The 57,243-nt window shown below is 60.6% G+C and carries 50 protein-coding genes and 7 pseudogenes (2 of these 57 running past the window's edge); 35 read left to right on the forward strand and 22 right to left on the reverse strand.

Annotated features, from left to right (window positions below):
• Both B0G77_RS02695 and B0G77_RS02700 read left to right on the forward strand, forming a co-directional pair.
• A protein-coding gene (locus B0G77_RS02695) for an SMP-30/gluconolactonase/LRE family protein (RefSeq protein WP_133660732.1) crosses the window boundary here: on the forward strand, positions 1–725 show its 3' portion. The gene continues 358 nt to the left of window position 1, outside the view; 725 of the gene's 1,083 nt are visible here — the last part of the coding sequence; its start codon lies off the left edge, out of view; it ends in the stop codon at positions 723–725.
• Between the two features lie 136 nt (positions 726–861).
• Positions 862–990 (forward strand): annotated as a pseudogene (locus B0G77_RS02700) (porin); the annotation flags it as partial.
• A gap of 65 nt (positions 991–1,055) precedes the next feature.
• On the opposite strand, the gene B0G77_RS02705 reads toward B0G77_RS02700, so the two are convergent.
• A protein-coding gene (locus B0G77_RS02705) for an IS3 family transposase (protein WP_133660734.1) occupies positions 1,056–2,191 on the reverse strand; the annotation gives its coding sequence in 2 pieces (ribosomal slippage) (positions 1,056–1,936 and positions 1,936–2,191; 1,137 coding nt in all).
• 93 nt (positions 2,192–2,284) lie between these two features.
• Between B0G77_RS02705 and B0G77_RS44055 the strand changes: the two are divergent.
• From B0G77_RS44055 to B0G77_RS44070, 5 genes and pseudogenes are all read left to right on the forward strand, one after another.
• Positions 2,285–2,509, forward strand: a pseudogene (locus tag B0G77_RS44055) (hypothetical protein); the annotation flags it as partial.
• 601 nt (positions 2,510–3,110) lie between these two features.
• Positions 3,111–3,365 (forward strand): DUF2513 domain-containing protein, encoded by a 255-nt coding sequence (locus B0G77_RS02715; protein WP_243750908.1) that lies wholly within the window; start codon positions 3,111–3,113, stop codon positions 3,363–3,365.
• 204 nt (positions 3,366–3,569) lie between these two features.
• The gene (locus B0G77_RS44060) at positions 3,570–3,722 is read left to right on the forward strand and encodes a hypothetical protein (RefSeq protein ID WP_243750909.1); all 153 of its coding nucleotides are present in this window, start codon (positions 3,570–3,572) and stop codon (positions 3,720–3,722) included.
• Between the two features lie 89 nt (positions 3,723–3,811).
• Complete coding sequence (locus B0G77_RS44065; protein ID WP_243750910.1) at positions 3,812–4,141, forward strand: hypothetical protein; 330 nt, start codon at positions 3,812–3,814, stop codon at positions 4,139–4,141.
• Between the two features lie 109 nt (positions 4,142–4,250).
• Positions 4,251–4,463 carry a hypothetical protein gene (locus B0G77_RS44070; RefSeq protein WP_243750911.1) on the forward strand — a complete coding sequence of 71 codons (213 nt, stop codon included), beginning with the start codon at positions 4,251–4,253 and terminating at the stop codon, positions 4,461–4,463.
• Here B0G77_RS44070 and B0G77_RS02725 read toward each other — a convergent pair.
• Positions 4,456–4,739, reverse strand: a pseudogene (locus tag B0G77_RS02725) (CopG family transcriptional regulator); the annotation flags it as partial. The gene B0G77_RS44070 and the pseudogene B0G77_RS02725 overlap by 8 nt on opposite strands.
• 332 nt (positions 4,740–5,071) lie before the next feature.
• Here B0G77_RS02725 and B0G77_RS02730 point away from each other — a divergent pair.
• On the forward strand, positions 5,072–5,944 hold the full coding sequence (locus tag B0G77_RS02730) for a transglutaminase family protein (protein ID WP_133660735.1): 873 nt from the start codon (positions 5,072–5,074) through the stop codon (positions 5,942–5,944).
• Between the two features lie 28 nt (positions 5,945–5,972).
• A complete protein-coding gene (locus B0G77_RS02735; protein WP_133660736.1) occupies positions 5,973–6,776 on the forward strand; it encodes a transglutaminase family protein in 804 nt (267 codons plus the stop codon).
• A gap of 213 nt (positions 6,777–6,989) precedes the next feature.
• Here the strand turns inward: B0G77_RS02735 and B0G77_RS02740 are convergent, their stop codons facing one another.
• The gene (locus tag B0G77_RS02740) at positions 6,990–7,307 is read right to left on the reverse strand and encodes a DUF6788 family protein (protein ID WP_133660737.1); all 318 of its coding nucleotides are present in this window, start codon (positions 7,305–7,307) and stop codon (positions 6,990–6,992) included.
• A 55-nt stretch (positions 7,308–7,362) separates the two neighbouring features.
• Between B0G77_RS02740 and B0G77_RS02745 the strand changes: the two are divergent.
• From B0G77_RS02745 to B0G77_RS02755, 3 genes and pseudogenes are all read left to right on the forward strand, one after another.
• Positions 7,363–8,755: pseudogene (locus B0G77_RS02745) on the forward strand (transposase).
• A gap of 166 nt (positions 8,756–8,921) precedes the next feature.
• Entirely contained in the window at positions 8,922–9,932 is a 1,011-nt protein-coding gene (locus tag B0G77_RS02750; RefSeq protein WP_133660738.1) for a beta-propeller fold lactonase family protein, read from the forward strand.
• Positions 9,933–9,984: 52 nt separating this feature from the next.
• Positions 9,985–10,992: a sterol desaturase family protein gene (locus tag B0G77_RS02755; RefSeq protein ID WP_133660739.1), complete on the forward strand. Its 1,008-nt coding sequence runs from the start codon at positions 9,985–9,987 to the stop codon at positions 10,990–10,992.
• On the opposite strand, the gene B0G77_RS45495 is transcribed toward B0G77_RS02755, so the two are convergent.
• From B0G77_RS45495 to B0G77_RS02785, 6 genes are read right to left on the reverse strand one after another with little or no spacing between them, the layout of a single operon-like run.
• Positions 10,891–11,208, reverse strand: a complete 318-nt coding sequence (locus tag B0G77_RS45495; RefSeq protein ID WP_347814150.1) for a type II 3-dehydroquinate dehydratase — start codon at positions 11,206–11,208, stop codon at positions 10,891–10,893. The two genes, B0G77_RS02755 and B0G77_RS45495, sit on opposite strands and share 102 nt — an antisense overlap.
• 19 nt (positions 11,209–11,227) lie before the next feature.
• Positions 11,228–12,061 carry a shikimate dehydrogenase gene (gene aroE, locus B0G77_RS02765; RefSeq protein ID WP_133660740.1) on the reverse strand — a complete coding sequence of 278 codons (834 nt, stop codon included), beginning with the start codon at positions 12,059–12,061 and terminating at the stop codon, positions 11,228–11,230.
• Positions 12,061–13,281 (reverse strand): CoA transferase, encoded by a 1,221-nt coding sequence (locus B0G77_RS02770; RefSeq protein ID WP_133660741.1) that lies wholly within the window; start codon positions 13,279–13,281, stop codon positions 12,061–12,063. The genes aroE and B0G77_RS02770 overlap by 1 nt, the downstream gene beginning before the upstream one ends.
• Positions 13,281–13,739 (reverse strand): MaoC family dehydratase, encoded by a 459-nt coding sequence (locus tag B0G77_RS02775; protein ID WP_133660742.1) that lies wholly within the window; start codon positions 13,737–13,739, stop codon positions 13,281–13,283. The genes B0G77_RS02770 and B0G77_RS02775 overlap by 1 nt, the downstream gene beginning before the upstream one ends.
• 1 nt (position 13,740) lies before the next feature.
• Complete coding sequence (locus tag B0G77_RS02780) at positions 13,741–14,133, reverse strand: VOC family protein (protein WP_133660743.1); 393 nt, start codon at positions 14,131–14,133, stop codon at positions 13,741–13,743.
• Positions 14,130–15,080: a 2-dehydropantoate 2-reductase gene (locus B0G77_RS02785; RefSeq protein ID WP_133660744.1), complete on the reverse strand. Its 951-nt coding sequence runs from the start codon at positions 15,078–15,080 to the stop codon at positions 14,130–14,132. The genes B0G77_RS02780 and B0G77_RS02785 overlap by 4 nt, the downstream gene beginning before the upstream one ends.
• Positions 15,081–15,175: 95 nt before the next feature.
• On the opposite strand from B0G77_RS02785, the gene B0G77_RS02790 reads away from it, so the two are divergent.
• Positions 15,176–16,081 carry a LysR family transcriptional regulator gene (locus B0G77_RS02790; protein ID WP_133660745.1) on the forward strand — a complete coding sequence of 302 codons (906 nt, stop codon included), beginning with the start codon at positions 15,176–15,178 and terminating at the stop codon, positions 16,079–16,081.
• Between the two features lie 903 nt (positions 16,082–16,984).
• Here B0G77_RS02790 and B0G77_RS02795 read toward each other — a convergent pair.
• Genes B0G77_RS02795 through B0G77_RS02810 form a run of 4 tightly spaced genes read right to left on the reverse strand, consistent with a single transcriptional unit; the run spans position 16,985 to position 22,188 of the window.
• Positions 16,985–18,739: an Hsp70 family protein gene (locus B0G77_RS02795; protein WP_133660746.1), complete on the reverse strand. Its 1,755-nt coding sequence runs from the start codon at positions 18,737–18,739 to the stop codon at positions 16,985–16,987.
• Positions 18,736–19,410 (reverse strand): nucleotide exchange factor GrpE, encoded by a 675-nt coding sequence (grpE, locus tag B0G77_RS02800; RefSeq protein WP_133660747.1) that lies wholly within the window; start codon positions 19,408–19,410, stop codon positions 18,736–18,738. The genes B0G77_RS02795 and grpE overlap by 4 nt, the downstream gene beginning before the upstream one ends.
• Positions 19,407–19,697: a J domain-containing protein gene (locus tag B0G77_RS02805; RefSeq protein ID WP_133660748.1), complete on the reverse strand. Its 291-nt coding sequence runs from the start codon at positions 19,695–19,697 to the stop codon at positions 19,407–19,409. The genes grpE and B0G77_RS02805 overlap by 4 nt, the downstream gene beginning before the upstream one ends.
• Positions 19,690–22,188, reverse strand: coding sequence for a tetratricopeptide repeat protein (locus B0G77_RS02810; protein ID WP_133660749.1), 2,499 nt, complete (start codon positions 22,186–22,188; stop codon positions 19,690–19,692). Before B0G77_RS02810 ends, B0G77_RS02805 begins: the two co-directional genes overlap by 8 nt.
• Positions 22,189–22,569: 381 nt before the next feature.
• On the opposite strand from B0G77_RS02810, the gene B0G77_RS02815 reads away from it, so the two are divergent.
• From B0G77_RS02815 to B0G77_RS45500, 4 genes are all read left to right on the forward strand, one after another.
• Positions 22,570–22,875, forward strand: coding sequence for a hypothetical protein (locus tag B0G77_RS02815; RefSeq protein WP_133660750.1), 306 nt, complete (start codon positions 22,570–22,572; stop codon positions 22,873–22,875).
• Positions 22,876–23,146: 271 nt separating this feature from the next.
• On the forward strand, positions 23,147–23,416 hold the full coding sequence (locus B0G77_RS02820) for a type II toxin-antitoxin system prevent-host-death family antitoxin (protein WP_007742261.1): 270 nt from the start codon (positions 23,147–23,149) through the stop codon (positions 23,414–23,416).
• Entirely contained in the window at positions 23,413–23,802 is a 390-nt protein-coding gene (locus B0G77_RS02825; protein ID WP_133660751.1) for a type II toxin-antitoxin system VapC family toxin, read from the forward strand. Before B0G77_RS02820 ends, B0G77_RS02825 begins: the two co-directional genes overlap by 4 nt.
• Positions 23,803–23,942: 140 nt before the next feature.
• The gene (locus B0G77_RS45500; RefSeq protein WP_347814174.1) at positions 23,943–24,347 is read left to right on the forward strand and encodes a type II toxin-antitoxin system HigB family toxin; all 405 of its coding nucleotides are present in this window, start codon (positions 23,943–23,945) and stop codon (positions 24,345–24,347) included.
• Positions 24,348–24,629: 282 nt separating this feature from the next.
• Here B0G77_RS45500 and B0G77_RS02835 read toward each other — a convergent pair whose 3' ends face one another.
• Positions 24,630–26,021 carry an FAD-binding oxidoreductase gene (locus B0G77_RS02835; protein ID WP_133660752.1) on the reverse strand — a complete coding sequence of 464 codons (1,392 nt, stop codon included), beginning with the start codon at positions 26,019–26,021 and terminating at the stop codon, positions 24,630–24,632.
• Between the two features lie 314 nt (positions 26,022–26,335).
• Between B0G77_RS02835 and B0G77_RS02840 the strand changes: the two genes are divergently transcribed.
• The 3 genes from B0G77_RS02840 to B0G77_RS02850 all read left to right on the forward strand — a co-directional run bounded on the left by B0G77_RS02840 (position 26,336) and on the right by B0G77_RS02850 (position 33,616).
• The gene (locus tag B0G77_RS02840; protein WP_133660753.1) at positions 26,336–29,959 is read left to right on the forward strand and encodes an adenylate/guanylate cyclase domain-containing protein; all 3,624 of its coding nucleotides are present in this window, start codon (positions 26,336–26,338) and stop codon (positions 29,957–29,959) included.
• A 32-nt stretch (positions 29,960–29,991) separates the two neighbouring features.
• Entirely contained in the window at positions 29,992–30,276 is a 285-nt protein-coding gene (locus B0G77_RS02845; protein ID WP_243750912.1) for a DUF4242 domain-containing protein, read from the forward strand.
• A gap of 1,042 nt (positions 30,277–31,318) precedes the next feature.
• Positions 31,319–33,616, forward strand: coding sequence for a tetratricopeptide repeat protein (locus B0G77_RS02850; protein ID WP_133660754.1), 2,298 nt, complete (start codon positions 31,319–31,321; stop codon positions 33,614–33,616).
• A gap of 495 nt (positions 33,617–34,111) precedes the next feature.
• Here the strand turns inward: B0G77_RS02850 and B0G77_RS02855 are convergent, their stop codons facing one another.
• Together B0G77_RS02855 and B0G77_RS02860 are read right to left on the reverse strand one after the other, a co-directional pair.
• Complete coding sequence (locus tag B0G77_RS02855) at positions 34,112–34,561, reverse strand: hypothetical protein (RefSeq protein WP_243750913.1); 450 nt, start codon at positions 34,559–34,561, stop codon at positions 34,112–34,114.
• Between the two features lie 147 nt (positions 34,562–34,708).
• A complete protein-coding gene (locus B0G77_RS02860; protein WP_133660755.1) occupies positions 34,709–35,962 on the reverse strand; it encodes a site-specific integrase in 1,254 nt (417 codons plus the stop codon).
• A gap of 458 nt (positions 35,963–36,420) precedes the next feature.
• On the opposite strand from B0G77_RS02860, the gene B0G77_RS44075 reads away from it, so the two are divergent.
• On the forward strand, positions 36,421–36,777 hold the full coding sequence (locus tag B0G77_RS44075; RefSeq protein WP_243750914.1) for a hypothetical protein: 357 nt from the start codon (positions 36,421–36,423) through the stop codon (positions 36,775–36,777).
• 9 nt (positions 36,778–36,786) lie between these two features.
• Positions 36,787–37,512, forward strand: coding sequence for a hypothetical protein (locus B0G77_RS44080; RefSeq protein WP_279571342.1), 726 nt, complete (start codon positions 36,787–36,789; stop codon positions 37,510–37,512).
• Between the two features lie 340 nt (positions 37,513–37,852).
• Here B0G77_RS44080 and B0G77_RS02870 read toward each other — a convergent pair whose 3' ends face one another.
• Positions 37,853–38,419, reverse strand: coding sequence for a periplasmic heavy metal sensor (locus tag B0G77_RS02870; RefSeq protein WP_133660756.1), 567 nt, complete (start codon positions 38,417–38,419; stop codon positions 37,853–37,855).
• Positions 38,420–38,964: 545 nt separating this feature from the next.
• Here B0G77_RS02870 and B0G77_RS02875 point away from each other — a divergent pair.
• From B0G77_RS02875 to B0G77_RS02885, 5 genes are all read left to right on the forward strand, one after another.
• The gene (locus B0G77_RS02875) at positions 38,965–39,210 is read left to right on the forward strand and encodes a type II toxin-antitoxin system prevent-host-death family antitoxin (RefSeq protein WP_133660757.1); all 246 of its coding nucleotides are present in this window, start codon (positions 38,965–38,967) and stop codon (positions 39,208–39,210) included.
• The gene (locus tag B0G77_RS02880; RefSeq protein ID WP_133660758.1) at positions 39,200–39,484 is read left to right on the forward strand and encodes a type II toxin-antitoxin system RelE/ParE family toxin; all 285 of its coding nucleotides are present in this window, start codon (positions 39,200–39,202) and stop codon (positions 39,482–39,484) included. The genes B0G77_RS02875 and B0G77_RS02880 overlap by 11 nt, the downstream gene beginning before the upstream one ends.
• Complete coding sequence (locus B0G77_RS45215) at positions 39,481–39,606, forward strand: hypothetical protein (RefSeq protein ID WP_279571266.1); 126 nt, start codon at positions 39,481–39,483, stop codon at positions 39,604–39,606. The genes B0G77_RS02880 and B0G77_RS45215 overlap by 4 nt, the downstream gene beginning before the upstream one ends.
• A 9-nt stretch (positions 39,607–39,615) precedes the next feature.
• Complete coding sequence (locus tag B0G77_RS43050; protein ID WP_166656109.1) at positions 39,616–39,780, forward strand: hypothetical protein; 165 nt, start codon at positions 39,616–39,618, stop codon at positions 39,778–39,780.
• 457 nt (positions 39,781–40,237) lie between these two features.
• Positions 40,238–41,137 (forward strand): hypothetical protein, encoded by a 900-nt coding sequence (locus B0G77_RS02885; RefSeq protein WP_133660759.1) that lies wholly within the window; start codon positions 40,238–40,240, stop codon positions 41,135–41,137.
• Between the two features lie 309 nt (positions 41,138–41,446).
• Here the strand turns inward: B0G77_RS02885 and B0G77_RS02890 are convergent.
• Positions 41,447–42,323 (reverse strand): annotated as a pseudogene (locus B0G77_RS02890) (lipid A biosynthesis lauroyl acyltransferase).
• A 517-nt stretch (positions 42,324–42,840) separates the two neighbouring features.
• Positions 42,841–43,719, reverse strand: a complete 879-nt coding sequence (locus B0G77_RS02895; RefSeq protein WP_133660760.1) for a dienelactone hydrolase family protein — start codon at positions 43,717–43,719, stop codon at positions 42,841–42,843.
• A gap of 460 nt (positions 43,720–44,179) precedes the next feature.
• Between B0G77_RS02895 and B0G77_RS45505 the strand changes: the two are divergent.
• The 3 genes and pseudogenes from B0G77_RS45505 to B0G77_RS02910 all read left to right on the forward strand — a co-directional run.
• Positions 44,180–44,278 (forward strand): annotated as a pseudogene (locus B0G77_RS45505) (integrase); the annotation flags it as partial.
• A gap of 264 nt (positions 44,279–44,542) precedes the next feature.
• A pseudogene (locus B0G77_RS02905) lies at positions 44,543–44,921 on the forward strand (type II toxin-antitoxin system RelE/ParE family toxin).
• The gene (locus B0G77_RS02910; protein ID WP_133660761.1) at positions 44,911–45,231 is read left to right on the forward strand and encodes a DNA-binding transcriptional regulator; all 321 of its coding nucleotides are present in this window, start codon (positions 44,911–44,913) and stop codon (positions 45,229–45,231) included. Before B0G77_RS02905 ends, B0G77_RS02910 begins: the two are co-directional and overlap by 11 nt.
• Before the next feature lie 956 nt (positions 45,232–46,187).
• Here B0G77_RS02910 and B0G77_RS02915 read toward each other — a convergent pair.
• Entirely contained in the window at positions 46,188–46,871 is a 684-nt protein-coding gene (locus B0G77_RS02915) for a phosphatase PAP2 family protein (protein WP_133660762.1), read from the reverse strand.
• 342 nt (positions 46,872–47,213) lie between these two features.
• Between B0G77_RS02915 and B0G77_RS02925 the strand changes: the two genes are divergently transcribed.
• Positions 47,214–48,011, forward strand: coding sequence for a substrate-binding domain-containing protein (locus B0G77_RS02925; protein WP_243750916.1), 798 nt, complete (start codon positions 47,214–47,216; stop codon positions 48,009–48,011).
• Between the two features lie 278 nt (positions 48,012–48,289).
• On the opposite strand, the gene B0G77_RS43055 is transcribed toward B0G77_RS02925, so the two are convergent.
• Positions 48,290–48,466, reverse strand: coding sequence for a hypothetical protein (locus tag B0G77_RS43055; protein WP_166656110.1), 177 nt, complete (start codon positions 48,464–48,466; stop codon positions 48,290–48,292).
• A gap of 328 nt (positions 48,467–48,794) precedes the next feature.
• Here B0G77_RS43055 and B0G77_RS02930 point away from each other — a divergent pair, with 328 nt between their 5' ends.
• The 4 genes from B0G77_RS02930 to B0G77_RS02945 all read left to right on the forward strand — a co-directional run bounded on the left by B0G77_RS02930 (position 48,795) and on the right by B0G77_RS02945 (position 56,484).
• Entirely contained in the window at positions 48,795–50,177 is a 1,383-nt protein-coding gene (locus B0G77_RS02930) for an IS4 family transposase (RefSeq protein ID WP_133660765.1), read from the forward strand.
• 1,151 nt (positions 50,178–51,328) lie between these two features.
• Positions 51,329–54,133 (forward strand): cyanophycin synthetase, encoded by a 2,805-nt coding sequence (cphA, locus tag B0G77_RS02935; RefSeq protein WP_133660766.1) that lies wholly within the window; start codon positions 51,329–51,331, stop codon positions 54,131–54,133.
• A gap of 119 nt (positions 54,134–54,252) precedes the next feature.
• Positions 54,253–54,609, forward strand: coding sequence for a hypothetical protein (locus B0G77_RS02940; protein WP_133660767.1), 357 nt, complete (start codon positions 54,253–54,255; stop codon positions 54,607–54,609).
• Positions 54,610–54,759: 150 nt separating this feature from the next.
• Positions 54,760–56,484 carry a transglutaminase family protein gene (locus tag B0G77_RS02945; RefSeq protein WP_166656111.1) on the forward strand — a complete coding sequence of 575 codons (1,725 nt, stop codon included), beginning with the start codon at positions 54,760–54,762 and terminating at the stop codon, positions 56,482–56,484.
• On the opposite strand, the gene B0G77_RS02950 is transcribed toward B0G77_RS02945, so the two are convergent.
• Positions 56,481–57,243, reverse strand: the 3' portion of a protein-coding gene (locus B0G77_RS02950; protein WP_133660769.1) for a cyanophycinase. Its footprint extends 62 nt past the window's final position; 763 of the gene's 825 nt are visible here — the last part of the coding sequence; its start codon lies off the right edge, out of view — the gene reads right to left on this strand; the stop codon is at positions 56,481–56,483. The two genes, B0G77_RS02945 and B0G77_RS02950, sit on opposite strands and share 4 nt — an antisense overlap.

Raw genomic sequence — 57,243 nt, forward strand, 5'->3', positions numbered from 1 at the left:
CCAACACTGGTGCCGCATCCGTGTTCATGACGGTCACGGGTAATCATCCCGCCCTCGACGGGATGACGTTCGACGCTGCCGGCAACGTGTACGTGACCGACCCCCACCAGGGCATCATCTGGAAAACTGGACCAGGCGGCGGCGAAGCATTGGCGTGGGTCAAAAGCCCATTGCTCAGTCCGGCCAGGCCAGCACCGCGCATCGGCGCGAATGGTCTGGCGTTCAACAAGGAGCGGACCGCGTTGTTCGTCGCCAACACAGCGAACGACACGATTGTCAAAATACCGGTGACTGGCTCGACGCCTGAACCTGGCACGCCGGAGGTCTTCGTCAATCGCGTTGGCGGCGGACCCGACGGCCTGATCATTGACGAGCACGACAACATCTGGACCGTGTGCAACCAGTCCAACGAGATTCTCGTGCTCGAGCCGACACAGGGGCGAGTGATTGCAAAGCTCGGCGATTTCGGCGGAATCGATCGCGAGGGGGCGCCCATAGGTTTTCTCTGGTCGAATAGCCTCGTATTCCGCGGTGACGAGGTTCTTGTCACCAACCTTTCGCTCGATTATGGCGCGGTCGTTTCGCAGGATGAACGGACAATCGATGGACCGTGGGCTCACCAGGTGAAAGTCCACACGATCTCGAAAATCAAGAAGCGGATACCGGAAAGTCCAGACCTCGAACTCGCCGCGCGCCAACAAGATCCTGCTGCTCCACTTCACTGATTTCGACCACTCGCGTGCGCACTTCTGGCGCGATCGAGAAGACGGGGCAAAAGACAAAGATTGCGAGGTTGCAATCTAGGCAAAGACAAAGCCGGCCGCGCTCCAAATGCGCGGCCAAATAACAAAGGAGACAGACATGCAGTTCTTTGCAAAGACGCTCTGCGGAGCTACGTTGCTGCTCGCGGCCGGAGGGGCGGCCGCGCAGTCGAACGTCACGCTGTACGGCATCGCGGATGCATTCGTGCAATACCTCAATAATGGCGGAAGAAAGAGGTGGCCTCGTTCGTTCAGACAGGATCTGCGAGTTTTTAAGTGGAATCGCTGAGGCAATCAAGCTGCCGATTTTATCGCTGGCAGCGTCGCGAAGTATGCTTCATCCGGTGTCTGGTCGGCGAGCTTCGAATGAGGCCGGTTCTGGTTATACCAGTTCAGGTAATTGCCGATTGAGCGGCGGGCGTGGCTGACCGAGTCATATGCTTTCAGATAAACCTCTTCATATTTGACGCTGCGCCACACCCGTTCGACGAACACATTGTCACGCCAGGCACCCTTTCCATCCATGGACAGAAGAACGTTCCGGCTGAGTACCGCGTCGGTGAATTCGGTTGCGGTGAACTGGCTGCCTTGATCCGTGTTGACGATCTCAGGCAGCCCGTATTTCGCAAACGCTTCCTCCAGCGCCTCGACAGCATGGCAACTCTCCAGTGTGATCGCCACCCGGTGTGCCAGCACCCGACGGCTCGCCCAGTCCACTACGGCTGTCAGATAAACGAAGCCGCGCGCCATCGGGATGTAGCTCGTATCGAGTGCCCAGACCTGATTGGCCCGATCGATCTTCCGGTTGCGCAGCAGATACGGCCAGATCCTGTGGGCTGCATGCTTGCGGCTTGTGTTGGGCTTGCGATACAACGCCTCGATGCCCATGCGCTTCATCAGGGTGCCGACGTGCCTGCGCCCGACCTTGATGCCTTCGCGACGCAGCAGCCGTGCCAGCATTCGCGCCCCTGCAAATGGATGCTCAAGGTGAAGCTCGTCAATCCGGCGCATCAATTTCAGATCCGCTTCGCTGACGCCACGCGATTGGTAATAGACGCTCGACCGGCTGATGCCTACCAGCCGGGCCTGCTGTGTCACCGGCAGGGCGTGATCACGATCGATCATCGCCTTACGCCCAGCAGTCCCGCCTTGCTGAGCGCGCTTTCTAAAAAATCGTTCTCCAGCGTCAACTGCCCAATCTTCGCGTGCAGCACCTTCACGTCAACTGGCGGTGCCGCCGACACCGCATTGCCCGCTTCGAACACATCGGCAACCCGCTCCTGCAGTTGCTTCTTCCAGTCCGTGATCTGGTTTGGATGGACATCAAACTGCTGGGCCAGCTCTGCCAGCGTCTTGTCGCCCTTAAGCGCCGCGAGTGCCACCTTTGCCTTGAACGCCGGTGAGTGTGTCCGTCGGTTTCGTTTCGTCATCTTCTGGTTCCTTGTCGCCGGCCATTATGACCGACTCACGCCCCAGCTTTTCCACTCAACGAACTGTCCGAATTCTCGGCGCCACCTCTAAAGCAACATGGCGCGCCGTGGGACACACCGGAGTTGGCGGCCATGCTTCGAGACATGCTGGAGCCCCCGGGCGACGACGACGGAGGACTCGGCGCCACTGTCGACGAAGCGAAGGCAGCCACAGAACGCGCGACAGCTTCCATCGATGAGACCATGGAACCCATTGAGGCCTGCGAAGAGCGGAATGCCGCGATGGAAACCGAGGGTATGAGGGGACCCAGGCGTTGAATCCCGGGCGGCGCCCGCGACCGGTGTGGAAAGTCACCCGGCGCACCCGGATCGTGGCATGAGCCTGTAGGGAAGCTGGAAGCACATCGATTGCGGCTCCGCCGGTCGGCTCTGCAATCAGCGCCCCCACCGGCGAGAAGACGGCGCCCGCCGTATGCCTTGATTTGATGCACGCTCGCCAGAGATGCCTTTCGGAAGACAACGGAAGACAACGGAAGACAGTCTATCGATGTACCCTTATCCGCGCCGGGCACAAAGGCGATTTCAAGGTCGAGGCACATGCTAGCCGGGGATCTGTCGCAGTCGCTGCGCGAAGCCACTCGCGACGAGCACGAAAATGCAATCAAACACACGATGGCGGACGACCCGCGCGGGGATTTTTCCTGGTCGGCTAAAACCCTCTGTCAGATGGAAAGCCAGGTGGCTTTCGTCCGGCGAACGTCGATCGTGGACCTGCACGGGTCGCGTTGTGCCGCGCCTTCCGCGGAACTGCGCGGAAGCACAAAAAGGTGTGCAGGACACCGCACCCTGGATGCTTGCGCGAGCGTCGTACCCCTGGCGCCATCTCGATGCGTGATCCTATCTACGACAGGAGGAGATCGTGAAACGCAATATGAGTCTGGCACTCGCAATATTGAAGACTCTCGAGGAAAACAAGTCCCCGCACCTCAGCGAATTTGACATTGAAGGCGCGGTCAAGGATACCTTCGATGTTTCAAACCGAGGCGTGTGGTATCAGTTGAACCTGCTGGCTGACGCAAATCTCGTGCGCTCGATGGGTAGCGACTGGCGGCTAACCTGGGATGGCCATGAGTTTTTGAAGTCGGCAGCCCCGAACGCCTTCGAAGACACTTAAAGTGCGGCTAGAGCACTGGAAAGGCCTCTCTGCTCTCGTGGAGACAACACGAGTGCTGGGCGGCACAGGAGGCGCCGAAGGCAATTGCCGTTGGCCGAAGCACGCCTGGTTCCACGACGTGATGACGATCGCACCGCCCCCCCCCCGGCGAGCCATCTGGTTTTGTACAGACGCACGTGCGGGTGTTCCTGGTCTGGGGGGAGCATGGACCGGCTAAAGCATGCGCTGCTTGAATATCACGAACGCAGCAAGCACCGCATCAACTACTACGCTCCTGGCCCCACGGGACTCGACTGGACAACCCAGCCGGATCCGTTCCGGGTGTTTCACGGCACACCGCGCGTTGGCTGCCGTTAGCCGCGGACACACTGGCTACGCCCTACAACGAACTGCGCTGCGGCGCTTTGTCGCCCGCTCACCGATTTGATCTTTCCAATCTGGCGATCATGTTCGAACTCTCACTCGGCCTGTCGGCGTGGAAATCCTATGGCGCCGAGCGATGGGCACTGCGCTGCAACCCTTCGAGCGGAAATCTGCATCCGACCGAGGGCTATCTTATGTGTGCGACGCTGCCCGGCTTGTCTGGTGGCGTCTACCATTACCTGAGCCGAGACCACGTGCTCGAACATCGCGCTGCAATCGATGATCCGCGATGGGACCGCGGCGGTGCCGGACAGTGGTATCCTGGTCGGCTTAAGTTCGATTCCCCTGGCGCGAGGCGTGAAAATACGGCATGCGCACCTGGCGCTACGGCCAGCACGATTGCGGCCATGTAATCGCCGCGGTGAGCGGCTGCGCTAGGCTGGCAGACGCGGCTGGTGGAGGCGGCTGCCGATGATGTCGTGGCGGACTTGCTTGGATTGAAGCGCAGCGAGGATTTCGTGGATGCCGAAAGAGGAGGTGCCGGATGTCTTGCTCTGGATCGGCAATCCCGCGTGGCGGCCTGATCCTGAGCGTATGCTTGTTTTGTTTCCTCTTTTCTGCTTCGAGCGGACCAGCGGTGCGCAACAAGCGGAGCGCTTCCTGCATCGACGACAGGAAATCTTTGTTCATCTTCGCCATTGGTGTCATGTTGAAGCAGCCGGCCAAGCTAGCTAAATCGTTTAGCTAACACCGCCTTGGCCGCAGGTGAAGCGTGGAATGCACCCAGTACGACGACCGACGCGATCGTGGCGAGCGCGAGCTCGGGAGTCACATCGGATGCAATGCTGGCGAGTCCAGCACCTGAATGTTCAGTTGCTGTTTACCGGCTCTCGCCGACTCCAGGTCCTGTCTGGAGAAGTGCTTCAGGCCAAGCACCAAGGCCCGGCCCGTAACCGTTTCACTGACGGTCTGGGCGTGGACCGCCAACTGGTTGCGGATCGCTGTGCGGATGGGGAATGGGTCACTGAACCTCCCGATATGGGGCCACGACAAGGCTGTGCCCCAACCGGGCCCTGTGCACCGCGTGCGCTGATCGACCGCGGTAGATCGAGCCTCGGCGCAACGTAGCGGACAAAAACGGAAAAAAGAGTGCTTTCAACCATTGTGACTTGTGTATGCTCGACGAAGGCAGGATTCTGGAAAATCCAGTCAAACAATCGGAAAGACCAGTGCGGCTCACGACATGCCGGCCAGGATAGTCTCTGCAGTTTTTCGTGATGTCGCGGCAGGTTTTCATTGGTGGCGGGATGGCTATCAGGTCGATTCGAGTTGGCGAAAGCAAGGTGACTGAGCCGCAGCGCCTGACCGTGCGACACCTCAGTGTCTACCGGTATTCGGAGCCGGTTCGCTTTGGCGAACACCGCATGATGTTCCGGCCTAGGTCCAGCCACGATCTGCGCCTCGTCACTACCCAGCTCCTGATCACACCGACACCGGCGCGGCTGTACTGGCTACACGATGTCTTCGACAATTCGGTGGCGGTTGCCACTTTCGCGGGCCGGGCGAAGGAACTGCGTTTCGAAAGTGTGCTGACGCTCGAGCATTTCGAGTCGCCGCTACCTGATTATTCGCTTGAGCCGTATGCCACAACCTGGCCCTTTGCGTACACGAACGAGGAAGCGTCTGATCTTGTGAATGCCCGCAACCGCCAATACCCGGACCGCGATGTCGACGTCTGGGCGCGGCATTTCCTTGCGGCCGACGGACCGACCGGCACCATGTCGCTGTTACGCGCGATGACGCTGGAAATCAAGGACAACTTCTCGTATGTGCGGCGTAACGAGAAAGGGGTCTATCGGCCCGCCGACACCTTGCGTCACCGAAGCGGCAGTTGCCGGGATTTCGCAGTTCTGATGATGGATGCGGTTCGCTCGCTCGGCCTTGCCGCGCGGTTTGTCAGCGGCTACATCTTCGTCCCCGACTGCGACACGACGCAGGGTGGCGGCGCCACCCATGCCTGGGTACAAATCTATCTTCCCGGTGCCGGTTGGGTCGATTTCGACCCAACCAACAGCATCATCGGCAATCGCCATCTCATCCGTGTCGCCGTTGCCTGGAATTACTATCAGGCCTTGCCTCTGTGGGGGACCTGGCACGGCGCCCCGCATTCATTCGGCGGCCTTGAAGTCCAGGTGAGTGTCACCGAAGATCGCTGATGGCTTCCGCTACAGAAAGGTCAGTCCCATGAAACTCCGCGTTGGCTATGAGCTGGTCTATGAGTGTCCGCAACCGACACCGATGATGTTGATGCTGAACACGCACTATTCCCGTGTGGAAGATGTTCTCGCTGCCGATCTTCTGGTGGTCGATCCGCCGGTTGCGATCACCCAGTATCGCGATGGTTTCGGCAATCTCTGCAGCCGGATCGTCGCGCCGCAAGGGCGTATTTCGCTATCGACGACGGCATTGTTCAACATCTCGGACGAACCCGAGACACCGGAGCCGTTTGGCCAACAGCATCCTGTCGAGGAGTTACCAGGCGAGTACCTGGTTTTCCTGCTCGGCAGCCGATATTGCGAGACCGATCTGCTTTCCGACACCGCTTGGCGATTGTTTGGGACGTCGCCGCCCGGCCGCGACCGGGTACAGGCGATCTGCGATTTCGTTCATCGGCATATCACCTTCGGCTACGACCATGCGCGACCAACCAAAACAGCCTGGCAGGCCTATCACGAGCGCCGGGGCGTCTGCCGGGACTTCGCGCATCTGGCGGTAACCTTGTGCCGCGCCATGAATATCCCGGCCAGGTACTGCACCGGCTACATCAGTGATGTCGGCTTGCCTCCGCCCTACAGCCCAATGGATTTCGCGGCCTGGTTCGAGGCCTATGTCGGCGGTTGCTGGCAAACCTTCGATGCGCGCAACAACGCGCCGCGGACCGGCCGGGTCTTGATGGCACGCGGGCGGGACGCCGTTGACGTTGCCATCAGTAACAGCTTCGGCCCGACCAAGCTCGTCAAGTTCGACGTTCGGTGCGCGCCGGAATGAATCGACGGCACATGCCCTGATGCCATCGGCGATGGTCTCGAGCCCGCGTGAGACAAGCAACGCACGACTGCAGGGTTTGCGCGCTGGCGACAGCGGTAGCGTAAATTACTAAAATGTGCATAACTCGAGAGTGCCGAGTTCTCGCGCCTTTCTCACGTCTCATCTTGGCTTCGTGAGCGCCGATCCAGTTCTCGGTAATCCGATCCGGCTCGCTTAGTTGCCTTCGCGCGCCAGTCTCATTTTCAGGCGACTGTGCTCAATGCTCAAGTCGACCCATTCGTCGGTCAATGCCTTGAAGCGCTTGTAGTTGTCGATCTGGCGGCGCACCTCGCTCAGCGCGTCGCGCGCAATGTACTCAGTTCGGCTCTTCCTGTCCCGCGTATAGCTCAGTTGATAGTACGCCCCACTCTGGTTGGCGGGGTTCTTGTATTGGCAGCTGAGTGAGCCTGGGCGCATTTCATCGATCTCGGCGAGCTTCGCCTTAATCGTCTCAATGCGTGTTTCGATTTGAAGGAGGCGTTTTTGTGTCATTTTTATAGCATACAAATGCTATACTTGACTGTCAACAACGACTCGAAGACAAACGATGTCGCTTTGGATGGCTTGGTGGGACGCGATCTGGTTGTTGCGTCCAGCGTTCTCGCGCCTGCGCAGCTTCATGTGGTTCGCAACTGTTGGCGGCGGTGCGCACCGAGTTGCTGGGCGTGACCAGCATCGTGCGCGCGCTCAAACTGCGACCGGTCCTGTACAACAAGCTTCGTGACAGCTTGCACAGCAACGCCGTGCAACTCGATCAGCTCTCGGCGCTGTGGACTCAAGCGGTGTTGCGCTTGTTCCCGGATCCGCTACGCGTCAATGGCCGGCGCGTCCTGGTCGGAGATGGCATCAAGGTGGCTAAGTCAGGCAAGAAGATGCCCGGCGTGAAGCTGCTGCATCAACAGTCCGACTCCAACACCAAGCCCGAGTACATCATGGGGCACTCCATGCAGGCAGTCAGCATACTCGTGCGGGCCGCCCAAAGCGTCTTCGCCGTACCGCTGGCTGTGCGCATTTACGAAGGTCTGGTGTGGTCCAACCGTGATCGCCGTACCTTGCTCGACAAGATGATCTCGCTGCTGGGCATCGTCGAGGTGAAGGAGCCGTTCTACTTCGTCGCAGATGCGTACTACGCCGCTCGCAAAATCGTCAAAGGTCTGCGCGATCAGGACAACCACCTGGTGACACGGCAGAAGTCCACTGCCGTCGCCTATGAGCAGTATGAGGAACAGGGGCCGCGCAAACGAGGCCGCCCCAAGCTCTATGGTGAGAAGATCAAACTCAAATCGCTGCTGGACGATCCGAGGGATGTCCAATGCGCTCCCAGCCCGGTCTATGGCGAGGAGAACGTCACCATCCAGTATCGCGTCATGAATCTGCTGTGGCGGCCGTGCGCACGGGTCGTTCGCTTCGTCGTCGTGATTCACCCTCGCAGGGGGACCTGCCTGTTGATGTGTACCGACGTGACCCTGGATCCGATCGAGATTATCCGACTGTATGGGTTGCGCTTCAAGATCGAGCTCAGCTTCAAACAGGCGGTACATCGGATCGGCGCATTCGCGTATCACTTCTGGATGCAGGACATGAAGCCGCTTACCCGCACAAGCGGCGATCAATACCTTCATCGCGAGTCGCTCGAGTACCGCAACGCGGTCAAGCGCAAGATCCACGCGTATCACGTCTTTATCCAGGCCGCCATCATCTGTCAGGGACTGCAAAACTATCTGGCAGTGGCGTTCCCTTCGCACGTCTGGAACTCCTTTGGATCGTGGCTGCGCACCGTCCACCCCGGGATCCCTCCATCGGAACTGGTCGTCGCTAATGCCCTACGGCAAAGCCTTCCCGAATTTCTCGTGAACAACACTGGAAGCCACATCTTCGCAAAATTCATCATGAAAAGGCAGGATACCGAAACCTTTGAAATGTTCTCAGCGGCCGCATAGTACAAAAACCAGGCCAAACGAGTGATGCTCACGGTGAGCGCTTACCCTGTAGGGCATAAGCTCTGACCCTGTTCATCCCTGAAAACTCGGCACTCGCGAGTGACTAATCGCCGACATCTTTATTGCATTTCGCCTCAATGTATCTTTCCATGTGACTACGATCCAAATGCCATCTTCTATCGTTTCCATTACGAGGATCGGAGCGCTCGCCGCCTCGCTGTGCGGCATCCTGGCCATAACGGACTACGCGAATGCCGCAGATAACGTGATCGTGCTCGATTCCGGCGAAGCGCAACTGACGCTGATCGACGAGACCACGCACAAGGTTATCGGCACAGAGCCGACCGGCAAGGAACCGCACCATCTGATGATCACGCCCGACGGCCGCTCCCTGATCGTTGCTAATTCGGTTTCGAACAATTTGATGTTTCTCGACCCGCACACCGGTAAGGTGCAGCGTACCGTGCAGGACATCGAAGACCCGTATCAACTGGGCTTCTCTCCGGATCACAAGTGGTTCGTCACGGCCGCGCTGCGCATGGACCGCGTCGACATCTACCGCTATGACGGCGCGAATATGGCGCTGGTCAAGCATATCGAACTGGCGAAGACTCCTAGCCACATGACGTTCGCCACGGACAACCGCACCGTGTTCGTCACGCTGCAGGATTCGGGCGAACTGGCTGCGATCGATCTGCCGACCCTGAAAGTGCTGTGGAAAATGCATGTGGGCAATGAACCCGCAGGTCTCTGGATGACCCCTGGCGACAAATATCTGCTGGTCGGCATGACGGGCGAAGACGATGTGACCGTGGTCGACTGGCACAAGCAACAGATCGTCAAGAAAATTCACACGGGACGCGGCGCGCATAACTTCCGCAACCTCGACGACGGCAAGCATGTGGTGGTTTCCAATCGCGTCGAAAGCACCATCAGCATCATCGATTACACGACACTCACCAACGTCGGCGATATCACCGGCCTGATGCCCGGGCCTGACGACATGGAACTAACCCCGGACAAGCGCTATCTATGGGTGGGATTTCGCTTCGCGAAGCATGTGGGCATCATCGACATGACGACCCACAAGCTGATCGAGACCATTGCGGTCGGCCGCTCGCCGCACGGCATCTATTTCGACAACCGCGCGCCCGTCGTGTCGCCTAACCCCGACTAAGCCTGGTTTTTCGACGCCACACTTGCATGACTGGCAGATCACGAGGATTCTGATGTTCCATGAAATCGTCGCGCAACTCGACAATATGGTGTCCGCGCTGCAAACGCTTCTGTATGTCGACGTCTTGCAGCCGTTCTTCTACCGCTTCGGCTTGATGGGTTACGACGAAGACACCTATGACGCGTTGTACTGGGTGATCATCGGCGTGCTGGAAATCGTTGTGACATATCTCGCGCTGCGGCCACTCGAAGCATTGCGTCCCATTGAGCAGTGGCAGCATCGCAAGGCGCTGCGCGCCGACGTGATCTACACGTGGATCGCCAAGCTGGGCATCATCAACATCGCGTTCTTTTTCATGCTCCAGCCGCTGTTCGACCACTGGCAGAGCCTGATCTCGATCTACGACATCCCGAACATCGACATCGACAGCCTGTGGCCAGGCGTCACCGATCAGCCGCTTGTCTCGTTCCTGATCTACCTGGTGGTGCTCGATTTCGCCGGCTACTGGTATCACCGATGGCAGCATCGTTTCGGCGTCTGGTGGGAACTGCATGCGGTGCATCATAGCCAGCAGCAGATGTCGTTGTGGAACGATGACCGCAATCATTTTCTCGACGACATCATTCAGGCAGCGTTCTTCGCGGCGATTTCGTTGTTTATCGGCGTGCAGCCGACGCAGTTCGTGGTGCTGGTCGCCGTCAGCAACTTCATGCAGAGCGTGCAGCACGTCAATGCGCGCTTGCCGTACGGCTGGCTGCTCGAACGCATCATCGTCAGTCCGATCTTTCACCGCCGCCACCACGCGGTGGGCTACGGCCATGAAGGCTCCGCTTACGGCTGCAATTTTGGCGTGCTGTTTCCTTGGTGGGACATGATGTTCCGCACCGTTTCATGGAACCCTGCCGTCGAGCCGACCGGCATCCGCGACCAGCAACGCGTGCCGCATGGCTCAGGGCGTTCATATGGCGACGGATTGATCGCACAGCAGTGGCTCGCGTTTGGCCGAATTGCGAAGCGTCTGCGCGGGCAAGGGAACTACGCCGGCGGTGCCGTGCAGTAAGTGCAACCGACGCCGTGCACCTTGTTGCTGCGGTCGCACAGCGCTGCGCAGCACGTTTGTGACCCGGTCTAAAGAAACCCGACAGCGCCGTTCGTCCGTGGTCGGCGCCTGCAACCGGGCATCGATTTCGGCCAGAGTGATCGTTCCGTACTGCACCGAGTCGCGCTTGCCAAACATATTGTGGTTGATACCGTGAAGCATCAGGATCTTTTTCATTCGTCACTCCGTTGCACCTTCAATCCAGCGGCACCGTGAGCCGGTCGATCACGGTACGGGTCTGGGGCCGCACGCCTCGCCACCAGTCGAATGCTTCCGCCGCCTGCTCCACCAGCATGCCGACACCGTCCGCGACACCCAGCACGCCCGCATTGCGAGCGAGTCTCAGGAAGGGCGTCAATCGTTTGCCATAGACGAGTTCGTAAGCCGCGCCTGCAGGACTGAAAGCGCTCGGTGGGACAGGCGGCAGGTTGCCGGTAAGGCTGGCCGACGTCGCGTTGACCACCAGGTCGAACTGTCCCATCGCCTCGAGGTCGCCGTACCCGCAGGCGGCAAGCGGACCGCTCGTAGCGACTTGTTCGACCAGCGCCCGAACCTTGACAATGTCCCGGTTAGCGACGACCAGTTCAGCAGGTCGCGCGGCAAGGAATGGCAGCAATGCACCACGCACCGCCCCACCGGCGCCGAGGATCAGCACTCGCCTGCCGGCCATCGGCAGGTTCAGGTTGACCTCGATGTCGCGCACCAGACCAACACCGTCAAAATTCTCAGCGACGATCCGGCCGTCGCTGAAGCTCAGCGCATTGGCGGCACCGGCCAGTGCCGCGCGTTCACTGCGTTCATCGGCCATCGCGAACGCCTTCAGCTTGAACGGCGCGGTCACGTTCATGCCTTTGCCGCCCGCTGCAATGAACGCGCGCACGGTCGCGGCAAACGCGTCCTGCGGCTCCAGCGGTCCTTCGATTGCCGTATAGGACATGTCCTGCTGCGTCTCCTGCGCGAAGAGACCGTGGATCAGCGGGGATTTCGTATGGCCGATCGGGTTGCCGATCACAGCGTACTGGTCAGTCATCATGGCCTCGCTTTTGAATACAGCACACCTTCAGTCTGCATCGCGTCGATCTCGGCAGCGCAGAAACCCAGCGATTGCGCCACTTCGGCGTTGTGCTGACCGAGATCGGGCGCGACCTCGCGGATTGTCGTGTCGCAGTCGGAGAAACGGAACGGCAGGTTCGGCAGACGCAACTTGCCGTAGCGCGGGTGCTCCTGCTCGACCACCATGCCGCGCGCCACGATCTGCGGATCGACAAGCACTTCGTCAATGCGCTGCACCTTCGCGCAAGGCACGTCGATGCCATCCAGCAGCTCAAGCACCTGCGCGACCGGTCGGCTTGTCACCCAGGGCTTCACGACGGACAGAATGTCCAACCGGTTCGCATTGCGTCCCGCGAGGGTGTGAAAGCGTGTATCGGCGCCAAAGCCGGCCGGTCCTCCATGCGCCTCGACGAGCGACGCGAAGCGCTTCCAAGCGTCGTCCACCTGGGCCGCGATTACAAGGTCGCCGTCGGCGGCACGAAACACGCCATAAAGCGTCGACGTGGGCATGTCGTGACCGGTCTGCTCCGGCAAGATGCCTTGCATCGTGTAGCACTGCACCGCGTATTCGTGCATCGACACCAGCGTGTCGTAGAGCGCCATGTCGATGTGCTGGCCGCGGCCGCTCTTCACGCGACCGAGCAGCGCGGCATTGATCGCCGCCACCGCGTGAATACCGGTGTACATGTCGCCGAGCGAAATGCGCATCAGCGGGGGCGGCTCGCCGGGAGTGCCGATCATCTGCATGATCCCGCTCTTCGCTTCGGCAATCAGACCGAAACCGGCGCGATGCGCGTCCGGTCCCGTATGGCCGTAGGCCGAGATTGAGCAGTAGACCAGTTTCAGATTTCGCGCGGACAGTTCGTCGTAACCGAGCCCGAGTTTGTTCAGCGCACCCGGCCGGTAGTTCTCGACGAACACGTCCGCCGAGTCGCACAGTCGCTGCATGAACTCCTTGCCGCGCGGGTCCCGCATGTCGACGCTGACGCCGCGCTTGCCCATGTTGAGTTGCAGGAAGTAGCCGCTCTGCTCGTCGTCGAGCACAGTGGCGTGCTGACGACCCGCATCGCCGCTGCCGGGCCGCTCGACCTTGATGACTTCGGCACCGAGCGCCGCAAGACAGCGCCCAACATACGGACCGGCCAGAAAATGGCTGTAATCGACGACGCGAATACCTTCGAGAGGACGTGCTTGCATCAGAATGCTCCCGGGCGGCGCGGCACCATCAGACGATGCTCGCCATGCTGGACGACATTTCCGTCCTGATTAATCAGTTCGGACGGCAGTACGACGATCCCCCAGCCGGGGCGGCTCTTGCTCGCGCGCATCGTGCCCACACTGAATTTCACGTACAGCACGTCATTGACCTTGATCGGCAGGTTGAAGTCCCACGTCCAGCCGAGCGACATACCCGGCAGGAAGCGGTAGTCGCTCTGTGTCTTGAGCCCATCGGCGATAGACAGGCCAAACAGACCGTGTGCAACGATCGAACCGAAGTGGCTCGCGTTTGCGTATTCCTCGTCCACATGAACCGGTGTGTGATCGCCTGTCAGGTCCGCATAGGCCAGAATGCGTTCCTTCGTTACCGTGTAGTTCGGGCTCACGCAGTCGTCGCCCTCGCGGGCATCGTCCCAATATTTATCGACGATCGTCATCTCAAACCTCCGAGCGTGGATTAATGTCCAGTGCCCGCACCACGCACGATGCGGGCTTGGCCTGGATCAGTTCGACGGCGAGGCCGTCCGGGAGGCGCAACCAGTTACGTCCCTGTGGCATTTCGCTGACGTCATACTTTTGCGCTGCAGCCAGCGCGGCCTCCATGTCTTCACACATCACTCCGAGGTGGCCGAGGCGACCTTCAGGCGCGTCATGCTGGGGGTTATGGATGAACTGCAAACCGCCGAGCGTCCAGTACTGTCGTGGGTCATCGACGGTGCCGTCGACCTCGCGCATCGTCATGCCGAGAACGTCTTCGAAAAAGCGGATGTGCCAGTGGATGTCCTTCACCCAGATGGCGACATGCTCCAGATAAGCCTTGCTGCCGTTCATGCGGTTGTCTCCCTGTGTTGTCGGTCGGTCATGGCTCGCTCGATGCCCTTGATGCACGCCACCAGCGTCGCGTTGACGGGCGTCGGCACGCCGTGCCGTTGTCCCCAGCGCACGACCGCGCCATTGATAAAGTCGATTTCGGTGATGGAGCCTTTTTCGAGGCTTTGCAGCATCGAAGTCTTGAAGGTGGGGGATAGCCCCGCGCCGGCGAGGGTCCACGGGCGTTCGGGATCGGTGGTGGAGAGCGTTATGCCTGCGGCCCGGGCGACCGCGATCGCTTCGGCGACTGCCGCGAGCGCCGCGGTCTTCAGAAGCGGTTCGTCGTAAAGCTGACCGTAGGTCAGGCCGGTGGTGGCCGTCAGCGCGCCGGTTGCGACATTGACCAGCAGCTTGTCCCACATCGTGTCGAGGATGTTGTCGCTGACCGTGGTGGCCAGTCCGGCGGCGTTGAAGGTTTCAGCGATCGCCGTCACGCGGGAAGTGATCCGGCGATCGAGTTCGCCGATGTAAGTCGCCTTGCCAGCGACGCCGGACTCGATGTGCCCAGGATTGCGCATCACGCCGCCGACGTATGTCTTGCCGGCCAGCACGCGCTCGCGCCCCACGATATCGGCGAGCACCTCTTCGTGCCCAAGGCCGTTCTGCAACGACAGGACCAGCGTGTCGGGTCCGATCAGCTCGTGGGCGCCGCGCATCGCCGCATCGGTATGAAATGACTTGACCAGCACGACGACCAGATCGACGGAGCCGGCCTCCGCAGCCCGCGTCGCCGCGCGGACTGTCACGCGACGTGAGCCGTTCGCATCGTCTACGCGGAGACCATCGCGTCGCATGGCCTCTATGTGTGCCGCCGAGCGGTTCAGCAGCCAGACTTCGTTGCCGCCTTCGGTCAGCGTCGCGCCAATGGCGCAGCCTAGAGCACCCGCACCAAGAATCGCAATCTTCACTGTCGTCTCCTTAATCTGGAGATCAAGATACGATTCGGTGCTCATATCCGCAATGCAATGGATACAATGACATCATTGCGCCAAACAATATCGCTATGGACCCGGCAGAACTCCCCGATCTGAAGCTGCTGCAGCTTTTCGATCTTCTCTACGATGTCCGCAGCGTCACGCGCGTCGCGGAGCAACTCGGACAGAGTCAGCCGACGATCAGCATCTGGCTCGGGCGTTTGAGGGAGCATCTGCAAGACCCGCTGTTCATACGTACGCCTGCCGGCATGGCGCCGACGCCGCAAGCCGATGCGCTGATCGGTCCGTGCCGGGAGATACTCGAATCACTGCGGCGCTTCGCTGCGTGGGAGATTGCATTCGACCCCACCACCGCAAAGCGGCGGTTCCGCATTTGCATGACCGACGCGAGCCACATCACGCTTCTTCCGCGCATGCTGGCGCACGTGCGCGCGCAGGCGCCGGGGATCCGTCTCGAAGCGGCCAGGATCGACGGCAATACCGAACGCGCGCTGGAATCAGGTGAGGCAGACCTTGCGATCGGTCACGTGCCCTGGCTCGGCGGCGGCATTTATCAGCAGCAGTTGTACACGCAGGACTGGGTGTGTCTGATGAATAAGCATCATCCGCGCGTGCGCGGAAAGCTCGGGCTTGAGCAGTACCGCGCGGAAGGCCATGTCGCCATCGCGGCGGGGACCGGGGCGCAACTGCTGGAGCAGGCGGTTGTGCGTGAGCACGTTGAGCGGGACGTTGTACTCGAGCTGCCGGGTTTTCTCGGGCTGGGGGCGATCATCCAGACAACCGACCTAATCGCGACGCTGCCAAGGCATATCGGTGAGACGCTGGCGAGGGTAAATGACCTGTCGGTGCATCCGTGTCCACTACCGGTGGAGGGATTTTCGGTACGGCAGCACTGGCACGCCCGCTATCACCACGAAGCGGGAAATCGCTGGTTGCGCGATCTGGTGGCTCAGCTATTCAGCAGTTTGCGCTGACGTTTCGCTTGACGTCGATCGTCGTGGCGTCGCGAGAGGTACTGCCTTCTTGTCGTGCGGAGAATGGGCCTGGCGCTTACGTCTTCCACAATGCGAACTCTCCATGCGCAAGTTCCTGTTCGAGAAAGTCGACGCAGACGCGCAGCGTTGGCGACTGCGTCGAGCGTGCTGCTGACATCGTTCCGCCGTTTTACGTGCGGCCCGCCAAGACTCTCCTGTGTCAAGTTCGATGCTCACCCGGACGGCGATCGGCCACCTGATCGTCGGTTCTATCCCCGGGACCGGCCGTTCAGTTGACGTAGCATCGAACGGCCCTCGCAGGGTTGGGCGCGGGAAAGCATATCAGTCAGTATGTGGGCATGGGGAACTGGTGTATGAGGATCTGCTTGATGCGTAGATTGCGACCGACGCCGCGGATCGCCCGCCCGACGTCTGCGTACGCCGTTTCGCGTTGTGCCAGGTTGCCGGTGACGTCGCACCGGCTCTATGAAGCCGACACTCGAGGGGAATTCGGCAGCATTGCCTTGTTGAATTGAACTGAATGCGGGTTTTTCTCGAACGTGTCGAGATTGGCTGGCCTGAAGCGCATCCGGTCAGGCGAGAGCGAAATTTCGACACGGACAGGTCGGTTTAAGGGTTTAAGTTGCGAGCGCGGGCCGAGTTCTCGCTAGGATGTATTTTTCAGCACGACTTGTCCGAGGCGGCTGTTCTCAAGCGCGAGAGACGCGGCTGCGCAGGCTCGCGCCTCCTGGCGATCCCCCTCCAGCGAGGCGCGCACTGCGCGAAGAATGAGGCGTCGCGCTTGCGTTTCGGCGCGGCGGACGAGCGTGAGATCGCAGCCGCAGCGAAGGCACGCCGCGGACTCGCCCAGGCGGGCTCGGCACCCAGGGCAGCGTTCCAAACTCACGCCTCCAGGTAGTACAGGAGGTCGGCGAGAGACGCCATCGCCGCTCGCAATGACGCATCGTCTCCGTCCAGGGCGTCCCGGACAGCCTCGATCGCGTCGACCAGGTCTTCTGCGTCCTCCGCGCCGGCCTTCTCGAGCAGGCGCTCGGCCTTTTCCACCAGGGCGCGCGCTTCCACGCCCAGACGGCGGCTATCGCTCTGGCGGTCGCGTTCGGGCGCGCGGGCCCCCTCGTGTTCGACGAACAGCGCGTGAACCCGATTGCGCGCCTCGTCGAGCTTGTCCTGCTCGAAGCGGGCGATGGCATTGGCAATGGTTATCGAGCGTTCGAGCCCGCTTTGCTTCTCGCGCGCCGTCACCTGTAGTATCCCGTTCAGATCAAGGGAGAGGCCAAGCACGATCGGATTGCCGGCCAGAGCGTTGCCCAGCAGGCCCTCGACAGTGAAACGGCCAATCTCGATATTGTTCAGTGCGTCCGGGTCCTCTCCCTGGTATACGGTCACATCCACCCTCTCCTGACCATCGAACAGCGTATAGAAGACCTCGCTCCTGGTTACCGGGATGGGCGTGTTTTTGCGAATGAGCGGGACAAAGCAGTACGGGTAGGGCTCCCCGTTAAGCTCGGCGATGGCACTGGTGCCAAAGGTGTAGGGCGTCACGTCGATCAGTACAGTGTGCGTCTGGACACCAGCGATGAGCGCCGCCTGGATCGCCGCTCCCATGGCCACGCACAAGTCGGGATCCACTTCGCTGCGGGGCGGCAGCCCCAGAGCTTGTTCGAGGCGGCGCGCTACCAGCGGCGTGCGCGTGGCCCCGCCCACCAGGAGGATCTCGTCGATATCGGAAACGGTAAGACCGGCGCCGCTTAACGCCACGTGCACCGCGTCCAGGGTCTCGTCAATGTAGTGCTTGATCATCGCCTCGTAGTCGTCGCGGGAGATCTCCAGCGACAGGTGCACTGGCACACCTTCGTGCTCCAGCAGGTATTCTTCGGCGAAGGTGGCGTAGGGCTGGTCGGACAACGCGATTTTGACCGCTTCTGCTGCGCGCTGCAGCCGGGCCATGGCGGTGACGGACCGGCTGGCATCAACACCGATCGTCTCGTTGAGATGCTCGAGCGCAAGATCGACCAGCTTGCGGTCGAAATCGTCACCGCCAAGATGGTTGTTGCCATGGCTTGCCAGCACCTCCACCACGTCGCTCTCGAGATTAACGACGGAAACATCGAAGGTGCCGCCGCCCAGATCGTACACCAGCGCCTTGCGCGCGCCCTTGTGGCGACTCTCGTAGGCAAGCGCTGCAGCGGTTGGCTCGTTGATGATGCGCACGACTTCCAGACCGGCAATCTCACCCGCTTCGCGGGTGGCCTGACGTTGCGCGTCTGAGAAGAAGGCCGGCACCGTGATCACGGCTCGCGTTACGGCATGGCCAAGGTGCGTTTCGGCGAGGCTCTTCAGCTGGCGCAGAATGATCGCCGAGATTTCCTGTGGCGCGTAGTCCGCCGTGCCCATCGTCACGCGCGCGCTTTCCCCCATGCGCCGTTTGATCGAACGCACCGTGCGATCCGGGTGCAACACATACTGGTTCTTCGCCGCTTCGCCAACGAGCAGCGTGCCGTCGTCGGCGATGCCCACCACCGAAGGCAGGATGGGTACGCCACCGGACACCGGTATGACTTCCACGCGTCCGTCGCGCACCACGGCGATCTCGGAGTTGGTGGTGCCCAGATCGATACCGACAATGACCTCACTCATGCTTGCATTCCTTTCTTGTTCACGATGACCTCTGCGGCGCGCAACAGCTCCTGGCCATGCAGGAAACCCCGCCGCACTTCTCGCAGTACGATGCCCTCGGGCGCGTCTTGTGCCGACTCGACGCCGACCGCGCGCATGCGTTGCGGGTCGAGCCGCGCGCCGAGCGCATCAATGGGCCGCACCCGGTGGGTCGCGAGCAGTTCGTCGAGCCGCTGCAGTGTAAGCGTCAAGCCCAGGCCCTGGCTTTGCGCGAAGCGCGTGTCGCCGGGCACCATGCGGGCGAGCAGGGAAGGTCGCCGCGCTGCGGCGGCATCCACGCCGGCCTGCAGCCGGTCGCGCAGATCGAGCATGCCCAGCAGCAAGCGGCGCTCGGCCTCGCGCGTGGCCATAGCCGCCTGTTCGCGCGCACGTTCGAGATCGCGCGTGAGCCGTTCGTTGTGCTCACGCAGCGTCTCGCCGAAACTGCGCAGCTCCTCCAGCGCACTCTTGAACTGGCGCGACTCCAGGCGCACTTCGTTTTTCAGCACGGCCATCTCGGCAAGCAGCGTGCGCAGGTCGACGGGCTCGCCAGGCCCCTCATTCGAGTCCTCGTCGTCAGCCTCCCAGTGCTCCAGGCTCGCGCGAAACTCTTCGACGAGGCGTTCCTTTTCTTCGACATCGAGCAGCCTCATTTTCCCCCCAGGAGGCGGTAGAGACGCCGCTCGTCGGGGCAACCTGGGCGCATGTCGGCGCTCACGATCTCGAGCACTTCCTGCACTGTCGGCGCAGCCACGTCGAACAAGGCGTGAGCCCACCGGTCGCGCTCTGTGGCAATGGATTCATAGGCGGCGCGGACCCGTTCGAAGTGCAGGCGGTCGCGCTCGGGCGGGCAGGCACGGATCGCGGCAAGATAGGCGGCGCGGATCGCTTCATCGTCGGCGGTGTTGGCAACACCAAGCACGCGGTACGGATCAGTCATCGAACAGGTCCTTTTGCATGTCGGTCGGGGCTGTGCGGCGCTTGCGGCGCGGTGGCGGCTTAAGAGGCACAATCGGCTGCGGATCGGCATACGCTCCTGTGTCGCCCAGGCCAGGAGGCGGCCCGATGTCAGCGAGCAGTCCGATCAGAGCGCGAATGAACTGTTTCCTGTTGCCCCTGAAGTCTCGCCGCATCTCGTCGAACAGAGGCTTGCCCAGTTGCTTGCGGACCATCGCGAGGAAAGCATCCTCGCCGAGCGCGGCCAGCATCATCTCAAGCACCGTGCCCGCATCATCGCCGGGCAGCCCATCGAGGTAATCGTCGTCATCCTCGCCTGGCAACCCGATATGTCCCGTAGCGGCAGCGAGCAGATCGTCCAGCCGCAACACTGTACGCTGGTCGCCGCTGGCCTGGGCGACTTCGAGCGCCTGGTCCAGCGCCAGCAGTTCGCGCTGCGGCATGCGCCAGGGATTCGCTCCGTAGGCGGCTGACGCCCTAAGGTAGACGAACACCGGTCGCGCCGGCCAGCGCTGCAGCGCTGCCTCGGCATAGCGGCGCACCAGGGCGCGTTTGTTGTGCCGATGCAGCGCTTCACACACCACCAGTTGGTCGGACTCGGCAAACTGCGCCGCAGAGGCACCCCGGAGCGCGTCGCCGAGCAGGTCAAGCGCGGTTTGCACCGCTTTGTCGCCGACGCGCGTTGTGTTCAACGCATGCGCCAATGCCACGACTTCGGAAGCCGCGGGCACCCTGTTGCGCTCAATACCGGCGCGCCGCAAGAGCGCCTTGGAATCGTGTCTGGTATGGGAGGCCTCAAGCACCAGATGAAAGCTTCCCACGAGCGCGCAACCCATCTCGGCAAGACCCTCGCGCAACAGCGCATCGCCTTCCTCGCAACGCTCGTCGATGATGCCGCGCAGCAGCTTGATCGAGCCATGGTCGGCGTTGGTGCGTAGCCATTGCGCCGCTTCGTCCAGCTCGCGGCGCGCACTCACCGGATTGCGCGCCGCGATCTGTTTGCGCGCGTGGGAAAGATGGGCGTGGCCGACCACGGTGCGCACCCGCGGGTTGATGGGATCGAGCTCCAGCACGCGCTTGGCCAGCGTCGCCGCCTTCTTGAATGCGCCGCTCGCCAGCGCGGTTTCCACGGCCTCAAGCAACACGTCGGCGTCGTCCGGGAAGCGCGCAAGCGCCGCTTCGAGACACTTGCGCAACTCCTTGGGCTCGGAACGAACGCGCAGGGCGCGTATCAGCGTGAGGTGGGTTGCCCGGTCCTCCGGGTCCAGTTCGAGGCTCTGCGCTAGCCAGGCGAGGGCGTCCTCGTCGGGTGGCCCTCCCTGGTCGTAGCGAGAGCGTTCGTCGGCGAGACGGCGCAGCACCAGCGCGGCGCGGCCGCGCTGGGCCGGGTCTGCGCGGAGACGCTCAACCAGATTCAGCCAGTGGTCTTCGGCCTGTTCCGGATCCCGCTTTAACTCCGCTGCCAGGGCGAGGATGTGGTCCTTTTCGGCAGCGGACAGCACTCCAAAACTCGCCGGGTAGCTTTTCAGCCGCTCCGGAGCATGCGGCAAGAGGCGTCGGCAAAGCTGCGCCGCCCTGTCCGAAGGCAACGCGCTGCGGTGACGCACAAGCAGATCGTAGAGCATCGTCGCAGATGCTGGCCCGTCGCTCAGCCTGGCCAGTTCGAGCACGAGCGGCCGCCGCTCCTCGGGCCAGCCCTTTATATCGAGCACCAGCGCCCGGCCCTCGTCGTTCAGGCTGTGCAGCGACGCGAGCCACGCCTCGGCGGGCAGCACGCACACTCGGAGCACTGCGGCCAACCGTTCAAAGGGACCATCGGCCGGTATCCGGTTTAGCGCGACGTCGGCTTGCCTAGGGTCGGTCCCGTATAGCGAGAACGCCTTGAGGAGAGTCCGCAGGTCACGATAGGGGGAGCGGAATGGGATCGCCTGCACGTGTTCGGCCATGGCGGCGTCATCGCCCCGGGCAAACGCAGCAAGCGCCGCCCGGGCCGCGGCCCGATGGCGCAGGAGGGGGCTGTCCGCAGCCAATCCCGTCAGGGCGCTCTCAGGCGCCACCAGGACTGCCGCAGCCACTTGCGTTTCCAGCTGCGTCTGCGCGTCGGGCGAAAGCTTCTGCGTTGCGCCGGCCAACAGGCGTAGGGCCTGCTCGCCCCCTCCCGCCTTTAGCAGCCAGCCCACGTAAGGTCCTTCGATAAGCGGGGTGCCGCACATATCGGCGCGTGTGCGCCACAGTGCCAACGCTTCGTTGATCATGCCCTTTTGCGCCAATTGCTCGGCGCGTCCGGCATATGCAGCGGCCAGGCCTTCTAGCCAGGCGGGCCTGCGCTCCTGTTTGAGCAGTTCCTTGTAATGCTCAATCGCCTCCCTGTAGCGCGACGCGCCCAGTGCCGCCTCGGCCTGTTCTGGCAGCACAGTCATTTTCGCGGCGGGAGGCGCGGCCGAGGCCTTGCTGGGTTTTTTCTTGCGCGACATGGGATTGAAAAAGCGGGGTCGAAAGCGGGGCGCGGCAATGGCGCGTTTTGGTGGAGAGCCAGTCAGTCCTCTTGCCGCATGGTAGCGGATGTCGCTAAGGATGCGAAGTCTCAGCCTTGTCCAATGGCAAACGAGTCTGGGCGGGAAAGCGTGATTCCAACGGCAAAGGAGTCTGAGAGTGGGCTCGGGTCGATCGTTGAGGGATGGTGATCGACATGAATACAACAGAGCTCGCGACGATCGGGCAGGTGCGGGAGTTCCTTGCGGGGGTTTCCGGGGTGGAACTGAGGGTGCTTGAGGCCGACGGGCAGAGGCGCCGGCTCGTGGAGCACGTGCGGGAGTGGTTTCGGTACCTTCGGGCGCTCGCGTGCGGATCCCGGGGTGCTGTCTGAGTATATCCGGCGGGTGTCGGGGTATTCGAGGGCGCACGTGATCCGGCTGATTGCGCAGTTCCGGGAGACGAAAACGCTGGGGCTGCGCGAGCGCGGGACACGCACGCAGTTTGCGCGGCGCTACACGGACGAGGACGTGGCGCTGCTCGCGGAGCTCGACCGCCTGCACGAGACGCTCTCGGGGGCGGCGACGCGTTCGCGGCGCCGTGGAGCGATGGTAGCGTGTGGGATTTCCCCATGCCATGCCAAGAGGGCAGACCACTTCACTGCCAGGCACGTCACGCACTGCTCCTGAACGTGCCGGCACCCGTTCAGTGAGACTGCCAACGTCCCTTCGTGCGACGAACCGTTACTATGAGGATTACTACAGACACTTCGATCCAGCCAAGGCACGCTATCAGAAATGACGAACCGGTTAGCGCTTCTGTGAACGCGGCTTAGCGGAAATTGCGAGTTGCATCACTTTCCGCGAGCAGCGGTCGGCAAAGGTGCGGGGCTTGCTTGTCTTTTGCGCTCAACGCCGGCATACTAGCTAACATTGATTAGCTAACTTCGGGGGGGGTGCAATGCTCACGGTCAACATGCATGACGCGAAATCGAAATTGTCGAGCCTGGTCGAGCGGCTCGAGCTAGGCGAGGAAAGCGAAGTCGTCATCGCGCGCAACGGCACCCCTGTCGCGCGGCTGGTACCGTTTACCGCACCGCGGCGCATCGGCGCTGCTCGGCACCTGCTTGCGGGACTGGACATACCGGCCACCGTTGAAGCGTTCAACGCGGGCGACGAGGCGATCGCCGCGGACTTCGACGCGAGCGCACGGCAAGGGCTGGCGCCGTGAGGGTGCTGCTCGATACGCATATTGCGCTGTGGGCCGCCGAAGGCGCTCCGCAGCTGTCGTCGGAGGCGATTCGCCTGATCGAGGATCCGGCCAATACGCTTCTGGTGAGCGCCGCAGCCATTTGGGAGATCGCGATCAAACATGCAAAGGGCAACCTGCGTGTGCATCCGCGCGATGCTCGCTCGGCGTTTCGGTTGGCTGGCTTCGCCGAGCTGCCGATTGCTGGTGAGCACGCGGAGGCGGTCGCCGCGCTGCCGCTGCACGATGACCACGCGGATCCATTCGATCGCGTCATGATCGCGCAGGCGTTGCATGAAGGTATCGCGCTGTTGAGCGCCGATCCGAAGGTCTGGCGCTATCACCCGACCCTGATGATTCGAGCCTGACGCCGGGGCGAACCGCGCGGAGGGGGCCGGCATGGAGCTGATGCGTCTGTTCTACCCGAACCATCCACCGGCCACGATTTCCGCATTGTTGGGAGACCGGATCGGCGTTCTGCGAAAAACACCCAGGGGTCGAACAAGCGCTGCTCTCATGGCATGAAGAAGCCACCAAGGTCGAATGGACGACGCCGCAGGACATTAAAGCTCGGTATCCGACGGCGAGCTTTGTCGGTAAGAATCGCGTCGTATTCAACATCAAGGGGAACGATTACCGGCTATTCGTGGGGATTGCCTCCGAATCGGTGTCATCCATATCAAATTTGTCGGCATCGGCACGGAGTATTAGAAAATCGACGCCATTGGCAGCAATGGCGGTGGGCGGGTTGCTCACAGGAGAGCAACGCAACGGCCGCAATCGGCCACAAAGCGACGTTCACATGCGCCATCGGTCGGACGTTCACGCGTCGGCTCCGCTCCGTAACCGGCCACCCGATCATCAAATGCGAATGCTCCTTCATCGGCCATACCTGCCGTTCGCGGCACCGTGATATTGGCCCTGCCGCAATGACTGCTTCCGAACAAATCGAACTAGTGCTCTCGACCCCTTCGGCCGCTCGGATGAGATTGGTGAGCGTCCGTTTGCGGGCCGGCATCACCCGATCACCCATAACGTTGAACTGCGGCTCCCCGCCCTTTGGGGGGCCGCCCAAAAGCGCTGCCTAATGAATCGACGTCCTATGGCCCATCGAGGGGTGCTTTACCGCCCCCGCGCGATGCGATGCACATCCGCGTAGCCACATAAGAATTTCCCTGCACCGCAGTGCTGGCTGTTACGAAGCGGTAGGTTTGATGTTCTGGTTTTGACAAAAGAAATTGTGCGGATCGTAACGCGACTTGATCGCCACCAGCCGCTCCCAGTTGGGGCCATAGGCTGCACCGACCCGCTCGGTTTCATCCTGCGTCATGAAATTTACATACACGCTGCCCAGCGCAAAGGCCGCAGTTGATTCGAAGAATGCTCGAGCCCATGCGATGCATCGCTCGTCGTCGCTCGCATCGCGCCAGCGTCCGTGCACGTTCATGACAAATTTTGCGTCGCGGTTCGCGTAGGCAGTGGCATCGGTCGCGATACGCGTGGTCTCGCCAGCGATATGGCCGAAAAATATCTCGCATTCGGGCGACGGCAACTTGCCAATCGCATCGATCAGGTGGTCCAGCAGCCCGTCCGGCAGTTCAGCCAGATTGTGCGATTTCCAGTAATTGCGTGCGCCGGAGGTCAACAGCGGATCGAACGCTTTTTGCCACGCCGCATACGGCATTGGGCCAACATGCTCGCCCAGCGCGGTGCCGAAGTGCCGGATTTCATCGACCGCACGCGGCCCATTTTCGACCTCGCCGGTGTAGCAGATTGCAAAGACGATGACCGGCTTGCCGTGTATCTCCGGTGGCAGGAAAGGCAGAGGCGGCGCGAGCCGCAACACGCTCCAGACAGTCAGTTCCTCCGGCATGGCCCCCGCTGCTGCGTGATATTTCGTCAATGCGGTTTTTGCCTGCTCGAACGGCAGTACCACGAGCCCGCCAAAAACTTCTGGCCCGACCGGATGCAACTCGAACTCGAACATCGTGACGATGCCAAAATTGCCGCCACCGCCGCGAATTGCCCAAAACAGGTCTTCGTGCTCGTCGGCGCTCGCGTGCAGCAACTCCCCGTCAGCGGTAATGACGTCCGCCGAGATAAGATTGTCGACTGACAGTCCGTATTTGCGGCTGAGCCAGCCGAAGCCGCCACCTAGCGTCAAGCCCGACACCCCTGTGGTTGAATTGATGCCAAGCGGTGTCGCCAGGCCGAATGCCTGCGCCTCGTGATCGAAATCAGCTAATGTGTTGCCGGGTTCGACATAGGCGCGGCGTGCGGCGGGATCGATGCGCACCGATTTCATCTGCGACAGATCGATCACCAGACCGTCGTCGCAGATCGCAGTGCCTGCGATGTTGTGGCCGCCGCCACGTACCGCGAGCAGCAGATTGTTATCGCGCGCAAACGCCACTGCGCGACGAATGTCCGCGACTCCGGCACAAAAGACAATTAGCGCGGGGCGGCGGTCGATCATGCCGTTCCAGATACGCCGCGCTTCGTCGAATGCGGGATTGCCAGGCTGCAACACTTGTCCGCGAATTGCACCCGTCAGTTCCTCAACTGCCTTACTCGAGACATTGGCCACGACATCCCTCCGTCTGGGAACGAACCGACTCCAAGCGATGATTAAGTATGAAAAAATACATTTGAAAGCTTTTGCTTCCACGTAGTAAACGAGGTTGTTGTCTGAACACAAATGAACGTAAACCCTGCCTTTGGGAACGATATGGCAATGGCGCCATATGCAATGTTCGTTGCTATTACTTAATCGATCCCGCCGTACGCGCCCGCCATGCCCGGCGCCTAATCAAGCAATCATTGGAATGGGCGCGAAGGCGCATGGACAAGTAGCATTACCTCGCCGATCATAGTCTTGGACGGTACACCAGAGATCTGGCAATGAGCGACGATCTGACGACATGGTTGGTGCAGATTGGCCTCGGTGAGCACGCTGCGAAGTTCGCCTTGCAAGGGATCGACTGGGATGTGCTCGGCGACCTTTCCGAGGGCGACTTGAAGGAGCTCGGCCTGACGCTCGGCGACCGCAAGCGGCTGGCGAAAGGGCTTGCGGCACTGACCGAAAGCTGCACGCGATCGCTCGAACGGGCGAAGGAACGAGGAGACGCACCGGCGCCGCCTGCGTCCGGAACCGTCGAGGCCGAGAGGCGGCAGCTTACCGTGATGTTCATCGATCTGATCGATTCGACAGCGCTCGCGGAACGATTCGATCCCGAGGACATGCGGCGCCTGCTAGGGATTTACCATCAAGTCTGTGCAAGCGCGATCGAAGCTCATGAAGGTCACATCGCGCTTTATATCGGTGACGGACTGCTCGTTTACTTTGGCTACCCGAGTGCGCACGAAGACGATGCCGTGCGCGCGGTACTCTCCGCTCTCGCCACCATTTCGGCGCTTCACGAGGCCAACGATCGCATCGAAGTTGAGCACGGCGTACGCCTGCAGGTGCGTATCGGGATCGAGACGGGACTTGTCGTCGCCGGCGCGATTGGCGCTGGATCTACGCGGGATCACCAGGCGATCGTCGGAGAGGCGGCAAACGTCGCCGCAAGGCTGCAGTCGCTCGCTCCGCCCGACGCGATCGTCGTGGGCCCGGCCACCAAACGCCTGATCGAAGGATCGTTCCTGCTCGAAGACCTCGGTTGGCAAGAACTGAAAGGGGTCTCCGGTCCGGTTCGGGTCCAACGCGTGCTGGCGCAAACGGATGCGGTCGACCGCTTCGAAATCAGGGCGGTCCACGGCGTGACACCGCTCATCGGCCGGGCCGCGGAACTCGACATGGTCCGGCAACGCTGGAAGCAAAGCGTCGACGGCGAAATGCGCTGCGTGCTGTTGATCGGTGAGCCGGGAATCGGAAAATCTCGCGTGTTGCGGGCATTCGGAGATAGCATCAGTGAAGACACCCATGCGGTCGTTTCGCTCCACTGTTCCGCGTACTACCACAACAGCCCTTTTTGGCCGGTACTACGCTGGCTACAGCGCGCCTTTGGCCTCGGTCCCTACGCGCCCGACGCTTCGGATCTGGAACGGCTGGAGGCCGAATTCGCAAGGCTCGGAGTAGATGTCGACGAGACGCTTCTCGTGCTTACGACCTTGCTCGGAATTCCGGCCGGCGCGCGCCATCCGGCAATCGATGCCTCATCGCCTTCCTTCAAACGCCGGACGCTGGACGTGCTCGTCGCCATCATCGAAAAGTCGACGCGCGTTCAGCCGGTGCTCGTGGTCGTCGAGGACGCTCACTGGATCGATCCGTCATCCCTCGAGTTCGTTCGGCTCGTCCTCGAGCGGCTGGTGGCCGCCCCGCTGCTGGTACTGCTCACGGCGCGGCCCGAGTTCGAACCGGGATGGACTTACCCCCATCTCGTACAGGTCAACCTCGATCGGCTCTCGCGCCGCGATTGCATCGCGATGATCGAACGGCTGACCGATGGAAAGCGGCTTCCGCGTCTCATACTCGATCAGATCGTCTCCAAAACGGACGGCGTGCCGCTTTTCGTCGAGGAGCTTACGAAGACCGTCCTTCAGGGCGATTTGTTGCAGGATGCCGGCATCAGCTACGAGTTGAAAGGAGCGCCGCAGACAATTGCGATTCCGGACACGCTGCAGGGCTCGCTGCTATCGCAGCTCGACCGGCTGGAGCCAACCGTCAAGGAAACCGCCCAGATTGCGGCCACAGTGGGGCGGGAGTTCGGCCGGAGGTTGCTTGGCCTGATTGCGTCCAGGTCAGAGAACGAACTGCAGGAAACGCTCGACAGCCTGATTACAGCCGAAATCATCGTTCCTGCTTCGGGTACGCCCGCGGAGGGAGACGCGTATCTGTTTCGGCACGCGCTGATCCAGGAGATCGCGTACCAATCCCTGCTGCTTGCGCGCCGCCGTCAATACCATGCGCTGATCGCCACTGCTCTAGAGGACCATTTTCCGGAAGTCGCGGAGCGGCAACCCGAACTGATCGCCCAGAACTTCACTGCGGCCGACCTGCCGGATCGTGCAATCGGCTACTGGCAGCGTGCCGGAGAACGGGCGCTTTCGGGCGCGGCCTACGAGGAGGCTATCGCTCATACGCAGCGTGGGCTTGAACTGATGAACCGATGTTCTTACAGTGATCAGGATCGGGCCGCCCACCTGGTGCCTCTGCTGCTGACAAGAGGCGGAGCGGAGCTCAGGTTGGGCCGCCGCGAGGCGATAGCGACCTACCGGCAGGCGGCGCACATTGCCCGCGAGCAAGCGCTCCCGTCGTTTCTTGTGCAGGCGGCGTTGGGGTTCGACACTGCCGAGACGTTCCTCGAAGGCTCCGGCAAAGCATCGCTTTCCTTGCTCGAGGAGGCGCTCGCCTTGATCGGCACCGACGAGTCGGTCGAGCGCTGTCGCCTGTTGAGTCGCCTGGTCCGCACCGCTCACATGACCGGTGCACGTGGACAAGCTGACGAACTGGTTTTGGAGGCTGTCGCTCTGGCGAGACGCCTGAACGACTTGCCGAGCCTGTTCGACGCATTGGTGTGCGACATGATGCATATCGGAGCTCGCCCTTTGCCTGCGGACAAGTTTGCGGAGCGTGAAAGCGCGTTGCAGGAGTTGAGGCAGATTGCAGAAGCTCTCGGTGACGCACACACCATAGGTCACGCATGCGCTCGATGTCTCGCCGGTTACCTGGAGATCGGCGACGTGGAGCGCTTCGAGAGCGCGCTGGAAAGGTATCGGCAGATTGCCGCCAGTGGGCAGCACTTCGTCGACAAGTGGTGTGTGACGGGTGCGCAGGCGATGCGGGCCATACTCGTCGGGGACTTCGCCGTGGCGGAGCACAAGGCGCGAGAATCGTTGCAGATGGCGCAGACCGTCGACGCGACACTAGCATCGGGCGTCTATGGCATGCAGATGTTCACGATACGCCGCGAACAAGGTCGGCTCGCCGAAGTAGCGCCGCTCTTCAAGCGGTTCGTCGACGAGCATTCCGAGGACTCTACGTGGCGGCCCGGACTCATGCTGATCTGCAGCGATCTCGGCTTCGAAGCGCAGGCCCGCGACAGTCTCGATCGCCTTGCGGAATCGGAATCCAGCATTCCCGTGGACAGCAAGCGGCTTGTCACGTTGACGTATCTGGCGGAGGTTGCTGCACGGCTCCGGGACGTCGAGCATGCCAACCGGGTTTATGCCCTTCTCCTGCCGTTCCGGGATCAGGTCGTCACCGTTCCTGTTTTCACGCTGTGCTGCGGATCTGCGGCCCGGTATCTCGGCATGCTCGCCAATGCTCTGGGAGATTGGTCCGCCGCCGAAGAGCATTTCGAATACGCGCTGCGCATGGACGAGCGCTTGCGAGCGTGGCCCTGGCTTGCACATGGCCGGCACGAATTCGCGCTCATGCTGTCAGCGCGCAATCGCGTCGAAGACAGAGCACGAGCGCAAGACCTGCTCGCCACGGCGGCTGCAGCAGCCAAAGAACTGAAGATGTTCGCTCTCGTCGAACGCATCGGTGGCGCTCAGGCAAGCACAGGGCTCAGAAATTAGCAGACGACTATCGCGCGGTTCGAAGTGCAACGATGCAGCCGCTACTCAAGGAGAATCCCATGCCACGTTTTATGATTGAACGAAACTTCGCAGAACAGCTCGAGCTCACCGGCGAAAGTGCGGAAGCCGTGAAGCAGATCAACGACGAGGAGGGTGTCGAGTGGCTCTTTTCGTTTCTCAGCGCGGACAAGAAGAAGACTTATTGTCTGTATGAGGCGCCCAACGCCGAAGCCATCCGCGCCGCCGCACGCCGGGCGAACCTGCCGGCCGATGTGATCATCGAGGTGAGCGACTTACGGCCGGAAATGTTCAACTAGAGTACTGAGCAGAAGCTGCCGCTGAAGTGTCGCACGAACCGGTGACCGAAAAAGGTCGCGTGGAGGTGTTCGACTTTCTCCATTGCGGCCGTTCGCGACAACGTATCGCCACGCCCACACGAACGGCCGCTATGGCCGAAGTGCGGCAGCGGCCTGTGCGAAGACGGATGTCCGAAGCACTCCGGAAGCCGCCATTTATGTCCCGCCGGCCCGAAGGGCCGATGTGGGTCGCGTGCTGCCGACCACCGTCGTCGAGGAGCAAAGCGCGAAATATGCACTTTGCATCGGACAGCATCCGGCCAGGAGGAGACGCTCATCCGTGCGTCCGATAGCGGACAGTCGCTGCGTCCATGTTGCACTCGAGCAGTGCGCCTTCGTCAACTCCGCACTTATCGTCGACGAAAGAGGGTTCAACTAAGCTCAAGCGCGCTGGGTGTTAGGGGGTGGGGCTCAATCGGGCGTGTCCTAGGGCACCAATCACCGGACTTGCCGCTCAAAAATTGGCTCGATCGATCGTTAACCAACTGGGGGCCGCGCTTTCGCCTCCGCACCCTGGTGGTTTCGCGTGGTGACTGGTGTGGCATGCCCGTTCCCGCCAAGCCTACGGGCCAACGCGCGCCGTTCCAGGTCAGGTCTGCGCGAATAGAGGGACGCTCACGCATCAAGAACCGTGGAGACGCGCCAATGTCGGAGAAGACTGGCGACAGCCCTCCCTCTCCCCCCGCCCCGCCAAAGGACACCGAATCGTCAGTTCCTCTCAGGGACGTTGGCGCGACGCGCCTGTCCTGGCGCCGCACGACGCGTTGGGCCAAACGGATTGTCGCGGCCACGACCACGCTCTCGACGCTGGCATTCGTCGGCTGGATTGTCGGCCTAACAGTGGCAGCGACGCTCCGTGGACATAGCCTGGACCTGCAAGCCATCACGGTGCCCAAAACCCTGGCCGACGACGGTTTCAGTACCGTGGTTATCACTCAACGTCTTCGCGACGCGATCAATGCTGTTCACGAACGCACATATCCCAGGGTAGCGAAGACGGGCCTTGGCACTTCGCCAAGACTCGCTGGACATCACGATCCCGAAGGCGGGGGTCTCGGTCGATAGCGTGGCCGCCTCGCTTCGTGGCATGTTGCCGGACAGTTGGCAGCATGAGGTGTCCGGCGAGTTTACGCAATCGGGAACCGTGCTTGCGATGCGGCTGCGCGTGAACGGACGGATCGTGTTTTCTGACACGGCGACCGGACCAAACGCGGTCAACGAACTAATCGACAAAGGCGCTTTCAAGCTACTCGAGGCGACAGAACCCTTTGTTGCCGCAGTCGCTTTGTTCAATGGCGGCGATCTCCCGCGCGCCGAGGCCGCTGCCGATCGGATCATCGCTACCTTTCCACCCGGGGACGAGAACATCGCGATGGCTCACACTCTCAAGGGGGTTATCGCTGAGCAGCGCTATGAGGAATATGCGCAAGCCCCCAATCAACGGGACGAACATGCCAACCTGGCGGACGCCATCGCCGAATACCGCGAGGCGATCCGGCTCGACCGGAAATATCCGGAGGCGCATTTCGGACTCGGCAACGTCTGGCACAAACTGGGCAAGGATGCCTCCGCTGTTGCCGAATACCGCGAGGCGATCCGGCTCGACCGGAAATATCCGGAGGCGCATAACGGCCTCGGCAACGTCTGGGACAAACTGGGCAAGGAAGAAGCCGCCGCCGCTGAATACCGGGCGGCGATCCGGCTAGACCCGCAGGATGCCCTGCCGCATACCAACCTTGGCCGCGTCTGGAAAAAACAGGGCAAGGAAGACGACGCAATGGCCGAATTTCGCGAAGCGATCCAGCTCGCTCCGAAGGATGCCGATCCGCATGACAGTCTCGGCGACGTCTTTGACGACCAGGGCAAGGAAGACGAAGCATTGGCCGAATACCGCGAGGCGATTCGGCTCGACCCGAAACTTGCCGCGCCGCACTCCGGCCTCGGCAACATCTGGGACAAACAGGGCAAGGAAGGCGCCGCCGTTGCCGAATACCGAGAGGCGATCCGGCTCGACTCGAAGCTTGCCGCGCCGCACTCCGGCCTCGGCACCGTCTGGTACAACGTGGGCAAGGAAGAGGCCGCCGTTGCCGAATACCGAGAGGCGATCCGACTCGACTCGACGTTCGCAAGGGCACACTACAACCTCGGCGTTGTCTGGGACAAACACGGCAAGGAAAATACCGCCGTCGCCGAATACCGAGAGGCGATCCGGTTCGACCCGAAGCTTGCACAACCGCATAACGGCCTCGGCAACGTCTGGGACAATCTGGGCAAAGGAGACGCCGCTGCCGCTGAATACCGCGAGGCGATCCGGCTCGACCCGAAGTATGCTCATCCGCACAACAACTTCGGCAACCTCTATAACAACCAGGGCAACGTGGACGACGCGATAGCCGAGTACCGCGCGGCAATCCGGCTCGATCCGAATTTTGCCAGACCGCACAACGGCCTTGGCACCGCCTGGGACAAACTGGGCAAGGAAGATGCCGCCGCCGCTGAATACCGCTATGCGATCCGGCTCGACCTGCAGGATGCCGAGCCGCATAACAACCTCGGCAACCTCTGGGACAAACTGGGCAAGGAAGACGCCGCCGCCGCTGAATACCGCGATGCGATCCGGCTCGACCCGACGCTTGCAGCGCCGCATAACGGCCTCGGCAACGTCTTCGACAAACAGGGGAAGGAAGACGACGCCATTGCTGAATACCACGCGGCGATCCGGCTCGACCCTCAGGATGCCCTGCCGCACAGAAACCTCGGCAAAGTCTTTGATGAACAGGGGAAGGAAGACAACGCCATTGCTGAGTACCACGCGGCGATCCGGCTCGACCCGAAGGATGCCGTGCCGCACATCGGCCTCGGCAACGTCTTTGACAAACAGGGGAAGGAAGACGACGCCATTTCTGAATACCACGCGGCGATTCGGCTCGACCACAAGGATGCCCGGCCGCACAATAACCTCGGCAACGTCCTGGACACCCTGGGCAAGGAAGACGCCGCCGCTGCTGAATATCGTGAGGCGATCCGGCTCGACCCGAAGTATGCCAATCCGCATAATGGCCTCGGTAACGTATGGGACACCCTGGGCAAGGAAGACGCCGCCATTGCTGAATACCGCGCGGCGATCCGGCTTGACCCGCAGAATGCCAATCCGCATACCAACCTCGGCCGCGTCTGGAAAAAACAGGGCAAGGAAGACGCTGCGATTGCTGAATACGACGCAGCGATCCGGCTTGACCCGAAGCTAGCCCCTCTGCACTACAACATCGGCCCCAAATTGATCTACCGCGCGCCGCCCTAAAGTAGATGCCCTGCGCACACGCCCACGCGCGTGAACGTTCAGGACATCCTGGGCGACGCCGTCGATACGCACGGCAACGCGCGAATGTCCGCTATCGAAGCCGTCAAGGGGCTGCTTCGGGTCGCTATGTAAACCTCTGCATAGAGCAGAGATTTTTTTGATTACCGATCGCGGACTGGCCCCGACCGGCCTGTTCACGCCTCAGTAGCCGCGATCGCCAACCAAAAAAATCTCTGCTCTATGCCGCATTCATGGCAATGCCGATCAGGATCAGATTGGATCATGATGATGCTGGTAAATAGCCAGCAGGGCGTCATTCCCAGTCGGCGTGGATCGGCATAGTTTCGATGGCTAAAGACCCGCGAAATGCCGCGAGCTCACTGTCAGGCTGATTTGGTTTTGACTACCTGTCACGCGGTTTCGACATTAGCGAGAATGTTCTCCCCCGCTGCGACTCTCGTAAAAATGAGTCTGACATCCATTAGACTATGCCGATCATTTTTTCGGGATTGCCCTTGAATTTGCGGATTGCCCGTCCAAATCAAACGTAGTTAACGAAGCGGCATAGTTGCCGAACTTGGTCCGGCGGATGGTCAGCATCCCGTCCTTGAGATCAAGGTCGCCGTTGCGCAGCGACAGCGCCTCGCCGATCCGCAGCCCCGCGGCGGCGATCAGTCCAAACAGCGTTTCGTAGACGGCGCCGCGTAGCCCCGGCGATGGCCCGAGTCGCCGCGCGCGAGCAAGTAGGTCGACGATCTCTTCCTCGCTGAAGATGTGTGGCGCTTGCCGCTCGGGCAACCGTCCGAAGATCGAATCATCGGGCACCTCAGTGCGCGGCTCGAACTGCTGCAGCCAGCGCAGGAACGTGCGCAGCCTCTTCAGCCGTCGCGCCCAGGTCCGCGAGTCATTGCTCTCGTGGCGGTCGCTTCGGGCCCAGGCGGCCATGAGTTCCACCGTCAAGGCGCCGCGATGGCCGGCAGCGTGGACATGGCGTGCGAAGCTGCGTAGGACGTAGCCATCATCGGAGAACCCCAGTTGGCGACGCGTCGACCAGAAACTGTTCGACGCGTGCTTGCACAGAAGTCGGCGCGCTCATGCTGCACTCCCTGGCCATGGCAGCGCGACCTCGACCAACTTGCGGCTATCGAGCTTGGCGTAGATCAGGGTCGTGTTCAGCGAGCGGTGACGCAGGACGTCGGCTACTTCCTTCAGCGAGGAGCCGCCGGCTAGCAAGCGGTTGGCCATCGTGTGGCGCAGCAGATGCGAGCGCGTATAGGGAAGGCCGGCGCGCGCAAAGGCTTGGCGGATGGTCTTGCGGACGAGGTCGGCACCGGCGGCCTGGTCGCGGGGCGCGACATGGCGGACGAAGACGGCTCGATTGGAAGTCCTGGGACGCTCCTGCTCGAGGTAGGCGGCGATGGCTTCGCCGGTCGCGACGGGTAGCGGCAGCACGTCCTCCCGGCGCCCCTTGGTGTGGCGCAAGATGAGCGTACCGGCTTGCCAGTCGATATCGTCCAGGCTGAGACGGGCGATCTCGCCGCTGCGCAGTCCGAGATCGAGCGCACAGCGCACGATGGCGTCGGCTCGTCGCATCGAGCGGCCCCGTTGGCCGAGCGATCCGATCAACCGCTCGACCTCTTCCGCCGTCAGCGACTTGGGCAACGAGGACAGCGACCAGTTAGCAGGATAGGACACCGCGCCAATCAGTCCGGGGACCAGATTGCCGAGCGAGGCGCGGTAGCGGAAATAACCGCGCAGCGATGCCACGACCGGCCCAGCATTCGCCGGTTTGCTATAGAGCTTCGCTTGCCCGGCGAAGAAGCGCCGAACGTGCTCGGGATTGATCGCGGCGATGTCGACGGCGCCCTCGCCGAAATGAGCCGTCAGCAACCGCCCGACGATGCGCAGGGCCATGCTGCGCGTCTTCGGCGCCAGGCCTCGCACGTGCGCCATATACTCGCCGTAGCGGCGCAGTTCCTCGTCTACCGGTGTTGCGCTGTCCGCGATCACCGCGATGACGCCCTGAGCGCGCAGGACCACGAGCAGGTGTCCCAGCGCCGCGCTATGGTCACCTCGATCGTGGCGGATCGCGCCAGCGCACTCGCATTGCGGGAGATGCTTGTCGAGGAACTCGGCGATCAACCCCTCGTCGATCCGTTGCCGCCTGCGGTGCCCGAAGCGCGCCCATCGGGCGAAATGCGTGATGCAGCGCAGGTAGGTAGCGACCGTCTTTGCAGCGTACCGGCGTTGGCTCAGGTACTGCTTGAACGCATCAACGTATGGCCCGATCGGCCCGTCGGAAAAACGGTCCATGTCAGTGCGGTGGGAGCGGCGAACGATGCCCATGGTGATCTCCAGAAGTGGAACCACCACTGCATCCATAGATGAGAACTATGTCCAGATCCTTACTCGCCCGCCTTGCTAGAGCTTTGCCATGCTTGGGTCGGCGTCGTCAGCGACCGGCCATCTGCGCATAGTTGCGACCTGCGCATAGGGGTCGGCTTCGGACGCCTGCATCGGGTCGGAAAGAAGCGTTCGAACTTCCTGGCAGCGGTCGTTCAGCTCGCCTGAAACGGCTAACTGCAATTCACCAAATGCCTATACTGAATTGCGCTTCTGCCGATTCTGCTTAGTCGTCCATTTACCGGCGTATCTCAAGGCGTGAGCTCCTTGTGGTGACGACACGGGCGCGCTTTCCGAGACGGCACGAGTGCCCGGCGCCGTAATGCAGCGCTGTCCCGACAACGAAACAACGCAGGCGGTCTTCAGTGCGTTTCCACAGTCTCCGGCTAGAGGATGCCATCATGAACGAGGCAAAGACCAGGTCAGGCGCCATGGAGGGCCGCGGCGCGTACAACCGTCACGCGGGGTTACAGGCTGCAGGCGGGGCGCTCGCGTTGGACGCCTTGAAGCAGGCGGCTGAAAGCGTCGTGCTGGAGAGGTCGGACCAGCCGATCGTCATTGCTGAATACGGAGCGTCGCAGGGCAGAAATTCGCAACTTCCGATGCGCGTTGCGATTGCTGGGTTGCGTGCCAGGGTTGGCCCGGATCGCCCCGTTCTTGTCTATCACGAAGATCTGCCCATCAACGATTTCGGCTCGCTTTTCGAGGTGCTGGAGTCGGACCCGGACCGATATGTCCGCGACGACCCGCACGTGTAACCCTGTGCGATCGGCCGGTCGTTTTACGAGAGCGTGCTTCCGCCGGCCTACGTGCATCTCGGATGGAGCGCGTACGCCGCGATGTGGTTAAGCCGCCTCCCTACGCCGGTCGCCGACCATATCTACGTGCCCTGCATGAAGGGCGCCGCGAGCGCTGCGTTTCGCGAACAGGGAAAAAAAGACTGGCAGAAGTTCCTGTCGTTGCGCGCCGCCGAGTTGCGGCCAGGCGGGCGTCTCGTCGTTGTGCTCCCAGGAGCGGACGACGATGGGCGCACGGGATTTGAACCGCTCATGAACGACGCGGACGATGTGTTGACACAGATGGCAGACGAGGGTGCCATCACAAAAGACGAACGGGAGCACATGGTGCTGGCGACGTTCGGTCGCCCGTTGCGCGAACTGCTCACCGCATTCGCGACAGACGGCCGGTTTTGCGCGCTATACGTCGAGCATTGCGAGCGGCGTCCCTTGCCCGACGCCGTGTGGGACGATTTTCTGCAAGACGGGGACGGCGGGCGGATGGTGAGCCGATATGCTGCGTTTTACCGCTCCACGTTTGTGCCGTCGTTGTTCCTCGCGCTAGCGCAACCGGACGAAGCGCAAAGGAAAGCTGAACTGAGCGACCGGTTCGAGCACCTGCTGAAGGAACGGCTTGAAGCTCGCATGGAGCCAATCCGTTCGCAGGTCCAGATGCTCGTCTTCGCGCGCGATCACCACCCGAAGGTTTGCTCGTAACGCCGGATTCCCCAGCGTACGCGATGGTCCGGCGCCTTCTGACTCGTCGGCCTGCGTTCGCACAGAGCTTGCGTCAATACGGTCCTCGCCGCACTGCGGCCGCTTGGGATCGTGCGCAAAGACGGTTGCGCATGACGCGTCTGACTCAACACGGCCAACTACGGTCAGTGGCTCACACCTCGACTCGGACGGCCGAGCGTCACCTGCTTGCTTCAAAGCCGCCATAGAGATGGAGCTTGGCATAACGCCGGACTGGGGCGGGTAGTGCCCTTGCTGTGAGCACAGACTGGGTCTCCCTTCGGGTGACACGGAACCCGTCCGGCGCGCGGGCGGCTACCGGCTACCAGTGCAGTTGATCCTCTTCGCGCTGGCAAGCGCGCAGCTTGTCCAGTTGCTTGCTGGTCAAAACAGCTTTGATCCGGTTGTGAGCGTCGACGGACGAATTGATCATCTGTTGCCGCAGCGCGCCGAGCGCCTTGTACGCATCATCGATGGCGGCGGTATCGCGCTTAGGTGCTTGGTAGAGATCGCGCAGCCTAGCCTGCTGGTCCATGATGTTGCCCATGAGCGCCCAATGTGTCTTGCGCGTTTCATCCTGGATATGGTTGACCTTGACGCGCTGATCGTCGCTCAGGCCGAGGCCCCCTGCCCGGTCGGCGGGGCCGTAACCGTAGCCGCCCATCATGCCGGGGCCGCCACCATAACCGCTCATCATGCCGGACCCGCCACCGTCGTAACCGTAGCCACCCATCATGCCGAGCCCCATGCCGTATTCCCACGGACCGCAATCGACCCTGCCCGCGTTATCGTTATCCGCCGGGGCCGCGAATGCCAGCGTGCTGGCCCCGGCGAGCACCGCAGCCAGCGCCAGGGCGACCCATCCCCTCACGGTTTTTTCGACAGGCATGACAACCTCCTTTACGTATGGGATCGATGTCGCTCGCGCAAATGCAAGAGCAAAGTTCAAACGGTCAATCTAGGGACTCTCACGGGATTTCCATTGACCCAAGTCAATGACCGATGAACTGCCGGAGAACGAGCATCTGATGCTCGTTCTCCGGCCATTTCCGCCGGTCGCACCTTGGTTCGCACCTCAATTGAATAGGTGCTTCACGGAACCGTTGGCCGACTGGCGCTATCGCCCAACTACGGCCAGTGGCTCACACCTCGACTCGGACGTCGCCTGCGTCCTCCAGAGCCGCCATAGAGATGGAGCTAGGTCCAACGCCCGGATCGGGTCGCTTGCTGCCCCCTGGTCTTGTCCAGTTCCCCCGTCAGTCGGGCCAGTCTCAGCGATTCGGTAATTGCAGTTTCACGGCGTGGTCACGGTCCTCACGAATTCTGTCTCACTGCAGCCGCGGCCCGTACCTCGGCGCCGACCAATTCGTCGATCACAGTTGACATGACCAGAAATACGACCTAAATTTAGGTCTAATGTCCCTGGAGCCCATTATGGAAAGCATCCTCGCCGATCAAAGCGTCAGCATCTCGGAGCTGAAGGCCAACCCGAGCGCCGTGATCGAGCAGGCGGAGGGTCAGCCCGTCGCGCTGCTCAACCACAACAAGCCCGTGGCCTACATCGTGCCGGCCGCTCGCTGGGAGAAGTTGCTGGACCTGCTCGACGACATCCAGCTGGCAAGGATCATCAAGGAGCGGGAGAACGAGCCCTCGGTAAAGGTGGACATCGATGCCCTATGACCTGCTCTTCAAGGAGAGTGCGGCCAAGGAATGGAAGAAGCTCGACGGCGATACAAAACAGCAGTTCGCCAAGAAGCTGAAGGAACGGCTTGAGAACCCGCGCGTCCAGCACGACGCGCTTCACGGCATGAAAGACTGCTACAAGATCAAGCTCCGCACGAAGGGCTATCGGCTCGTCTACAAGGTTGAAGATGAAATCGTCACCGTCCGAGTGATTGCCGTTGGCAGGCGCGACGGCGGTGAAGTCTATGACGAGGCAGAGAAACGCCAATGAGACTCGACCTTTTGCAGAACCTGCACCAGCCGGGCGAGCTCGACGAGACGGACATGAGTGAGGCCGCGGCAATCCTGGCCATGTCGCCGATCGAAAAGATCGAAGGGCTCGAAGATCTGTAAGGCAGGGAGATGGGTGACAGCCGCTGGGCCAACGCCGTCATCGACCGGATGCGCGAATGCGGCTTCACCGTTAATTACAAGCCCGCAAAGCGCAAGATGTGCAGGGAAACCGAATTCGTGACAACGGAGCTTGCCGCGCCGAACAGCGCCTATTGCATCATCAGCTGTTGCTGACAGTCAAAAGAACGATCCATTGTCCGCCATCAAATTCTCCTCTTCCTGTTGACGTCCAGTCAGGTCCTCTTGTTCGGAAGGTAGAAAGCAACCGTATCGCCATCGCTGGGCCGAAGGGCCGAAACGGCTCGGCGACGGCCGACGGTATCGGACAGCAGTCGGCCACAAACCGCCGTTCACATGCGTCGTCGGTCGGACGTTCAAGCGTCGGTTCCATGCCGTGAACGGCCATCCAATCGTAAAGGGCGAACGCTCGTTCACAGGCTAAAGCCGTCAAAGTCGGGGGATTTTTTGAGCAGGTTGTGTCGCAGCATACGCTTGCCCCGCCGAACCGCCTATCCTTTGCAGACGTATCGGACCTTGGTCCGATAGAACGAACACGTCCAGTGCGCTAATTTAGAAGTGGCGCCGTGCTTCAATCGAAATAAGTCCCGAATGGCCACCGGGGGAGTTCGTAATGAAACGTCATCCTCTCTTAACTGCACGGGCCGTTTCTCTTGCAACGCGGCACCGCTATCCCGTGTGGGCGGTATCAGCTGAGCATCGGGGCGAGGTTACGCGGCGGGCGTTGCCCACGCGACGCGCCCTGGTGGCCGTGGCTTCCGCGATGCTGCTCGGCGGCTGTGGCGGCGGTAATAACAATGCAACTACAACATCCGCACAACCGGTTTCGGTGCCGTTGCAGGCCGCTATTGCCAATCAGGTCGATAACGGCGACACCGCGAGCTTCTCCGTCTCTGGCACGATAGACAGCGTTCCTGTCACCGGATCGGGGACGCTGACGGACTCCGCACCGGTTGTGGCTACGTTTAATGATGCTGCTGTCCTTGAAACCATGGAAACCATCACCGACATCGTGCTGGAAAACGGTACGCCCATTACGGTTACAGAGACAAAAGAGATCTTCACCAATCCCGAGACGTCTGCTGAAGTCGGTCAGATCAATGATGACGGGTCGGTCGATGTCATCACTCAAATCGATCCCATTCCAATCTCTGCACCGGTGGGGAGTTCCGGTGTGCTTGGCGAAGGCATAGAGTACTCAAACTCGAGCGAACAGACGATGGTTGGCACTGTCGAGGAAACCTATACCGTGGAATCGGGTGCAGCAAGCTCTGGAGGGTCCAGTATGGGGAGCTCTGGAGGGTCCAACACCGGGAGCTCAGTGGGATTCAGCACTGCGAACTGTGATGTGGTGGACGTTGTGAAGGAAGTTAAGGACAAAAACAAGAACCAGATCAGGAAGTCGGACAAGAAAACCTGCGTCGACGATAAAGGAAACTCCAGGTTCGTGTCGGGGGAAGAGCACGAGCGCAACAACGGGCACGACGACGATTTCGACGAAAACGAACAATAGGCTGCGAATACAGCAGGGACAAACGATCCGCTAAGATGAATGGCCTTCCTGTCACCGGTTGCCCTTCAGGTTAAAGGACTGCTTCGGATCGGCTTCGGCCAACCGCATCGGGCAGTAGTCGGCCAAAGCTGCTGACGTTCGGTGTAGCACTCAGGCGGCCATTCAAGCGGCCGCTCCGCCCCTGTACGGACCTTCGTGCGCGGACCATGTCGATCGCGTCGTCGGCCGGCACGGCCGTTCGCGTTGGTTTCGATTGCGGGTTTCGGTAGCTTGCCGGCAACGTAAAAGCGAGCTGGGCCCATCGCACGATCAATATACCGCTGGCATGCCCGGTGGACGATGCTTGAAGCGTCGATGCACCCAGTAATACTGGGCTGGGAATTTCAGTATCTGGGTCTCGAGAAACGCATTCATGCGACACGCATCATTCGTGTCGCTTCCCGATGGAAAATCGCTGAGCGGCGCAAAGACGGTCAACCGATACCCTTTGAAATCCGGCAGTACTTCCGTGACGAACGGTACAACGCGCGCGCGCCCCATTCTCGCAAGTCGCGAAACAGAAGTCAGAGTGCACGCAGGGACGCCGAAAAAAGGCACAAAAAACAGAGTTTTCGATGCCATGGTCCATGTCCGCAGCAAGCATGACCGGTTTGCCCTCGTGAAGGACTCTCACGATCTTTCTGGCGCTTGTCGAACGTTCGATCATCTCAGCGCCGAATCGGCCGCGCTGCCGTTTGGCGAGGTCGCAAAGACGCGTGTTCGACATGTGCGTGTACAAGGAAGCGGCCGGCATTTTCAGCGAGTAGAGTATGCACCCGATCTCGACTCCTACGAAATGAAACCCCATAAAAATGGTAGGCGGAGCATTCCTGTCTTCGAGATCAATGGCGCTTTCGATCTGGACGAGATTTCTTATCCTTTGCGCGCTACCGAACCATTGAACGCCTCGTTCGAGATAGCTGCGGATGACATGCCGGAAGTGTTCCCTCGCAAGCTCATCGTACTCACGTACCGACTTTTCCGGAAAGCAGAGGCGCAGGTTGACAAGGACGATATGTTTGCGGCGGCTGGGAAGCGTATACAGGGCCGCGCCGAGCGCGCTGCCAAGCCTCGCAACCAATGGGTACGGCAGTATTGAGAGCGCGCGAAGTAAACCTACGACGAGCAAATGACCGAGTTGATCCAAGACCGGCTCCTGTGTGGCGGTCGGCTGTGCCACGTGGAGAACTTCTGCCAACACCCACTTTGCGACGACTTCGTATTCTTGCCGTACTCGGCAAACTTGACTTCGTTTTCGAAATGGACAACGACCGATCAATACTGCCACTTTTACCGTAAATGGAACAGGTTACTTAACAAGGCGACGAACGTCAACGCACGGGAAGAGTGAGACTTATCAACACGTGACGCAAGCACCGGTTAGCGGACCCGCGGCGCGGACGACCGTTCGCCCCTCAAAGCCGCCAGTAGGCTGGGGCGACGCCGACGGCCGGAGCGGGTCGCGTGCTGCCGTCCGCGGAGCATCCGAGGATCACGCCGAGTATGTGAATCGCATGAGGCAGTGACCGGCCACCTACGGACGCTGGGCCATACTTTGTCATGGACGTTCGAGCGTCCGCTCCGCCCAGACGACGGACCTTTGTGCACCGATCACGTCTATCGCGTTGGAGGAAGTGTGGCTCCGAGCGCGTGACGCCCTCGGGCTAGTTTTGCTTAAAGGCAGTTGTAAAGAATTGCACGAGGTCGCCACGCGCCTGCTTGCGCGCCTCGGGATCGGGCTGCACTTGAATTACCCCGCCTTTTCGCCGATTCGCACCCGGGTCGTTGAATTCGCGACGACCGTCAAACACATCGAATTCGTGCGTCGCGCCCGGGAAGGCTCGCAGTGAGACGTGTGCGGCATCGGCCGGCGCGAGATTATGCAAGAGCGCCTGGCAAGCGGCTGCGCCACCATCGTAGTCGTCCGCCGTGCCGACGAAGATCCGGATCGGCGCGTCAACGAGGTCGCCGAAGTCGGCGCCCGGCACATGGTTATAAAGCCAGCATACGGGGTAGAACGCCACTGCTGCTTTCAGGTGTATATCCTTGCCGAGAAGTGCATCGCTGTGGCGGTGCGTCATCATGAGCAGCGACTCGATGCCGCCCATCGAACTGCCCATGATGCCGATGCGCGAGGCATCGATTGCCGGTCGTCCTTCAAGCAGGCGATACGCACCGACGATGTCGGGCAGATTGTCGCCAAGCGCCTTGGGACGACTGGACGCCCCTCCCGGAAGACCCCGGCCGCCCCATTGATCGATTTCGAGCGTGGCGATACCGGCGCGATTGAGCGCGGCGGCGTAGTAGACGCCACGGTAACTGAGACCGGAGGTGCCGTGCATGAGGATCACAGCAGGAAGCTTGCCGGACACGTTGGCTGGCACCTGCAGTCGCGCGCCGATCATGATCGGCTTGCCGTTCCAGTCGACCGGGTAGGCCAGATAGTTGATTCGCAGCGGCGGCGTATCTTCCCAGGCGTGCCCGGTTGAAAGATGACCGAGCAGGACAATCGCTGCAAACAGCGTGCGCAAAAGCGTTCTCATGTCGGCCCTCCAGGGATGTTTCGCCCGTGTTGGTTCACGACCGCCCCCTCCTCATAATAGAACGTCCGATAGGGCTGGAGTTCGATTAAGGCAGGAACCGTGGACGGACGCGTGACGCCGGCAGTGAAGGTCGCTCGGGATGAACAGTGTTCGTGTCCAGCGAACGGCATGTAGGCAAGCAGACCGGCGGGCGGTCGACGGCGCGGGGATGACAGTTGTGTGATCGAAAGCTGCCGCTCATCTGACGCGGGATCCAACGGCAAAAGTGGGGCGTTTGCGGAAGTTCGCCATGAGTCGTCCGAACCGGGACCGTTCGGCACGCCGTCGGTGCGGCCAACGAAGCACTGGCTCACATCAAGGGCGGCGTCGCTTGAGCAACGTCGGCGGCTGCACCTGAACCAACCAAGGCGCTTCGGCGCCTTTTCTTTTGCGCGCCCTACCCTACTCATGCCGAAACACGGCGGCGATGGCGAATCACGCGTCGAGCCGCACCACCCAGCTGTACGACCGGCGGCACGACGAGATTAGCCTGGACGGGGTAGAGAGGATCCGTCAGTAAGACGTCTGTTGCAAAATAGCGGTTATCGTTCGCCACCCTCCACGCGCGTGGCGCTCGGGCCGTTTTTTTCTGCAAAGAAAAGCCATGGCGCGCCTGTTTCGTATTGAGACACGCTCAGACACCACCACTCAAAGGGTTCGCGGCACCCAGATCCGTACGAAACCGGGTCGTTTTCGTACGGATGTAGCGCACAAAACTAAAAATTAGGGGATTATTGAAAAGTGTTGCACCTGGTGCTACATTATTGGCTCTCCCCATACCCCTATAGCACATGCAGGCTCCGGCTCTCAGCGCGTCTTCAAAACCCAATGGTTTGCCAAGGCGGCCAAAGCGGCTGCAATCACCGACGAGGAGCTTTGCGAGGCGGCTGAGGAGCTGATGAATGGTCAGGGCGACAATCTGGGCGGGAACGTCTGGAAGAAGCGCCTCGACAAAAACAGGCACCGAGGCATCGTGGCGAACAAGGTGGGGAAGTGTTGGATTTTCGTGTTCATTTTTGCAAAAAAGGACCCGCGAAAACATTGAGAAAGACGAGCTGAAGGCGTTCAAGAAGCTCGCCAAGGTTTACGGGAATTTGAAGCCGACCGAGATTGATCGACTGGCGGAAGACGGGGAACTACTGGAGATTTGCCATGGCTGCTAAACGATTCAAGAGTGACGCCTTCGAAGCGATCCATAGCGCTGCGTCCGGTCTTCACCGTTCGAAACTGATCGACAAGACGACGATGCGTGAATATGACGAACTCTGCCTCGAGGAGCCCCCGCACTTTGAGGCCAAGGACGTCGTGCTCATTCGCAAAGCAGCCAAGGTCAGCCAGCCGGTCTTCGCGCTCTATCTGAACACGAGCACGTCAACGGTTCAGAAGTGGGAGACCGGTCAGAAGCAGCCCAGCGGCATGGCTGCCAGGCTCCTGCAGGTGATCAAAAAGCACGGCCTGGAGGTGCTTGCCTGATCGCGCAGCGCGCTATTCAGAGCCGCAAACATCTAGAGGGCGCTTCGGCGCCCTTTGTCATTTCTGGACAGCAGTAAAGGATCGAGGCGCGGCCGACTATGGGGTTTGAGGTGCAGGGGAACAGTTACGCAAAAAAACGGTAACCGTTCCTATGGGGAGTCCAGCGTTATGGAAAGCAGGAATTGGTTGCGGCCGAAGCGGCCTACCTCGCCGGCCGCAACCACTATCCATAATAAGACGCCTCGCAACGACACGATCAGCTTGTTGGGAGCGGAGAACCGCCCGCGCTTGAGTGACAGTGGCGGCACAGCTTCAATTGCCTCGATCCGTTCTCCTTCGGGGTACGCCCTGCAGGACGGCAGCATTATGTGAATAAAATCAGAGCGTTTCGTTGCAGGGATTGGCCTTGGGACAGGCCAGCGCCGGCGCACCAAATCAGCATACTTTCCATAACGCTGGACTTCCCATAGGAACGGAAAACCGGGCTAAGCACTTGTCATGAATCACTGCATGCTGGATCACGCAGCCAAGATGAGTACACGTCAATTGGCTAGACGGAAACCATGCGGTCAATAACGTCGAGATCCGATGTTAATTGGCCAGGGCTTATTTGGCTATGTATCTTGGCTGCCGGGTTCAGCAGGAAAGCATCGTCGCAAACCGGCCATGAAGCGACGTTCATCTAGACCGTCACATGGACATTCGTGCGACTGCTCCGCTTTCTGAGCGGCCGTTCGATCACAACGACGCGTGTCGCGTCGATGAACCTAGCTTGGATAAAATCCACTCGCTCGGGCGGCGCCACCACCGACACGCTCCCAGCGCCGCACCGCAATGCGTGGTTCATAGATGTTTGAGCACACCGCTCGCCAGCTTTGTCACCAGCGGCGTGGAATTCGATGAAAACGGACGGTTTGAAATTCAGTGAGTTTCACACCGTAGGTTTTTGACGACTTTCAGATCGCCAATGACACCAGCTTGCGCAGTTCGTCGAACTGCGTAACGAGTTCGAGGCACAGAATGAAGGCCAGCATCGCTGAAAGCCCCGGGCAGCGTTCGATCCATCGCAGCGCCGGAGTCGCGTAGCGCACGCGGATCGCATCTCGCGTCACGACATAGGCAATTCCGATTCCCACGGCGGCGCCCACCAGCAAATCGGTTGGGTAGTGAAAGCCCAGATAGGCGCGCGGAACGCAAATGAACAGCACGGTATAGGCAATCGCCAGCCCACCGATGCCCCGCCACACGAGGAAGATGCCGGTGGCGACCGCCATCCATAGCATCGCGTGATCGCTTGGGAAGGAACTCCAACTTGTCAGCAGTGCGTCCTTGATAGCGCTACCTGCAAAGTGCAGATGCAGTTCAGCGCTATAGATGGGGCGCACTCTGAACGGCAACCAGTGAGTCAGCAGTCTTCCGACGAAGATCGCCACGACGCCACTGAGAAGCGTCGCGAGAACCATTTCTCGCCGCCATTCGCGGCGTTCGTCCTGCTGAAACCACATCCACCACAGCACGGGAATGAGTACGAGGCCTTTGAAGGTGTAAAGGTCGGCGATGGCTTCTATGGATTGGGTCGCGAAATGACCGAAGTGTATGTTGGACAGATATGTTTCGATAGACGAATCGAAGTTGTTCATTATTTTGTAAGAAACTTAGTAGTCGCATCGAGGGTTAGCATAGTCCGTTGGATGCGCATCGGAAATGCCGACCCGCTGTCCTTCGTGACCCAATCGAGCTTCGGCCGAGAATCCGCCAACGACCTCATCCCGCGAATGTCCGCTGCACTCCGAGACGCGCCGCACAGTTCGCAGGATGATGACTGTCTGCACCGGGTCGAACATCGCCCGTCGACGGCGGTAGTGTGAAGCTGAGACTGCGGCAGTCTCGCTGCCGCACGCGATGCCGGCTAACATGATGCCTGGCATTGGGACTCGATGCATATCCGGACTGGATCATCCGATCGACATTGGGGCGGGGCCGTGACCATCCGCAAGCTGAGGATGCGCGCACTCGCGTTCTGCGTAGCGGGCGCGTTACTGGGCAGCGGGGCCGCATTGGCAGACGAGGTCAAGGTGATGATTTCGGGCTGGTTTGCGTCGGCCTATCGCGAACTGGGCCCGCAATTCGAGGAGGCGACCGGCCGTAAGCTAATCACCGTCTGGGGGCCCGCGGTGGGTACGGCTACGAATGCGATCCCTGTGCGGCTTGCGCGTGGCGAGTGGGCCGACGTGCTGATCGTGGTTGGGTATGCGCTCGACGAACAGATCAATGCCGGCAAGGTCTTGCCTGACAGTAAGGTGGACTTCGCACGCTCGGCAATCGGCATGGTGGTTCGCGAGGGGACGCCGAAGCCCGATATCAGCTCGGCCGACGCATTGCGGCGAGCGCTGCTCGCAGCGAAGTCGATCGTCTATCCGGACAGCCCGAGTGACGTCTATGTCGGCAGCGAACTGTTTCGGCGTCTTGGCATCGCGGGGCCGATGGAGAGCAAGATCCGCATGATTCCGGACGCGCAGGTCGCCGATGCCGTCGCGAATGGAGAAGCTGAGATCGGAATTCAGCAGGTCGTCGAACTGTTGCCGGTGAAGGGGGTGACGGTGGTCGGCAGTTTGCCCGCAGAAGTGCAGAGGTACACGGTGTTCTCCGGGGGCGTCGCCACCAATGCGAAAAATCCGGCCGGCGCAGAGGCGCTGATCCATTTTCTGTCGTCGCCGGACGCGGCGCCCGCGATTTCGAGGACCGGGCTCGAACCGCTTTCGGCGACGCCTGCGAAATGAGCGAAAACGCGTGTCCTATGCGCCGTTCGACCTGAGTGGCCGGCGACTTTCCGGGAACGGCCAATCAGCGACATTCGAAACGCCGCTTCCGGACGACCTGTCCCGCGTTCGCTGGCAGGTACCTGCCCAGCTGTAACCAGTATCACCGAATGCGGGACAGGCTGCCTATATCGCAAGATTGTCGGTCACGAACCGCGTCTCATCCGTGCTCGCGCCGGACAGCCAATTCACGTCAAGCCACCTTCTAAAGCCCGACGCCATACAAGGGTTGCAGGTTCCTACTTGCCGCCGATGCCGACCTTGCCGCGCCCGACCTTTCGATGCGGCGCACAGGGGCGCAGCCTCTTCCTGGAGCTAGCCGTCAACGTGACGTGCTCCGTAGGGTAGCGGGTCGTCCTGTGCAGCGCGGCCTGATAGGCGGAATGGCCCGGATCGATGCGCTTGATAGCTGACATGACTGACACCTCCTCAGAGGATTCTAGTCCGAAACGGCACGGCGGTTATGCCGCCTTCCTGAACATGCTGTAGTCGAAGTCCGCGACCCGGCGCTCGGCAAACCCGGGCGTGCGCTTGACGATTGCCATGCGCTCGTTCCGGTGGGTGCCCATAGGTAACTATTCGAGCGCGCGGCGCACACGCGCGGGATTCTAGCCTTCAATCCAATCGGGACTCGTGCGCCCCCCTTCCGGGGCTCAGGATTACCCACAACTTTCCAGAAAGAGCGCTTGTAAACGGGCTCAGACGATGTTAACTTGCGAGCAAGTCCCGTAAAACCACACGCCATTGCCTTCTGTAGACGACGCCCATAACCATGACTGGGCCGACACCGAATTCGGTGCGGCCAATCTGGGCGATGCTCGTTTGACGAGTCGGCTGGTCGCGCTGGCAAGGCGGCTTGCGACCAGTCCCGACTGCTCCTTTCCGCGCTCGCTTGATGCCGCCGAGCTCAAGGCTGCCTATCGTTTCTTCGACAACGAACAGGTCGATACCGACGGTGTTCTTGCCCCGCACGTCGAGCAAACGCTGCAGCGCATGACACAGGTCCCGGTCGTGCTGGCAGTGCAGGACACGACCGAATTCAATCTGACGCACCTCGAGGCCACTGAAGGACTGGGCTACGGCACCGGCAACACATCGCGTGGCTTCATGCTGCACAGCTTGCTGGCCGTGACGCCGGAGGGCTTGCCGCTCGGCGTGCTGGGCATGAAGACCTGGGCACGCCCGGACGCGAACCTGGGCAAGAAGAAGCAGCGCAAGCAGCGCCCGATCGAAGACAAGGAGAGTGCCAAATGGCTCGAAGGAGTCGAGCATCTGGCCGCGCTCAAGGCGCGCTGCCCCGATACCCGGATAGTGGCAACAGGGGACCGGGAAAGCGACGTCTACGAGGTGTTTGTGGCCGAGCGGCCGGCGGGCGTCGACTGGCTCGTGCGTGCGGCATGGGATCGCCGCACCGCCCACCCGGAGCGGTATCTGTGGGACACCGTGACCGCGACAGCGCCCATGGGCGAGACCGAACTGCAGGTGCCGGCGCAGCGCAACGCGGCGAAGCGCACTGCACGTCTGACGGTGCGGTGCACGCCAGTTCAGCTGCGCGCGCCGAAGCGACCTTCGCCCGGGCTCGCCGGAGTCGAAGTGTTTGCCATTCACGCACTCGAAACCGACCCGCCGGCAGGCGTTGAGCCACTCGAATGGATGCTGCTGAGTTCCGTGCCGACCATCACGCTGGAGGACGCGCTCGAGCGACTTGGCTGGTATGCGCGGCGGTGGACGATCGAGTCGTGGCACCGTGTGCTCAAGAGCGGATGCAGCATTGAAAAGCGTCAGTTCGGCAATCTGGACCGGTTCGTCCGGTCAACCGCGTTATTTGCCGTGATCGCCTGGCGCATCATGTACGCGACGTTGCTGGGCCGCGTCGATCCCCATCTGTCCTGCGCGGTGCTTCTGCAGCCCGACGAGTGGCGTGCGCTCTATAGCCGCGCTAACCGCACCTCCAAACCGCCGCCTCAAACACCCTCGCTCGGCGAAGTGGTGTTGTGGATTGCAAAACTCGGCGGCTATCTGAACCGCAAGCACGACCACCCACCCGGCCCCACCGTGATGTGGCGTGGCTTCCTGGTCCTGCATGAAATCACCGAGATGTATCGCATCTTCAGGCAGGACGAATAGATCGCTCAGCCGAAATGTGGGTAATCCTGAGCTTCCGGGGGGGGGGCGGGACACGGCATGCCGTCGGGGCGAAAAAATCCGAATGTCGACGGGCACCCCATGCAACCCATCCTCTCGGCCATCGATCGCGACATCGCGAGCGTGCTGGACAGTCGGCTGATGCCGAACCGGCCGCAGCACCCCGGCCGCGCATGAAGGGGCGGCTTCAGAATTCCGACAATAAAGCACGCTAAGCGGTGGATGCGGGTTGCCGGCCGCGCGTTCGTGTCCGCCTCTTGTCGGCTTTGCGGAACCGCCAGCCTATTCGAGCGATCGAGCGATCGGCCCGGACGAGACTCTCTCTCGGTCTCGACGCGCCGAAGTGGACGATGGTGGATGATCTGACTTACGTTGTTCAGGCGAACCATCTGCCATGGAGCAACGGTGCGCGGGCAATCTGTGGTTCCTCGATTGGGCCACGTTCGCCGTGACGCAAGGACAGTTGCTCGCCAAGGTCCCTTGCTCCTGTGAGCCGATAGGCGTTCGGATTCGGCAAGATCTCAAATGTCGGCCAGAAAATTACAGAAGAGATGTTGCTTTATCTGGAAATGCCTCTATTTTTAAAATGGCCGATCGGCCGGTGATGGTTCCGAGCATTCATCGTGCTTGGAACACCCATGAGTGCGTCTCTGTTGCGACGACTACAAAGGAGCGCGCGTCTTACCTGTAATAACTCTCGTCCAGTTCAAGGTTATGACGCTGGAGCGTTAGGGTGTGGGTGACTGTTTAACACATCTACCACCGGCCAGGAGACACGACGTGAAGGCACCCTGCAGCATGTCCAGTCAGGTCCTCGCGCTCATCGAGCGCACCAGGTCAGGGCCAAAGAGAAAGAAGGCTAGTGCTGCTCATCTCGGCAACGCGCTGTCAAGGCGGAGTCGTTTCGTGGCGATGCTGTTCTGCCATCTTGGCCGAGTCCATTCCCTGCATGAAAACGAAGGCCCGTCGAGTCACGTTAGTGCTTGCGGCTTCCCGGACAATGCTGGCGTGCACGATCCCCAATTTCGTCTCCTATCTACCTCACAACCGCATCAGACCAGGCCATGGCCGTAGGGACTTCGTCGGCTTTGGAGAGTAATGGCCTGAAACGAGAGCTGCAAGGAGGTCATGAAATGGAAGTCAAGTCAATCGTAGCCTATCAAGGACCCAATATTCATGCCCATTTCCCGGTCATTCGATACACCATCGATCTGGGGGTGCTTGAAGAGTGGCCAACCGGGCGCCTCGGCCAAGGCTTCATCGATTGTCTCCTTGGCTATCTGCCCGGCCTTCGGCAACATGGCTGTTCCTATAAAGCCCCCGGTGGGTTCGTGCGGCGCATGTGCGAAGGCGAAGGAACGTGGCTGGGCCATGTCATGGAGCACGTAGCGATCGAGCTGCAGAAGGTGGCGGGCTCGGATGTGAGTTTTGGCAAGACGCGCGCCGCCGGGCCGTGCGGGCATTACGACATAGTCTACGAATACCTGGACGAGGATGTCGGTCGGCAGGCCGGAGACCTTTCCCTGGCTTTGCTCGAGCATCTGTTTCCTGAAGACCTGAAGCTGAAGCTGAAGCCGGAGCGGAACTCCGATGACGAATTCGACTTTGAACATGAACTGGATGAATTCATCCGTTATGCGCGGAGTTGCGACGCGGGGCCTAGCACTGCCGCACTGGTGAGCGCCGCCATGAAGCGCGCGATTCCATGTACGCGCCTAAACCGCGGGAGCCTGATACGGCTCGGCTGCGGTCGCTTCCAGAAAAGCATTAAGGCTTCGCTCACCAGCGAGACCCGTCAGATCGCAGTAGACCTGGCTTCGGACAAGGGGGAGACCAACCGGATCCTGCGTGACGCGGGCCTGCCGGTGCCGAGGCAGCGCAAGGTCTATAGCGCCCGCGACGCCGTCCATAGTGCGGAACAGATCGGCTATCCCGTTGTGATCAAGCCATTGGACTCTAATCACGGACAGGGAGTATCCGTTCAGGTCACAACCTCGGAGCAGGTGGAGCTCGCTTTTGAGAGGGCTCAGGAGTACAGCGAGGCAGTGCTCGTCGAAAGCTATATACCGGGGTCTGATTACCGCATGCTGGTCGTCAATGATCAATTGTTGGCAGTTGCCAGACGCATCCCCGCACATGTGTTGGGCGACGGCGTTCACACCATCGAGGAGTTGGTGGAAGAGGTCAACAAGGATCCACGCCGGGGTGTGGGGCATGAAAACGTGCTTACCCGCGTGGAGCTCGACGGCATGGCAGAACGCTTCCTGGCTGACAAGGGTTATGGTCCCGCGACGGTCCCTGAGCCGGGCGAGATCGTCTACTTGTGCGCCACCGCCAACCTCTCCACCGGGGGCACCGCCATCGATGTTACCGATAGCGTGCACCCGGACAACCGGGCGATGGCCGTCCGGGCCATCAGGGCCATCGGCCTGGACGTTGGGGGAGCTGATTTCATTACCACGGATATCTCCGCGTCATATCGTGAGACCGGCGGGGCCATGTGCGAGGTGAATGCTTGCCCGGGTCTACGGATGCATCTGGCGCCAGCTGAAGGCATGCCCAGGGACGTTGCCGGACCCATCATCGATATGCTGTTTCCACCCGGTGCTCCCAGCACCATCCCCATTGCCAGCATTACCGGCACCAATGGCAAGACCACCACCTCGCGCATGCTCGCTCATATCATGAAGGTGGCGGGGTACACGGTGGGTTTGGGCACAACCGATGGCATCTATGTCGACGGGCTGCTGACTGTGAAAGGTGACATGACCGGAATGACGTCCGCCCGCATGATTCTTGCGGACCCTGCCGTGGATGCCGCCGTACTGGAAACGGCCCGGGGCGGCCTGCTGCGGCGGGGTCTGGGCTATCCCGAATGCAGCGTGGCGGGCTGCCTCAATGTGACCGCCGATCACCTGGGCCTGCGCGGGGTCGAAACCGTGGAGCAAATGGCGGAGGTCAAGCGCATCGTCATCGAGGTGGCGAAGGAGATGGCCGTCCTCAACGCTGACGACGCCTTGTGCCTGAAGATGGCGGATCATAGCCACGCAAACCGCCTGGGCTACGTGACCATGAATGCTGCTCACCCCTTGGTAAATGAGCACGTCCAGGCGGGCGGCGTGGCGGTCGTGCTGGAGGAACAGATAAACGGCCACATGGTCTGCCTGTGGGACAGCGGTCACCGTTTTCCATTGTTGTGGACTCACGTGATCCCGGCCACGGTGCACGGGCTCGCACTCCACAATGTGCAGAACGCGATGTTCGCTGCGGCCCTCGCCCACGGCCTCGGGATCGATCTCGAGAGCATCCGCCGTGGTCTACGCACCTTTGACAACACCTTCCTCCAGACCCCCGGTCGCCTGAACATCTACGATCAGCATCCCTTCAGGGTGATTTTGGACTATGCCCACAACCCCGCGGCCGTGAAAACCATGTGCGGTCTGGTAGACCGGTTGGGAGCCGAGCGTGCGAAGATCGTTTCGCTGACGGTTCCAGGCGACCGCCGTGACGAGGACATCCTGGAGATCGGGCGTGTCGCGGCGGGACACTTTGAGCACTACATCTGTCACCGGGACAGTGACTCGCGTGGGCGGGATCACCTTGAAGTGCCGGAAATGCTGCGGGAGTCACTACGCAAGAATGGAGTCGGGGCAGAGCAGATCGAGGTCATCGCCGATGAACAGACGGCGAATCAGTCGGCGCTCGAAATGGCCGGGCCTGGCGACTTGCTCCTCTTGTTGAGCGAAGACTACACCCGTGCCTGGGAGCAGATCGTGCGTTTCAGGCCGAATCCGCAAACAGGGCACGCCATTGACAGTAGGCCGATCCCGGCCAAGATCCGTCTGGACGACCTGGGCGGGTTCGAGTGGGACAGTAGTAGCATGGAGATCATCCGTGACGAGCGCGGCGTGCGGTTGGCGCGAGAGATCGAAGACTGAATGAGTTTTCGCCGTGGTTACGACGATATGCCAGGCGGTCGCAAGCTGACCTGGTGACAGGGCTTCAGGGCGGATGACGCATGAAGTCCATCCTTCATGGAATACCTTGGAGAGTCAAAATGGATGAGAAACAGAAATTTCTTCTCTACAACGATAACGACGACACGCTGGATGCCTCCTCGAAGCGGAGGATGGCCGTCGAAATCGCCCTGGACCTGATACGTCATGAAGCAATGTGCGGGTCTTCGCGCAATCCCTTGGATTCTAATCTAAGGCACCTCTCGGACTTTGCCGATTTTATTCAAGAGGCCTTGAGAGGTGGTGAGCAAGAAGACTTGAGAGGCAGTGAGCGAGAAGACTTGAGAGGCAGTGAGCGAGAAGACCTCAGAGGCAGGGAGCGAGAAGACCTGAGAGGCAGGGAGAGGGAAGACCTGAGAGGCAGGGAGAGGGAAACGTCGAGAGGCCGGCAGCATTAGCGGTCTTGGTGGCTTGTGCGCAGAAGGCGCAGCGCACACCATCAAGGAGTTCTATTGCGGTCTCAAGCGCCGCCTCGACAAGACTTGGAGAGAATGGGTCGGGCGTATGCCCGGCCCATGCCTCATCGATCACAAGGATCCGGGGGATTTGTGGTCACCTCGATAAAACCGTTTTTTGCAAAGAACATCACCTCAATAGATAGCAACGAGGAAGATGCTATCTTCGTCGTAGATCCGGAGCTTGGGGCTCTTGGCAAAATTGACGTTCGGACGGGATTCTTTCAAGGGGTTGTCAACTTCAGGAGCTTCAACGAGTTCAAGGGGGCAGGTGCCATATTTATGCGACCGGATGGCATTATAAATTATTCGCGCTTTAATAGAATCTATGCGCTCGGGATAGAAAATGGGATGGTCTATGAAGTTATGGACACCATCACAATCGATGAGGCAAAAGATGTTGTCGGCCTATATTGGAAAGGCGGTAGATATTACGTGGCTGACAGTAGCGGGATCTTGTTCATTCTGGATGAGGATCGGCCAATACGGTCAGTGGATGTGGGCAATAGAATAAACGACATTACCTTGCATGGGGATCGCCTCTTCATATTGAGTGACATTAGTCGGGCCATTTATATATACAGTCTTGACGGGGCTCATCTGGCATCGCTGACGACACCCCATGAGGGGGCGTCTGGAATAGCTTCAGTTAAAACATCAGATATAGAAAGATCTGGCATCTATATATACTACAATCAGAAAAGTTGGGACGTCTTTGATGATGCAGGCGCGAAGCCGGATGTCGACAACAGTCCAAATATAAAACTCAACAGGAACATTTCAGATGGCTTTATAGAGAAACTTGATTATAAAATAATGGGGCTTGGTATGGCGGGAAATTTCGGGCTTTCGGATGGTTACGAAGTGGAATTTTCTTATGCCGAAATGCTCAAGCCTGCCCGTGATATTCTGGAAAGGATCAAGGGCGTCAAGATGTGCGTCAGGTTGTCGATTCCGGTCGAGACGCGAAGGCAGAAGGTGAAATCAGTAAAAATTATTGGAGATGTTCCAGGGGTTATAAGAAGGGACGAAAGCGGCAACGAGATTGCGGAATTCGATTTTAGGGGCGTTGAGCTTGATAAAGAACGCCGTTACTTCGGCTACAGTGCCGTAATTGAACTATATGGGATAAGGTTCAAGTTGAGTGCCCCGGATTCAGGCTATCCGGACGAAATTAAGACGCGATTTCTTAAGGAAGAGCTCAGGTACGATATGGATAGGCAAGAGTTAAGACGCATTGCTGCGGACCTGATTTCGGCGATCCCGAGAAAAGAGCGCGGAAATGTAGTCAAGATTGCGAAAACCGTGCGTGAATATGTTTATAGCAGGTTGGGGTACCGCTACAACAACAGGTATACAAGTCCCGTTGAGACCTTGAGAAGCGGCGAAGGGACTTGCGGAAAGTACATGGAGCTGTTGATAGGATTAATGAGGCTTTGCGGGGTGGCATGCAGGCCGGTCGGGGATTTCAAGGTTCCCGAGTACAAACTGAGATATGCAGGGGTCAACTCGGTCTGTGCGCCGGATTATGATCATGCGTGGGTAGAGTTCTATGTCCCCGCGGTAGGATGGGTACCTATGGAAAGCTCATCGGACAATCTGCCGGAAAGGCACGAAAGGTTTTTTGGCGCTCTGTCGTGGATCTATATAGAAAACAGCAGGACGGAAAAGATGTGCGAGATATGCAGGCCCGACTCCTGGGAAAAGGTCGGTAACGATCTGATGTATTCGGACTTTTTTGTACCTGACATTCAGATCAAGATTCTCCGGGAGGCCTCGTTGCACGAGTCGCTCCCTGACGGGATGAATGCGAATTAGCGCCTTATGCTCGCCATATGCGCTGTCAAATCATACAGGCTGCCTTCAACCAGTATGTCCAGGTGCAGGCCAACTACGCTTACTGGGGCATGGCGGCGATCCGGATGTATGGCGGAGTGTTGCAGTTGGGAGGGGTCCACAATGGTGATGCCGCCGCTGCCCAGGACCTGCAGCCTATGATCCGGACCGATAAAGGCGGCGGTGTCTTCATCCAGGCCGATGCCGATGGCAAGTGGGTTGTAAGTCAAGGCCATGAGCAGACGCCCGAGCCGGTCCTGGTGGCGAAAGTGCTGATCGATGATCAATCGCTCGATCAGGCCCAAGCCCGGTGCTAGTTGAACAATATCAGCACGCGGCGTAGTGCCACTCTCACCGGCCGCAATCATCTGCCCGGGCAGGAACGCTGCGCCAGCGGAGGTGCCGGCCACGTGCATACCCTGTGCATTCCGGATGCGAATTTTCTGCGCCATTGAAGTACTGCCTAGCGTCTCGGAAAGATGGACCGGGTCGCTCCCCGTGAGGAAAAGCCCGTCGACACTATCGAGCACGTCCAGGTTTCGCTTCGCCTCGCAGTCGGTTCGGGTCTCAAATTTGAGGGCACTGACCCGATCACCCCCCAGATCGCGGAACGCCCTTTCATAACGGCGGCCGGCGTCCTTGGTCGCGGAGCCCGTAGAGATGATGCCGATATGCGCGCGGGAGCCGCCGCAAATTTCGATGAAGCGGCGCAGGATGGCAGCGTTTCGTATTAGCCTTCCG

The organism is Paraburkholderia sp. BL10I2N1 (assembly GCF_004361815.1).
GTDB lineage: Bacteria > Pseudomonadota > Gammaproteobacteria > Burkholderiales > Burkholderiaceae > Paraburkholderia.

What these genes read in the sequence shown, in the direction of transcription:
- B0G77_RS02780 (WP_133660743.1), bottom strand. Translation starts at nt 14,133, where the DNA reads ATGAACGGCAGCAAGGCTTATCTGGAGCATGTCGCCATCTGGGTGAAG.
- B0G77_RS02805 (WP_133660748.1), bottom strand. Translation starts at nt 19,697, where the DNA reads ATGACTGATCCGTACCGCGTGCTTGGTGTTGCCAACACCGCCGACGAT.
- B0G77_RS45495 (WP_347814150.1), bottom strand. Translation starts at nt 11,208, where the DNA reads ATGAAAAAGATCCTGATGCTTCACGGTATCAACCACAATATGTTTGGC.
- B0G77_RS02740 (WP_133660737.1), bottom strand. Translation starts at nt 7,307, where the DNA reads ATGACACAAAAACGCCTCCTTCAAATCGAAACACGCATTGAGACGATT.
- B0G77_RS02875 (WP_133660757.1), top strand. Translation starts at nt 38,965, where the DNA reads ATGGAAAGCATCCTCGCCGATCAAAGCGTCAGCATCTCGGAGCTGAAG.
- B0G77_RS02910 (WP_133660761.1), top strand. Translation starts at nt 44,911, where the DNA reads ATGGCTGCTAAACGATTCAAGAGTGACGCCTTCGAAGCGATCCATAGC.
- B0G77_RS02750 (WP_133660738.1), top strand. Translation starts at nt 8,922, where the DNA reads ATGCCATCTTCTATCGTTTCCATTACGAGGATCGGAGCGCTCGCCGCC.
- B0G77_RS02770 (WP_133660741.1), bottom strand. Translation starts at nt 13,281, where the DNA reads ATGCAAGCACGTCCTCTCGAAGGTATTCGCGTCGTCGATTACAGCCAT.
- B0G77_RS02880 (WP_133660758.1), top strand. Translation starts at nt 39,200, where the DNA reads ATGCCCTATGACCTGCTCTTCAAGGAGAGTGCGGCCAAGGAATGGAAG.
- B0G77_RS44060 (WP_243750909.1), top strand. Translation starts at nt 3,570, where the DNA reads ATGGACCGGCTAAAGCATGCGCTGCTTGAATATCACGAACGCAGCAAG.
- B0G77_RS43055 (WP_166656110.1), bottom strand. Translation starts at nt 48,466, where the DNA reads ATGTCAGCTATCAAGCGCATCGATCCGGGCCATTCCGCCTATCAGGCC.
- B0G77_RS02790 (WP_133660745.1), top strand. Translation starts at nt 15,176, where the DNA reads ATGGACCCGGCAGAACTCCCCGATCTGAAGCTGCTGCAGCTTTTCGAT.
- B0G77_RS02775 (WP_133660742.1), bottom strand. Translation starts at nt 13,739, where the DNA reads ATGACGATCGTCGATAAATATTGGGACGATGCCCGCGAGGGCGACGAC.
- B0G77_RS02735 (WP_133660736.1), top strand. Translation starts at nt 5,973, where the DNA reads ATGAAACTCCGCGTTGGCTATGAGCTGGTCTATGAGTGTCCGCAACCG.
- B0G77_RS43050 (WP_166656109.1), top strand. Translation starts at nt 39,616, where the DNA reads ATGGGTGACAGCCGCTGGGCCAACGCCGTCATCGACCGGATGCGCGAA.
- B0G77_RS02845 (WP_243750912.1), top strand. Translation starts at nt 29,992, where the DNA reads ATGCAGCCGCTACTCAAGGAGAATCCCATGCCACGTTTTATGATTGAA.
- B0G77_RS02810 (WP_133660749.1), bottom strand. Translation starts at nt 22,188, where the DNA reads ATGTCGCGCAAGAAAAAACCCAGCAAGGCCTCGGCCGCGCCTCCCGCC.
- B0G77_RS44070 (WP_243750911.1), top strand. Translation starts at nt 4,251, where the DNA reads ATGCCGAAAGAGGAGGTGCCGGATGTCTTGCTCTGGATCGGCAATCCC.
- B0G77_RS45215 (WP_279571266.1), top strand. Translation starts at nt 39,481, where the DNA reads ATGAGACTCGACCTTTTGCAGAACCTGCACCAGCCGGGCGAGCTCGAC.
- grpE (WP_133660747.1), bottom strand. Translation starts at nt 19,410, where the DNA reads ATGAGGCTGCTCGATGTCGAAGAAAAGGAACGCCTCGTCGAAGAGTTT.
- B0G77_RS44065 (WP_243750910.1), top strand. Translation starts at nt 3,812, where the DNA reads ATGTTCGAACTCTCACTCGGCCTGTCGGCGTGGAAATCCTATGGCGCC.
- cphA (WP_133660766.1), top strand. Translation starts at nt 51,329, where the DNA reads ATGGAAGTCAAGTCAATCGTAGCCTATCAAGGACCCAATATTCATGCC.
- B0G77_RS02915 (WP_133660762.1), bottom strand. Translation starts at nt 46,871, where the DNA reads ATGAACAACTTCGATTCGTCTATCGAAACATATCTGTCCAACATACAC.
- B0G77_RS02820 (WP_007742261.1), top strand. Translation starts at nt 23,147, where the DNA reads ATGCTCACGGTCAACATGCATGACGCGAAATCGAAATTGTCGAGCCTG.
- B0G77_RS02885 (WP_133660759.1), top strand. Translation starts at nt 40,238, where the DNA reads ATGAAACGTCATCCTCTCTTAACTGCACGGGCCGTTTCTCTTGCAACG.
- B0G77_RS02855 (WP_243750913.1), bottom strand. Translation starts at nt 34,561, where the DNA reads ATGGCCGCCTGGGCCCGAAGCGACCGCCACGAGAGCAATGACTCGCGG.
- B0G77_RS02870 (WP_133660756.1), bottom strand. Translation starts at nt 38,419, where the DNA reads ATGCCTGTCGAAAAAACCGTGAGGGGATGGGTCGCCCTGGCGCTGGCT.
- B0G77_RS02840 (WP_133660753.1), top strand. Translation starts at nt 26,336, where the DNA reads ATGAGCGACGATCTGACGACATGGTTGGTGCAGATTGGCCTCGGTGAG.
- aroE (WP_133660740.1), bottom strand. Translation starts at nt 12,061, where the DNA reads ATGACTGACCAGTACGCTGTGATCGGCAACCCGATCGGCCATACGAAA.
- B0G77_RS02895 (WP_133660760.1), bottom strand. Translation starts at nt 43,719, where the DNA reads ATGAGAACGCTTTTGCGCACGCTGTTTGCAGCGATTGTCCTGCTCGGT.
- B0G77_RS02795 (WP_133660746.1), bottom strand. Translation starts at nt 18,739, where the DNA reads ATGAGTGAGGTCATTGTCGGTATCGATCTGGGCACCACCAACTCCGAG.
- B0G77_RS02940 (WP_133660767.1), top strand. Translation starts at nt 54,253, where the DNA reads ATGGATGAGAAACAGAAATTTCTTCTCTACAACGATAACGACGACACG.
- B0G77_RS02755 (WP_133660739.1), top strand. Translation starts at nt 9,985, where the DNA reads ATGTTCCATGAAATCGTCGCGCAACTCGACAATATGGTGTCCGCGCTG.
- B0G77_RS44075 (WP_243750914.1), top strand. Translation starts at nt 36,421, where the DNA reads ATGAACGAGGCAAAGACCAGGTCAGGCGCCATGGAGGGCCGCGGCGCG.
- B0G77_RS02860 (WP_133660755.1), bottom strand. Translation starts at nt 35,962, where the DNA reads ATGGGCATCGTTCGCCGCTCCCACCGCACTGACATGGACCGTTTTTCC.